At 62.1% G+C, this 54,423-nt stretch carries 60 protein-coding genes (1 of these 60 only partly in view); 32 read left to right on the top strand and 28 right to left on the bottom strand.

The window, feature by feature from the left end:
• The 4 genes from JG739_RS25995 to JG739_RS25980 form a co-directional block, all read right to left on the bottom strand.
• A protein-coding gene (locus tag JG739_RS25995; RefSeq protein WP_202364006.1) for an RNA polymerase sigma factor crosses the window boundary here: on the bottom strand, positions 1–122 show its beginning. 517 nt of this gene lie to the left of the window's left edge; 122 of the gene's 639 nt are visible here — the first part of the coding sequence; it begins with the start codon at positions 120–122; the stop codon falls past the left edge of the window.
• Between the two features lie 145 nt (positions 123–267).
• Positions 268–942: a response regulator transcription factor gene (locus JG739_RS25990; RefSeq protein WP_202364005.1), complete on the bottom strand. Its 675-nt coding sequence runs from the start codon at positions 940–942 to the stop codon at positions 268–270.
• 125 nt (positions 943–1,067) lie between these two features.
• Positions 1,068–2,369 (bottom strand): sensor histidine kinase, encoded by a 1,302-nt coding sequence (locus tag JG739_RS25985; RefSeq protein ID WP_244749577.1) that lies wholly within the window; start codon positions 2,367–2,369, stop codon positions 1,068–1,070.
• 815 nt (positions 2,370–3,184) lie between these two features.
• The gene (locus JG739_RS25980) at positions 3,185–3,448 is read right to left on the bottom strand and encodes a DUF1344 domain-containing protein (RefSeq protein WP_031254973.1); all 264 of its coding nucleotides are present in this window, start codon (positions 3,446–3,448) and stop codon (positions 3,185–3,187) included.
• A gap of 291 nt (positions 3,449–3,739) precedes the next feature.
• On the opposite strand from JG739_RS25980, the gene aroC reads away from it, so the two are divergent.
• On the top strand, positions 3,740–4,849 hold the full coding sequence (gene aroC / locus JG739_RS25975) for a chorismate synthase (protein ID WP_202364004.1): 1,110 nt from the start codon (positions 3,740–3,742) through the stop codon (positions 4,847–4,849).
• 108 nt (positions 4,850–4,957) lie between these two features.
• Positions 4,958–6,058 (top strand): 3,4-dihydroxy-2-butanone-4-phosphate synthase, encoded by a 1,101-nt coding sequence (gene ribB, locus JG739_RS25970; protein ID WP_091596005.1) that lies wholly within the window; start codon positions 4,958–4,960, stop codon positions 6,056–6,058.
• 183 nt (positions 6,059–6,241) lie between these two features.
• Here the strand turns inward: ribB and JG739_RS25965 are convergent, their stop codons facing one another.
• On the bottom strand, positions 6,242–7,465 hold the full coding sequence (locus tag JG739_RS25965) for an MFS transporter (protein ID WP_202364003.1): 1,224 nt from the start codon (positions 7,463–7,465) through the stop codon (positions 6,242–6,244).
• Positions 7,466–7,584: 119 nt separating this feature from the next.
• Between JG739_RS25965 and JG739_RS25960 the strand changes: the two genes are divergently transcribed.
• The 6 genes from JG739_RS25960 (at position 7,585) to dxs (ending at position 12,979) form a co-directional block, all read left to right on the top strand.
• Complete coding sequence (locus tag JG739_RS25960) at positions 7,585–8,229, top strand: TetR/AcrR family transcriptional regulator (RefSeq protein ID WP_202364002.1); 645 nt, start codon at positions 7,585–7,587, stop codon at positions 8,227–8,229.
• A 213-nt stretch (positions 8,230–8,442) separates the two neighbouring features.
• The gene (locus JG739_RS25955) at positions 8,443–9,369 is read left to right on the top strand and encodes a histone deacetylase family protein (protein ID WP_202367645.1); all 927 of its coding nucleotides are present in this window, start codon (positions 8,443–8,445) and stop codon (positions 9,367–9,369) included.
• A gap of 3 nt (positions 9,370–9,372) precedes the next feature.
• The gene (locus tag JG739_RS25950; RefSeq protein ID WP_023799340.1) at positions 9,373–9,624 is read left to right on the top strand and encodes an exodeoxyribonuclease VII small subunit; all 252 of its coding nucleotides are present in this window, start codon (positions 9,373–9,375) and stop codon (positions 9,622–9,624) included.
• Between the two features lie 111 nt (positions 9,625–9,735).
• Entirely contained in the window at positions 9,736–10,002 is a 267-nt protein-coding gene (locus JG739_RS25945) for a DUF2277 domain-containing protein (RefSeq protein WP_202364001.1), read from the top strand.
• Positions 10,003–10,012: 10 nt separating this feature from the next.
• Positions 10,013–10,933, top strand: a complete 921-nt coding sequence (locus JG739_RS25940; protein WP_202364000.1) for a pirin family protein — start codon at positions 10,013–10,015, stop codon at positions 10,931–10,933.
• Between the two features lie 132 nt (positions 10,934–11,065).
• A complete protein-coding gene (gene dxs, locus JG739_RS25935; RefSeq protein WP_202363999.1) occupies positions 11,066–12,979 on the top strand; it encodes a 1-deoxy-D-xylulose-5-phosphate synthase in 1,914 nt (637 codons plus the stop codon).
• A 274-nt stretch (positions 12,980–13,253) separates the two neighbouring features.
• On the opposite strand, the gene groL is transcribed toward dxs, so the two are convergent.
• From groL to JG739_RS25915, 4 genes are all read right to left on the bottom strand, one after another.
• Complete coding sequence (gene groL, locus JG739_RS25930; protein ID WP_202363998.1) at positions 13,254–14,897, bottom strand: chaperonin GroEL; 1,644 nt, start codon at positions 14,895–14,897, stop codon at positions 13,254–13,256.
• 55 nt (positions 14,898–14,952) lie between these two features.
• Positions 14,953–16,230: a 5-aminolevulinate synthase gene (hemA, locus tag JG739_RS25925; protein WP_202367644.1), complete on the bottom strand. Its 1,278-nt coding sequence runs from the start codon at positions 16,228–16,230 to the stop codon at positions 14,953–14,955.
• Positions 16,231–16,382: 152 nt separating this feature from the next.
• Positions 16,383–16,625, bottom strand: coding sequence for a hypothetical protein (locus tag JG739_RS25920; protein WP_202363997.1), 243 nt, complete (start codon positions 16,623–16,625; stop codon positions 16,383–16,385).
• A 79-nt stretch (positions 16,626–16,704) separates the two neighbouring features.
• A complete protein-coding gene (locus JG739_RS25915; RefSeq protein ID WP_202367643.1) occupies positions 16,705–17,310 on the bottom strand; it encodes an SCO family protein in 606 nt (201 codons plus the stop codon).
• Positions 17,311–17,504: 194 nt separating this feature from the next.
• On the opposite strand from JG739_RS25915, the gene JG739_RS25910 reads away from it, so the two are divergent.
• From JG739_RS25910 to JG739_RS25875, 9 genes are all read left to right on the top strand, one after another.
• Positions 17,505–18,203 (top strand): carboxypeptidase regulatory-like domain-containing protein, encoded by a 699-nt coding sequence (locus JG739_RS25910; RefSeq protein ID WP_342216467.1) that lies wholly within the window; start codon positions 17,505–17,507, stop codon positions 18,201–18,203.
• A gap of 90 nt (positions 18,204–18,293) precedes the next feature.
• Positions 18,294–19,439, top strand: a complete 1,146-nt coding sequence (locus JG739_RS25905) for a metallophosphoesterase family protein (protein ID WP_202363995.1) — start codon at positions 18,294–18,296, stop codon at positions 19,437–19,439.
• Between the two features lie 11 nt (positions 19,440–19,450).
• The gene (locus JG739_RS25900) at positions 19,451–19,915 is read left to right on the top strand and encodes a c-type cytochrome (protein WP_023798298.1); all 465 of its coding nucleotides are present in this window, start codon (positions 19,451–19,453) and stop codon (positions 19,913–19,915) included.
• 137 nt (positions 19,916–20,052) lie between these two features.
• Entirely contained in the window at positions 20,053–21,495 is a 1,443-nt protein-coding gene (locus JG739_RS25895; protein WP_202367642.1) for a cbb3-type cytochrome c oxidase subunit I, read from the top strand.
• The gene (locus JG739_RS25890; RefSeq protein ID WP_202363994.1) at positions 21,492–23,156 is read left to right on the top strand and encodes a cbb3-type cytochrome c oxidase subunit II; all 1,665 of its coding nucleotides are present in this window, start codon (positions 21,492–21,494) and stop codon (positions 23,154–23,156) included. The genes JG739_RS25895 and JG739_RS25890 overlap by 4 nt, the downstream gene beginning before the upstream one ends.
• Before the next feature lie 151 nt (positions 23,157–23,307).
• Positions 23,308–23,532, top strand: a complete 225-nt coding sequence (locus tag JG739_RS25885; protein ID WP_014766281.1) for a hypothetical protein — start codon at positions 23,308–23,310, stop codon at positions 23,530–23,532.
• Between the two features lie 153 nt (positions 23,533–23,685).
• Complete coding sequence (locus JG739_RS36085) at positions 23,686–23,808, top strand: hypothetical protein (RefSeq protein WP_023798301.1); 123 nt, start codon at positions 23,686–23,688, stop codon at positions 23,806–23,808.
• A gap of 30 nt (positions 23,809–23,838) precedes the next feature.
• Positions 23,839–24,567, top strand: coding sequence for a sulfite exporter TauE/SafE family protein (locus tag JG739_RS25880; RefSeq protein WP_202363993.1), 729 nt, complete (start codon positions 23,839–23,841; stop codon positions 24,565–24,567).
• A 56-nt stretch (positions 24,568–24,623) separates the two neighbouring features.
• Positions 24,624–26,750 carry a heavy metal translocating P-type ATPase gene (locus JG739_RS25875; protein ID WP_202367641.1) on the top strand — a complete coding sequence of 709 codons (2,127 nt, stop codon included), beginning with the start codon at positions 24,624–24,626 and terminating at the stop codon, positions 26,748–26,750.
• 8 nt (positions 26,751–26,758) lie between these two features.
• Here JG739_RS25875 and JG739_RS25870 read toward each other — a convergent pair whose 3' ends face one another.
• Complete coding sequence (locus JG739_RS25870; protein WP_202363992.1) at positions 26,759–26,887, bottom strand: FCSD flavin-binding domain-containing protein; 129 nt, start codon at positions 26,885–26,887, stop codon at positions 26,759–26,761.
• A 5-nt stretch (positions 26,888–26,892) separates the two neighbouring features.
• Positions 26,893–27,474, bottom strand: a complete 582-nt coding sequence (locus JG739_RS25865; protein WP_202363991.1) for a MarR family winged helix-turn-helix transcriptional regulator — start codon at positions 27,472–27,474, stop codon at positions 26,893–26,895.
• A 90-nt stretch (positions 27,475–27,564) separates the two neighbouring features.
• Between JG739_RS25865 and JG739_RS25860 the strand changes: the two genes are divergently transcribed.
• The 6 genes from JG739_RS25860 (at position 27,565) to JG739_RS36250 (ending at position 31,204) form a co-directional block, all read left to right on the top strand.
• Complete coding sequence (locus JG739_RS25860; RefSeq protein ID WP_183445375.1) at positions 27,565–27,951, top strand: transposase; 387 nt, start codon at positions 27,565–27,567, stop codon at positions 27,949–27,951.
• Positions 27,948–28,292, top strand: coding sequence for an IS66 family insertion sequence element accessory protein TnpB (gene tnpB / locus JG739_RS25855; RefSeq protein ID WP_183445374.1), 345 nt, complete (start codon positions 27,948–27,950; stop codon positions 28,290–28,292). The genes JG739_RS25860 and tnpB overlap by 4 nt, the downstream gene beginning before the upstream one ends.
• A gap of 76 nt (positions 28,293–28,368) precedes the next feature.
• Positions 28,369–30,009, top strand: a complete 1,641-nt coding sequence (gene tnpC, locus JG739_RS25850; protein ID WP_183445373.1) for an IS66 family transposase — start codon at positions 28,369–28,371, stop codon at positions 30,007–30,009.
• 93 nt (positions 30,010–30,102) lie between these two features.
• Positions 30,103–30,696: a protoglobin domain-containing protein gene (locus JG739_RS25845; protein WP_202363990.1), complete on the top strand. Its 594-nt coding sequence runs from the start codon at positions 30,103–30,105 to the stop codon at positions 30,694–30,696.
• Entirely contained in the window at positions 30,696–30,827 is a 132-nt protein-coding gene (locus tag JG739_RS36255; protein ID WP_342216428.1) for a hypothetical protein, read from the top strand. Before JG739_RS25845 ends, JG739_RS36255 begins: the two co-directional genes overlap by 1 nt.
• 56 nt (positions 30,828–30,883) lie before the next feature.
• A complete protein-coding gene (locus JG739_RS36250) occupies positions 30,884–31,204 on the top strand; it encodes a TlpA family protein disulfide reductase (RefSeq protein WP_342216427.1) in 321 nt (106 codons plus the stop codon).
• 217 nt (positions 31,205–31,421) lie between these two features.
• Here JG739_RS36250 and JG739_RS25835 read toward each other — a convergent pair whose 3' ends face one another.
• From JG739_RS25835 to JG739_RS25775, 13 genes are all read right to left on the bottom strand, one after another.
• Entirely contained in the window at positions 31,422–32,690 is a 1,269-nt protein-coding gene (locus JG739_RS25835) for an NAD(P)/FAD-dependent oxidoreductase (RefSeq protein ID WP_202363989.1), read from the bottom strand.
• Positions 32,687–33,037, bottom strand: a complete 351-nt coding sequence (locus JG739_RS25830) for a c-type cytochrome (RefSeq protein ID WP_244749573.1) — start codon at positions 33,035–33,037, stop codon at positions 32,687–32,689. Before JG739_RS25830 ends, JG739_RS25835 begins: the two co-directional genes overlap by 4 nt.
• 48 nt (positions 33,038–33,085) lie before the next feature.
• Positions 33,086–33,412, bottom strand: coding sequence for a thiosulfate oxidation carrier complex protein SoxZ (gene soxZ, locus JG739_RS25825; RefSeq protein WP_202363988.1), 327 nt, complete (start codon positions 33,410–33,412; stop codon positions 33,086–33,088).
• Between the two features lie 15 nt (positions 33,413–33,427).
• Positions 33,428–33,874, bottom strand: a complete 447-nt coding sequence (locus tag JG739_RS25820; RefSeq protein ID WP_202367639.1) for a thiosulfate oxidation carrier protein SoxY — start codon at positions 33,872–33,874, stop codon at positions 33,428–33,430.
• Between the two features lie 353 nt (positions 33,875–34,227).
• A complete protein-coding gene (locus JG739_RS25815) occupies positions 34,228–34,605 on the bottom strand; it encodes a DUF3307 domain-containing protein (protein ID WP_128183674.1) in 378 nt (125 codons plus the stop codon).
• Between the two features lie 28 nt (positions 34,606–34,633).
• A complete protein-coding gene (locus JG739_RS25810) occupies positions 34,634–36,526 on the bottom strand; it encodes an adenylate/guanylate cyclase domain-containing protein (RefSeq protein WP_244749572.1) in 1,893 nt (630 codons plus the stop codon).
• The gene (locus JG739_RS25805) at positions 36,474–37,775 is read right to left on the bottom strand and encodes an NAD(P)/FAD-dependent oxidoreductase (protein ID WP_244749984.1); all 1,302 of its coding nucleotides are present in this window, start codon (positions 37,773–37,775) and stop codon (positions 36,474–36,476) included. The genes JG739_RS25810 and JG739_RS25805 overlap by 53 nt, the downstream gene beginning before the upstream one ends.
• A 30-nt stretch (positions 37,776–37,805) precedes the next feature.
• The gene (locus tag JG739_RS25800; protein WP_244749983.1) at positions 37,806–38,261 is read right to left on the bottom strand and encodes a DoxX family protein; all 456 of its coding nucleotides are present in this window, start codon (positions 38,259–38,261) and stop codon (positions 37,806–37,808) included.
• A gap of 36 nt (positions 38,262–38,297) precedes the next feature.
• Positions 38,298–39,074, bottom strand: coding sequence for an HvfC/BufC N-terminal domain-containing protein (locus tag JG739_RS25795; RefSeq protein ID WP_202363985.1), 777 nt, complete (start codon positions 39,072–39,074; stop codon positions 38,298–38,300).
• Entirely contained in the window at positions 39,061–40,089 is a 1,029-nt protein-coding gene (gene bufB, locus JG739_RS25790; RefSeq protein WP_202363984.1) for an MNIO family bufferin maturase, read from the bottom strand. Before bufB ends, JG739_RS25795 begins: the two co-directional genes overlap by 14 nt.
• 32 nt (positions 40,090–40,121) lie before the next feature.
• Positions 40,122–40,391: a BufA1 family periplasmic bufferin-type metallophore gene (locus JG739_RS25785; protein ID WP_091595987.1), complete on the bottom strand. Its 270-nt coding sequence runs from the start codon at positions 40,389–40,391 to the stop codon at positions 40,122–40,124.
• 217 nt (positions 40,392–40,608) lie between these two features.
• Positions 40,609–41,694 (bottom strand): patatin-like phospholipase family protein, encoded by a 1,086-nt coding sequence (locus JG739_RS25780; RefSeq protein ID WP_202363983.1) that lies wholly within the window; start codon positions 41,692–41,694, stop codon positions 40,609–40,611.
• Between the two features lie 49 nt (positions 41,695–41,743).
• Complete coding sequence (locus JG739_RS25775; RefSeq protein ID WP_202363982.1) at positions 41,744–42,574, bottom strand: 3-hydroxybutyrate dehydrogenase; 831 nt, start codon at positions 42,572–42,574, stop codon at positions 41,744–41,746.
• Between the two features lie 147 nt (positions 42,575–42,721).
• Here JG739_RS25775 and JG739_RS25770 point away from each other — a divergent pair, with 147 nt between their 5' ends.
• The 4 genes from JG739_RS25770 to JG739_RS25755 all read left to right on the top strand — a co-directional run bounded on the left by JG739_RS25770 (position 42,722) and on the right by JG739_RS25755 (position 46,301).
• On the top strand, positions 42,722–43,636 hold the full coding sequence (locus tag JG739_RS25770; RefSeq protein WP_202363981.1) for a LysR family transcriptional regulator: 915 nt from the start codon (positions 42,722–42,724) through the stop codon (positions 43,634–43,636).
• A 201-nt stretch (positions 43,637–43,837) separates the two neighbouring features.
• On the top strand, positions 43,838–44,338 hold the full coding sequence (locus tag JG739_RS25765) for a cupin domain-containing protein (RefSeq protein WP_202363980.1): 501 nt from the start codon (positions 43,838–43,840) through the stop codon (positions 44,336–44,338).
• A 96-nt stretch (positions 44,339–44,434) separates the two neighbouring features.
• On the top strand, positions 44,435–45,637 hold the full coding sequence (locus JG739_RS25760) for an MFS transporter (protein ID WP_202367637.1): 1,203 nt from the start codon (positions 44,435–44,437) through the stop codon (positions 45,635–45,637).
• Positions 45,638–45,815: 178 nt separating this feature from the next.
• On the top strand, positions 45,816–46,301 hold the full coding sequence (locus JG739_RS25755; RefSeq protein ID WP_202363979.1) for a DUF302 domain-containing protein: 486 nt from the start codon (positions 45,816–45,818) through the stop codon (positions 46,299–46,301).
• Positions 46,302–46,434: 133 nt separating this feature from the next.
• On the opposite strand, the gene JG739_RS25750 is transcribed toward JG739_RS25755, so the two are convergent.
• The gene (locus JG739_RS25750) at positions 46,435–47,298 is read right to left on the bottom strand and encodes a LysR family transcriptional regulator (protein ID WP_202363978.1); all 864 of its coding nucleotides are present in this window, start codon (positions 47,296–47,298) and stop codon (positions 46,435–46,437) included.
• Between the two features lie 98 nt (positions 47,299–47,396).
• Between JG739_RS25750 and JG739_RS25745 the strand changes: the two genes are divergently transcribed.
• Positions 47,397–48,059 (top strand): FMN-dependent NADH-azoreductase, encoded by a 663-nt coding sequence (locus JG739_RS25745; RefSeq protein ID WP_202363977.1) that lies wholly within the window; start codon positions 47,397–47,399, stop codon positions 48,057–48,059.
• Between the two features lie 120 nt (positions 48,060–48,179).
• On the opposite strand, the gene JG739_RS25740 is transcribed toward JG739_RS25745, so the two are convergent.
• The gene (locus tag JG739_RS25740; protein ID WP_202363976.1) at positions 48,180–48,581 is read right to left on the bottom strand and encodes a GFA family protein; all 402 of its coding nucleotides are present in this window, start codon (positions 48,579–48,581) and stop codon (positions 48,180–48,182) included.
• 173 nt (positions 48,582–48,754) lie between these two features.
• Here JG739_RS25740 and JG739_RS25735 point away from each other — a divergent pair, with 173 nt between their 5' ends.
• The 4 genes from JG739_RS25735 to JG739_RS25720 all read left to right on the top strand — a co-directional run bounded on the left by JG739_RS25735 (position 48,755) and on the right by JG739_RS25720 (position 51,743).
• Complete coding sequence (locus JG739_RS25735; protein ID WP_202363975.1) at positions 48,755–49,549, top strand: TlyA family RNA methyltransferase; 795 nt, start codon at positions 48,755–48,757, stop codon at positions 49,547–49,549.
• A complete protein-coding gene (locus JG739_RS25730; RefSeq protein ID WP_202363974.1) occupies positions 49,546–50,787 on the top strand; it encodes a class I SAM-dependent RNA methyltransferase in 1,242 nt (413 codons plus the stop codon). Before JG739_RS25735 ends, JG739_RS25730 begins: the two co-directional genes overlap by 4 nt.
• A gap of 85 nt (positions 50,788–50,872) precedes the next feature.
• Positions 50,873–51,244, top strand: coding sequence for an antitoxin Xre/MbcA/ParS toxin-binding domain-containing protein (locus JG739_RS25725; protein ID WP_202363973.1), 372 nt, complete (start codon positions 50,873–50,875; stop codon positions 51,242–51,244).
• Entirely contained in the window at positions 51,237–51,743 is a 507-nt protein-coding gene (locus JG739_RS25720; RefSeq protein WP_202363972.1) for an RES family NAD+ phosphorylase, read from the top strand. Before JG739_RS25725 ends, JG739_RS25720 begins: the two co-directional genes overlap by 8 nt.
• A 152-nt stretch (positions 51,744–51,895) precedes the next feature.
• Here JG739_RS25720 and tldD read toward each other — a convergent pair whose 3' ends face one another.
• Positions 51,896–53,308 (bottom strand): metalloprotease TldD, encoded by a 1,413-nt coding sequence (gene tldD / locus JG739_RS25715; protein WP_202363971.1) that lies wholly within the window; start codon positions 53,306–53,308, stop codon positions 51,896–51,898.
• 240 nt (positions 53,309–53,548) lie between these two features.
• Positions 53,549–54,154 (bottom strand): invasion associated locus B family protein, encoded by a 606-nt coding sequence (locus JG739_RS25710; protein WP_202363970.1) that lies wholly within the window; start codon positions 54,152–54,154, stop codon positions 53,549–53,551.
• Positions 54,155–54,423 lie beyond the last annotated feature (269 nt).

The raw sequence follows: 54,423 nt of genomic DNA, 5'->3' as shown, positions 1-54,423 counted from the left end.
AGAAATGCAACAAGCTGCTTTCCGAATTGATCAGTCTCAATCACGTCGAAGTTTCCGGTTTCTTGAGGACCAGGCGAAGTCAGCCGCCTCCGCACGCATTGGGGGTGGGTCGGTATCTTCATATGGCAGCATATGACGACGGCGGCTAAACCAGCGTGGGAGTCCGGCTAGATTTCGGAAAGGCCAGGATTAGACTATGGCAAGCATCAGGTTAGAGCTTGGTGAGAGAAGTGCCTATGTCCTGAAAACGTGGGTGACCCGCTGGCTTCAAGCCGATATCACGTAGCCGAACCCCCGCACGGTTTTTATGAGTGGCTTTTCGTCCACGCTTTCGATCTTGCTGCGAAGGTAGCGGATGTAGACGTCGACCACCTTCGTTTCCGGGTCGAAGCTCAGATCCCAAACATTGTTGAGCAGCCGGGTTCTGCTGATCACAGCGCCGGAGTGCGACATCAGATACGCGAGCAGCCTGAATTCCTTGGCCGTCAGGCTGATCTCGCGTTCGCCGCGCCAGACCTTCTTGCCGACCGGATCAAGCGCCAGATCGCCAACCCTGAGGACTGGGTCTGCGCCTGTGCTGGAGCCGCGACGAAGCAGCGCCTCCATGCGCGCGATCAGTTCGTCGAAGGCGAAAGGTTTGGTCAGGTAGTCGTCGGCACCGCCTTTCAGCCCTTCGACCTTGTCCTGCAGGCTGTCTCTTGCCGTGAGCATCAGGACAAGATGCTGGTGCTGCTCGCGCCGCAGCATGCGACATACTTCGAGGCCGTCGATCCCTGGAAGCAGGCGGTCGAGAACGATCAGCGCATATGGCGTCTCCCGCACCATCGCCAGCGCATCCCCGCCACTGTCGGTCACGTCGACAACGTAACCCTCGGCTTCGAGTCCTCGCTTGATGAAGCCGACGATTCGATCGTCGTCCTCTACCAGCAGAATCCTTGACATTAACACCTCCGTCCCCGGGTCGTATTGCAGGGAGTGAGAGAAATTCCCGCCTCACGGTGGGCGCGGTCATTCCGCCAAGCTCCCGCCTCAACTATCGTAATCCAGGAAACGAAGGAGGTCGTTCATTATTCCGAGCCGGCTTTTGCACGCAGCCTCTTTTTCAGAACGACCACGGCGGCATCCGCGTTCGCATCCGCAGACGCGGTTGCATCAGCGCGTGGAAGCCGGACCACGACTTCAGTAAAAGACCCGACCTCGCTGGTGAGCGCAATCTCGCCACGATGCTTTTCGATGAGCCATTTCGCAATCGCCAGACCGAGGCCACTGCCAAGTTGGCGCGACGCCCTTGGGCTTCGGCCACGATAAAATCGCTCGAACACTTTGGGTATTTCCTCGGCTGGAATGCCCAAACCCTTGTCGCGTATCGCAATCTCTGCATGCCCGTCCATAACCGTTATATTCACGTTCACCGAGCGATCGCGCGGAGAATATTTTATGGCATTGTCCAGAATTATGACGAGAGCCTGTTTGAGCCGCTGCGCGTCGGCAGTGACCCAAACCGGACGTGTGATGTAGGCCGCCTTGATCGAGATGCCCTTGGCGCGCCCCAGGATTTCGCCCTCGTGGACGGCATCGGCGACGATGCTCACGAGGTCCGTTCGGCGGGCCTCGAAGCGTATTGTATCGGTTTCCGAACGAGACAGAAACACGAGATCGTCGACGAGGCGTCCCATCTCCAGGCTCTGAGTGACAATCCGTTCGAGCGCATCGCGGTACACTGCCTCTGGCTTTGAACCATGGCGCAGCGGAATTTCCGCTTCACCGCGAAGCGCCGTCAGCGGCGTGCGCAGTTCATGGCTGATGTCGGCAAGGAACTGGACGCGCAACCGGTCGAGCTCGGTCAACCGCTGGTTCGCCGCGGCAAGCTCTGCCGTTCGTGCGGCAACTTGCTGCTCGAGTTCTGCTTTGGCGTTGAGCAGCCGGTCGCGCTGGTCTTGCTGATGTGTGGCCATTTCGTTGAACCGCCTGGCGAGCGCACCAAGTTCGTCGCGGCCATCAAAGGCGATCCGGTGGTCGAGATCACCACGACTGATCGCCTCTGTGCCTTCGGTCAGAAGGCTGATCGGGCGCATCAATGATCGGGCGAGAAGGAAAGCAGCGGCAAAGCAGAGAACCACAGCAGCCAACGCAAGCGCGGCCGTCATCCAGGTCAGGCGTCGCCACAGTGCTTCTGCCTGCAACTCGGTTCTCACAACCTCTTCCTCTTCGTCGCGCCGCGCGGCTTCCAGGATGTTTTCGAACTCGGCGTCGAAACGATTCTCGATGTCCCGGCGAAAAATCCTGACCGCGTCTTCCTGGCGCCCCTGGTTGCGAAAATTGATTGCGTCAGACGTGGCTTTGGCGATTTCTCCGTAGAGCGCGCGCATCCGAGTGATGCGGAAGATCTCGTCACCGCTGTCCTCCTGTTCGCTGCTGCGCCCGAGAAACTCAGCCTCTCCCCTGGTCAGTTGCGCGAGCTTTTCGAATCCCGCCTCAAGCTCGGCGCGGGCGCTCTCGTAGTCGGGACGCTCCGGTTCGCCAATCAACAGGAACTCGGCGATCTGCTCAGAATATCGGTTGGCGTTGACCGTAAGTGCGGTGACAGCTTCCAGTTGGTTGTTGGCCCATTGCACGCGCTGAGTGTAGTAGGTCGTCGAGCGAATGGTGATGTAGACGATAGCCGCCATCATCACGACTGCCCCCACGACAATGAGCTGAAATACAAGAATGCGAGACCTGATGCCCATCGGTGTCCATTGGCGTTGAGAACCCGAAACCGATCGGATTCATGAATACTCACGTCCCCCTTCGCGGCAGCGAAGAGCACCGTGCAGGATGGCTCGCACGGATCGGCGCAACATTTCCCCGACGCCGATTTAGCACAGAGCAAACATAGAGGCCCCGCTGTTAAGGATACGGGAGATTCAGGTTAGAAATTGGTGAGAATGCAGTCGTGCCGCCCGAATTTAGCGACTTCACCGTGAGAGGTTAAGTTCAGCCGGACGCCTCACCGAGGCAAGACTGGCTTGCCGGGTTTCATCGGGCGCAGGGTTGAAGGCCGTCGCGGATGACTTGCGAGTTCGCTTACGAAACCGCCAGGAATCAGCTGAAAGCCGTCTTCGCCAAAACCGAGATCCATCGCCAGCTGGAGCCGGTCGCGTTGCTCGCGAGAATAGCCAGCACCGCCCTGACGGAATTGAGTCTATTCGGTTGAATCGCTGTCCGGCAATTGCATGTCGGTGATGATGTTCTCGCCGTTTGTCTCGTCGTACGCGATCACGATGTCCATGCCGGGTTTCAGCGCTTCGAGATCGGTTTCGGCGTTCAGCTTGTAGGATTTGCCGTCGTCGAGTGTCAGCGTCAACGTTTCCTTGTCGATCTCTTTGATCAGGCCTTCGGTTTGGCCGGCAAAGGCGGCGGTGGAAATCAGCAACATGGCGGCAACGGCGCCGATCGGGATACGCATCATCGTCCTCTTATCATTGCGCCGGCTCGGTGGCGGCGGGTGTTCAACAGACGGTGTTCAACAGACGGTTCGAGGGAAGCAGAAACCAACCGAATGTGTCAAAACTAAATCCGTCAGGATCACAGTTTGACCACTGCGGAAAACGCCAATAGAACGCAGCTACTGCGCCGGCGTCCTGACACAGAAGGGCGCTGTGGCACTTTTGATTTTGCGCATGATCCTTCCCGAAAATCGCTCCGGGTTTTCGGGGTCATGTGCTAAGCCGGCTCGGCGCCGGCAGGGCTGGTTTTCATGTCTCACAATACTTTTGGCCATCTTTTCCGCGTCACCACCTGGGGCGAAAGCCATGGCCCAGCGCTCGGCTGCGTGGTCGACGGCTGTCCGCCCGGCATCCGCTTCACGCGCGCCGAGGTCCAGGCCGAACTCGACAAACGCCGCCCGGGTCAATCGCGTTTCGTGACGCAGCGTCGCGAACCCGACGAGGTCAAGATCCTGTCCGGCTTCATCCTGGATGACGACGGCGAGACCATGATCACCACCGGCACGCCGGTGTCGATGGTCATCGAGAATGTCGACCAGCGCTCCAAGGATTATGGCGAGATCGCCCGCCAATACCGACCGGGTCATGCCGATTATACCTACGACATCAAATACGGCCTGCGCGATTATCGCGGTGGCGGCCGTTCGTCGGCCCGCGAGACGGCGGCGCGGGTGGCGGCCGGAGCCTTGGCCCGCAAAGTCGTGCCCGGCATGATCGTGCGCGGCGCGCTGGTGTCGATGGGAGAAAAATCGATCGACCGCGCCAACTGGAACTGGAATTTCGTGGGCGACGCCGAAAACCCATTCTTTACGCCCGATCCGGCATCGGTCGCCGTCTTCGCCGCCTATCTTGATGGCATCCGCAAGGCGGGTTCCTCGGTCGGCGCGGTAATTGAGATCGTCGCCGACGGCGTTCCGGCAGGCCTGGGCGCGCCGATCTACGCCAAGCTCGATCAGGACATCGCCTCGGGCCTGATGTCGATCAATGCCGTCAAGGGTGTCGAGATCGGCAACGGGTTCGAGGCCGCTCGCATCACCGGCGAAGAGAATGCCGACGAGATGCGCATCGGCAATGACGGCAAACCGGTCTTCCTGTCCAACAATGCCGGCGGCATCCTCGGCGGCATCTCGACTGGCCAGGCGATCGTCGCGCGCTTCGCCGTCAAGCCGACCTCGTCGATCCTGACCCCGCGAAAGTCGATCGACAAGGACGGCAACGACGTCGAGATCATGACCAAGGGACGTCACGATCCGTGCGTCGGCATCCGCGCCGTGCCGATCGGCGAGGCGATGGTTGCCTGCGCGATCGCCGATCACTATCTGCGTCATCGGGGACAGACAGGGAGGGGAGTAGGGCAGTAGGGCAGTAGGGCAGTATGTTACGCCGCCCGCCGAGACAGCAAATTTTCCCTTTTCCCTATTCCCTTACTGCCCTACTCCCCTATTCCCCTGCGAGCAAAGCGAGCACCTATGCCTTACGACCAGAAGAAGATCGTCGAAGCCCTGCGCGCCTTCGAACGCGGCGAGATTGTCGTCGTCATGGACGATGACGGGCGCGAGAACGAGGGCGACCTGATCGTCGCCGCCGTCCATTGCACGCCGGAAAAGATGGCGTTCATCGTCCGCAACACCTCCGGCATCGTCTGCACGCCGATGCCGCGCGACGAGGCCAAGCGCCTCAACCTGTCGCCGATGGTCGCCGACAATGACTCGGCCCACACCACCGCCTTCACCGTCAGTGTCGATTTCAAGCACGGCACCACGACGGGCATTTCGGCCGACGACCGCACATTGACCGTGCGCAACCTTGCCAACGGCAATGTCGGCGCCTCCGATTTCGTCCGCCCCGGCCACATCTTCCCGCTGATTGCGCGCGAAGGCGGTGTGCTGATGCGTTCGGGCCATACAGAGGCTGCGGTCGATTTGTGCAAGCTTGCCGGCCTGCCGCCGGTCGGTGTCATTTCCGAGCTGGTCAATGATGACGGCACGGTGATGCGCGGCCCGCAGGTGCAGGCCTTCGCCGAAAAGAACGGTTTGAAGCAGATTTCGGTAGCCGACCTCATCGCCTATCGCCAGCGCAAGGAAACGCTGGTCGAGCGTGTCGCCTGTTCGGAGATCGACACGCCCGGCGGCAAGGCGCAGGTCTTCACCTACACGCTGCCCTGGGATTCGATGCACCATGTGGCGATCGTCTTCGGCGACATCCGCGACGGCGAGGAGGTGCCGGTGCGACTGCATTCCGAGGATGTCGTGACGGACGTTTTCGGCACCGGCCACAGGCTGGACGGCATCATGAAATCGATGGGCGAGCGTCGGCGCGGCGTCATCGTCTATCTGCGCGAAGGGTCCGTCGGCGTCGCCCACCAGGAGCGCAACCGGCCGGCCGCCGGCGACCGCGAGGACCATGAAGAGGCCCGCCGCCGCGAAAGCGAATGGCGCGAGATCGGCCTCGGTGCGCAAATCTTGAAGGATCTGGGCATTTCCTCGATCAACCTGATCGCCTCGCGCGAACGCCACTATGTCGGCCTTGAAGGTTTCGGCATCCATATCGCCAAGACCGAGATTCTCTAATGCATGTCGCCCAAAAGCATGCCCTCGGGCTTGACCCGCGGGTCCGCAGCGGTTCGGGGACGACGACATGCATAAAACAAAAACTTAAAGCGCGTCGCATGAATCCCCTCAGACGCGACGCGCTTTAGGGTTTAGCGGATCGTCGGCATGCGTCCGGTCCGCTTGCGACCGGACGCATGAAGACTATTCGGCAGGAACCGCGGCGGCGTCGCGCGCGGAGATGTCACTATCGCCCGTGGCAAGGCTGCGCATTCCGAGCAACACGGTGATCAGCGCGATTGTGCCCGCCGCCACCGACACCAGGAACCCGCTCTGTGCACCGAAGGCGTCCACCACCCATCCAGCGGCGAAGGAGCCGAGCGCCATGCCGATGCCTATGCCGGTCATGACCCAGGTCACGCCCTCGGTCAGCATCGATTCCGGCACGCGCCGCTCGATCAGGCCGAACGCCGTGATGAAGGTCGGCGAGATCGCCACACCGCTAACGAAGACAGCCAGCGCCAGAAGCGGCACCGTGTCTGCGACAAGCACCGGCAGCGTGGTAATCGCGATGACGGCGACTGCGATGGCAAGCTGAATTTGCAGCGGTGTTTTCAGGTTCAGTGCGCCGAGGACGATGCCGACGACGAACGATCCGAGAGCGTAGACGCCGATAACGAGGCTGGCAGCGCCCGGCTGGCCGAGCTCCTTGGTGATCGCCACGGTGCTCACCTCGGTGGTCGCGAAGGTCGCACCGATGAAGATCAGGGCGAAGGTGATGATCTGGACCGGCCGCAGGCGGATTGCCGAGCCGCGCGAACCCTGGTCGACCGGTCGCACGCGCGGCTCGGTCGAGCGCTGCAGGATGAGGGCTGTCGAGCCGAAGGCGAGGAACAATGTGCTCGCCAACATTCCCGCTTCCGGGAAAAGCGCGACACTCAGGCCCACCGATAGCGAAGCTCCGGCGATATAGACCAGCTCGTCGGCCGCCGACTCGAAGGCGAACGCTGTGTTCATCTCGGGGCGATCCCGGAAGAGTTCTGTCCAGCGCGCGCGCACCATCGCTGGGATGCTGGGCATCGCGGCGGCCAGCAGCGCTGATACGAACAATGTCCAAATCGGCCAGTCCTGATTGGTGGCCGCAATCAGCACCACGAAGGCGAGCACGGAAATGACGGTGGTGGGCACAACAACCCGCGCCTGGCCGAGGCGGTCCACCAGTCGCGATATCTGCGGCGCGACAAAAGCATTGGCCAGCGCATATGTCGCGGAGACGGCGCCGGCCAGCCAGTACTCGCCGTGCGTCTGCGACAGCATCGCGACGATTCCGATCGGAGCCATGGCCATCGGCATCCGGGCGACGAAGCCGGCTGCGGCGAAGCCCTTGGCTCCCCTTGCCTTGAAGATTTCGCGATAGGGATTGGGCATGAGAACACTCCTGGATTTTTGAGGCCGAGCCACTTATATACGTGGCGTATGCAAATCAGGTAATGACATACGGAGCGTATGTCAAATTATATACGAGACGTATGTGAAGGAATCGGCGAATGGGGCACAAACCACGCAAGGAGATGATCGCCGAAACCCGCGCCAAACTGGTCGCGGCGGCGCGCCATGCCTTTGGCACTGTCGGCTATGCCGAGGCCTCGATGGACGACTTCACCGCATCGGCCGGGCTGACGCGCGGCGCGCTTTATCATCACTTCGGCGACAAGAAGGGCCTTCTCCAGGCGGTCATCGCCGAGATCGACGCGGAAATGTTGGCCCGGTTGAAGATCGTTTCGGCCAGGGCTGACACTCTCTGGCAGGGCTTTGTCGACGAATGCACCGCCTATATCGAGATGGCGCTGGAGCCGGAGATCCAGCGCATCGTTCTTCGCGACGGACCGGCGGTGCTCGGCGATCCTTCGCAATGGCCGAGCCAGAACGAATGCATCCGCTCGATGAGCGAGAACCTTCAAAAGCTGCGGGACGAGGGAACCATCGTTGCCGTTGATCCCGAAGCCGCAGCAAGGCTGGTCAGCGGCGCCTCGCTGCATGCCGCGCAGTGGATCGCAAATTCGGAAAATCCAGAAGCGACGTCGAAAAAGGCGGTGAAGGCGTTCAACGTGCTTTTGGAGGGACTGCTCAGGCAAGGCCGCAGCGCTGGCCGTCCACAAGCACCGGCTGAGGTGGACAAATCGCCGGCCTGAGCCGGTATCAAGACCACCAAAGCCAAGGCGCGACCTCGAATGGGACGGCCGAAGCGCGTCTCAAAATTCGGGCAGCTCCAGGAGAAGGCGCTGGTCTCGGTCGGTGGCTCGCGCCGGACCCAACCAGCAGCCAACGCCTAAACCCTGTTGAACGTCTGCCTTTGGCGGTTGCAAAACATGGTCAAACCCGCCGGGCGCGCCTATATCGGGGACATGGTCACAAGGCTTTATACCCACCCGATCTTTCTCGAGCATATAACGCCGCCCGGTCATCCGGAGCGGCCGGACCGCCTGCGCGCCATCGAGCGCGTGCTCGACGACGAGGCCTTTGCGGCCCTTGATCGTGCCGAGGCGCCGGAAGGCGACGAGGCCACCATCCGCTACGCACACCCGCAGGAATTCGTCGAACGGGTACGAGCCATGATACCGGACACCGGTATCGCTCGTGTCGACGCCGACACCACGGCCAGCCCGAAAAGCTGGCAGGCGGCCGTCACGGCGATCGGCGCTGCCAACGCCGCCGTCGACGATGTCTTTCGGGGCGACGTGGCCAATGTCTTTGTTGCCGCCAGGCCGCCCGGCCACCACGCCGAAAAGACCACGTCCATGGGCTTTTGCCTGTTCAACACCGCGGCGATCGCGGCGCGCTACGCGCAAAGGCAGCACCAGGCTGAGCGTGTTGCCATCGTCGACTGGGACGTCCATCACGGCAATGGCACGCAGGATATTTTCTGGGACGATCCGTCGGTGCTCTATTGCTCGACGCACCAGATGCCGCTTTATCCAGGGACCGGGGCGGTGAGCGAAACCGGCGTCGGCAACATCGTCAACGCGCCGCTGGCGCCACAGACCGGCAGCGAGGTTTTCCGCGACGCTTTCCTGTCGCGGATCTTGCCGGCGCTCGACAATTTCGCGCCCGACCTCATCATCATTTCGGCCGGCTTCGACGCGCACCACCGAGATCCGTTGGCCGAGATCAACCTGACCGAGGACGATTTCGACTGGGCAACCGGCCAGTTGATACAGCGCGCCGGTCGCCACAGCGACAACCGGCTCGTCAGCCTGCTCGAGGGCGGCTACGATCTGCAGGGATTGGCATTTTCGGTCGCCGCCCATGTCGGGCGACTGATGAAAGGATAGACGATGGCTGGTGAGAGCAACGAAGACGTCAAGGCGATGAGCTTCGAGCAGGCGCTCGACGCGCTGGAGAAAATCGTCGATGATCTGGAGCGCGGCGACGTGCCGCTCGACCAGTCGATCCGCATCTATGAGCGCGGCGAGGCGCTGAAGCTTCATTGCGACCGGCTGCTCAAGGCGGCCGAGGACAAGGTCGAGAAGATCAGGCTTTCGCGCGACGGCAAACCGGTGGGGACAGAGCCGCTGGACGCGGAGTAATGCGCGGTCCCGAACGACAGATTTCGCCGGGCGGCTTTTCGACATGATCATGGTTGAGGATAATACTCATCCCGCTTGAAACGGCTCCAGGACGAGAGGAGATTGCGAACGATGTGCAGAAACATCAAGACACTGTTCAATTTCGATCCGCCGGCAACCGATGACGAGGTCCGCGATGCCGCACTTCAGTTTGTCCGCAAGCTGAGCGGAACGACGCGGCCGTCGAAACAGAACCAGCATGCGTTCGACCACGCCGTTGAGGCCATAGCCGCGTCGGCGCGCGAATTGCTGGACAGCCTCGAGACGACACAGCATCCGCGCAATCGCGAAGAGGTGGCGGCCAAGGCGAAAGCCAGGTCTGCACTCCGCTTCGCCTGAGGAAGACCGCATGAGCTTCTTCCCCGGAAACGACCCTCTGCCCGGTGACGCCTTCGCCAGCGACCAGATCGAACTGATGGTTATTCCGAATGCCAAGGACATTGGCGGCTTTCAGGTGCGTCGTGCCTTGCCGACCGCCAAGCGTCGGCTGGTCGGTCCCTTCATCTTCTTCGATCGCATGGGACCGGCGATTTTGCGGGCAGGCCAGGCGCTCGATGTCCGTCCTCATCCCCATATCGGCCTGTCGACGGTCACTTACCTGTTCGACGGCAGGATCAGGCATCGAGATTCGCTCGGCACCGAAATGGTCATCCAGCCCGGCGACGTGAATTTGATGACCGCCGGTCGCGGCATCGTCCATTCCGAGCGTACGCCGCAGGAACTGCGCGGTGCGCCGATGTCGGTTTCCGGCCTGCAGACATGGCTGGCGCTGCCGGACGATAAAGAGGAGGTCGATCCGGTCTTTGAGAATACGGCGGCCATGCGTCTGCCCGAGATCGACGCTGACGGCGTCAGCGGACGCGTTGTCATTGGCGCATTTTCCGGGCTGCGATCTCCGGTCGCGACCGCTTCGGACACGCTCTATGCAGACCTCAGCCTGGCGCCCGGCGCCAGCGTGAAAATCCCTGCCGATGCCGAGGAGCGCGCCATCTATACGTTGCAAGGCGAGGTTTCGATCTCCGGCGACCGCTTTCCGGCGGAGCGGCTGCTGGTGTTCCGGCCCGGCGACGAGATCGTCGTGTCGTCGGAGGGAGGCGCCCATTTCATGCTGTTCGGCGGTGCCTCGCTCGGCTCCAAGCGCTACATCTGGTGGAATTTCGTGTCATCGTCGAAGGAACGCATCGAACAGGCGAAAGAAGAGTGGAAGACAGGCCGCTTCGATATCGTTCCTGGCGATGAAGAAGAGTTCATTCCTCTGCCGGACAATTAGAGCGCCGCGCGCGGTTTTGGACACGCAAAGGAAACCTTAACACTTTGAATCTGAGCCGCGTCACTCACACGCATTTACATTCGCCGGCCAGCAGCCTATTTCGCAGGTGAATAAAAAGCAGGCCTACTACCAGTGAACGCAAAGCTCCATACGCCACTTCTCGACAAGGTCCGCATCCCGGCCGACCTCAGGACGCTTGACGCAGGAGCTCTGCCGCAATTGGCATCGGAGCTTCGCACCGAGTTGATCGACGCCGTGTCGCACACCGGCGGACATCTCGGTGCCGGCCTTGGCGTGGTCGAACTGACGGTGGCATTGCACTATGTCTTCAACACGCCGGACGACCGACTGATCTGGGACGTCGGTCACCAGGCCTATCCGCACAAGATCCTGACCGGCCGCCGCGACCGTATCCGCACGCTGCGGCAAGAGGGCGGCCTGTCCGGGTTCACCCAGCGCGCCGAGAGCGAATACGATCCGTTCGGCGCCGCCCACTCCTCGACCTCGATTTCCGCCGGCCTCGGCATGGCAATGGCACGCGATCTCTCCGGGGGCCGCAACAATGTCATTGCTGTTATCGGCGACGGCGCGATGTCGGCCGGCATGGCATACGAGGCTATGAATAATGCCGGCGCGCTCGATGCCCGGCTGATCGTCATCCTCAACGACAACGACATGTCGATCGCTCCGCCGACTGGCGCGATGAGCGCCTACCTGGCCCGCCTGGCGTCGGGCAAGGCTTATCTGGGCTTGCGCGATTTCGGCAAGAAGCTGACCTCCTATCTCGGCGAGCGCGCCGATCGCGCCATCAAGCGGGCGGTCGAGCATGCGCGCGGCTATGTCACCGGGGGCACGCTGTTCGAGGAAATGGGTTTTTATCACATCGGGCCGATCGACGGTCACAATCTCGAGCACCTGATCCCGGTACTGAAGAACGTCCGCGACAATGCCGACGGTCCGGTGCTGATCCACGTCGTGACCCAGAAGGGCAAGGGCTATGGACCGGCCGAGGCGGCCGCCGACAAATATCACGGCGTCAACAAATTCGACGTCATCACCGGCGCGCAGGCCAAGGCGCCGGCCAACGCGCTGAGCTACACGAAGGTCTTTGCCGAAAGCCTGGTCCAGGAAGGCCGCGAAGATGATCGCATTGTCGCCATCACCGCCGCCATGCCGAACGGCACCGGCCTCGACCTCTTCGGCGAGGCGTTCCCGTCGAGGACCTTCGATGTCGGTATCGCCGAGCAACACGCGGTGACGTTTGCCGCCGGCCTTGCCACCGAAGGCTTCAAACCTTTCGCGGCGATCTATTCGACCTTCCTGCAGCGCGCCTACGACCAGGTCGTCCATGACGTGGCGATCCAGAAACTGCCGGTGCGCTTCCCGATCGATCGCGCCGGCTTCGTCGGGGCTGACGGGGCGACCCATTGCGGCGCCTTCGACACGACTTTTTTGGCGACGCTGCCCGGTTTCGTCGTCATGGCCGCGGCGGATGAAGCGGAACTGCGACACATGGTGCGCACGGCGGCAAGCTACAATGAAGGCCCCATCGCCTTCCGCTACCCGCGCGGCAACGGCGTCGGCGTCGACCTGCCGGAGCGTGGCTCGGTTCTCGAAATCGGCAAGGGCCGTATCGTCAGGGAGGGCACCAAGGTTGCGCTGCTTTCCTTCGGCACGCGGCTGCAGGATTGCCTGGCTGCGGCCGAGGAGCTCGGCGCGGCCGGGCTTTCCACCACGGTCGCCGATGCTCGTTTCGCCAAGCCGCTCGACGAGGACCTGATCCGGCGGCTGGCGCGCTCGCACGAAGTGCTGGTAACTGTGGAAGAGGGCGCGATCGGTGGCTTCGCCAGCCATGTGCTGCAACTCCTCGCCCATGAAGGGCTGCTGGAAAACGGCCTGAAGGTACGCCCGCTTGTGTTGCCCGACACTTTTGTCGATCACGCCAAGCCCGAAAAGATGTATGCCGACGCCGGGCTTGATGCCGCCGGTATCGTGCGCACCGTGTTCGTGGCGCTGGGACGCACCGCCAGCGCGCAAAGCGCCTGAATCAAAATCTCAACGGCTTGCACAGTTCGCCGACCGGCGGTCATAACTGACTGTTTGCGTTGTCAGTTGGCATTCGCCTACGGCGTCTCTGGTCTCGCGGCCATGTGTGAAGGGCCGAAATGGGTGGTCTCGTGCCGTTCGATTGGCGACTGGAAATGAGCAACCAGCGCCATGAGCCGACCTTGGATACCGTGATCCTCGACGACTGTCTCACCTCGATAGCGAACGAGATCATTGTTGATTGCCGCGAACCCGGATTACGATCGCGAAGCGGTCAAAAATCTAAATCCATATCGTGATGATGATGCTCGTGACCGGGAAGCTCCGGCGGCGGCGGGCCAGGCACTTCGGCCACCATGGCCTCCGTCATGATGAGGAGGCCTGCCACCGAGGCTGCGCCCTGGAGCGCCGCTCGCACCACCTTGGCCGGATCGATGATGCCCTTTGACACCAGATCTCCGTACACGCCCGATTGGGCATCGTAGCCATAGGCGTTGTCGTCGTTTTCGAGGATCCCGGCGATGACGACCGAGCCTTCCAGGCCGGCATTGATCGCGATTTGCCGAGCCGGCCAGGTGATCGCCTTCCTGACGATCGCGATGCCGACCTGCTGGTCCTCGTTGCTGCCCTTGAGCTTCGTGAGCGCCCTGCCGGCGCGCAGCAAGGCGACCCCACCGCCGGGGAGAATGCCCTCTGCAACCGCGGCTCTTGTCGCGTTCATCGCGTCATCGATGCGATCCTTCTTCTCCCTGACCTCGACTTCGGTTGCACCGCCGACCCTGATAACGGCGACGCCACCGGCGAGCCTGGCCAGCCGCTCCTGGAGCTTCTCGCGGTCGAAATCGGAGGTGGCTTCCGCAAGCTCGAGCTTGATCTCAGCGATGCGGGCCTCGATTCTTTCCCGCTCGCCGGCGCCGCCGACGATCGTGGTGTTTGCCTTGTCGATCATCACCTTCTTGGTGCGCCCGAGCATATCGAGGGAAGCATGCTCGAGCTTGATGCCCAAATCCTCCGAGATCACCGTTCCGCCGGTCATCAGCGCGAGATCCTGCAGCATCGCCTTGCGGTGGTTTCCGTAGGCCGGCGCCTTCACGGCTGCAACCTTGAGAGCGCCGCGCAACTTGTTGACCACCAGCGCCGCCATCACCTCACTCTCGACATCCTCGGCGATGATGAGCAGTGGCTTGCCGGCCTGCACCACCTTCTCCAGCAGCGGCAGTATTTCGTCCAGACTGGACAGTTTCTTCTCGCTGATGAGGACATAGGCATCCTGCATCTCGACCCGCATCTTTGCGCGATTGGTGATGAAATGGGGCGAGATATAGCCGCGGTCGAACTGCATGCCCTCGACGAATTCGAGTTCGGTTTCGAGCGACGTCCCGTCCTCGACAGTGATCACGCCGTCATTGCCGACCCTCTTCATGGCGTCGGCGAGGCAGCGGCCGATCTCCCTGTCGCCGTTGGCCGAGATGGTGCCTACTTGCGCAATCTCGACGTTCGAGGTGACCTTCGTGGCTTTGTTTTTGAGTTCCGCGACGACGGCTTCGACCGCGAGATCGATGCCGCGCTTCAGGTCCATGGGATTCATGCCAGCTGCCACCGCCTTGGCGCCCTCCCGGGCGATCGCATGCGCGAGCACGACGGCGGTGGTCGTGCCGTCGCCGGCCTGATAGGAGGTTTTTGTTGCTATCTCACGCACCATCTGGGCGCCCATGTTCTCGAACTTGTTGTCGAGTTCGATTTCCCTGGCGACGGTCACGCCGTCCTTCGTGACCCGCGGCGCGCCGTGCTCCCTGCCGATCGCAACGTTGCGCCCCCGCGGGCCAAGCGTGACGCTCACCGCATTCGCCAGGGTGCCAATGCCGCGCAGCATTCTGTCGCGAGCCTCGAACGAAAACATGATCTCCTTGGCAGCCATTTCCTTGATCCCTAGGACCTAATCTTCGGGGAACGGCGAAGCTTCATTCGGCCGCTCAGGCGAGATTGTTCCGTGGTAGCCCGAGCCGATTCCAGACATCGAACAAAGCTGCCGCGAGCCGATCAATCATGATGTCCTCATGACAGGGTGTCGGCGTGATGCGCAGCCGCTCAGTTCCCTTCGCCACAGTCGGATAATTGATCGGCTGGATATAGATGTCGTGATCACTCAGCAGCAGGTCGCTCGCCGCTTTGCAATGCGCCGGATCGCCGACTGCCACCGGCACGATATGGGTGTCGCTCAGGATGACCGGCAGCGCAGCGGCACCCAGCGCCGCCTTGACCCGCCGGACGCGGTCCTGCTGGCGCTTGCGCTCCCACTGCGAGGTTTTCAGATGCCGGATCGCCGCTGTGGCCGCGGCGCAGATCGCCGGCGGCAACGCGGTGGTGAAGATGAAACCCGAAGCATAGGAACGAACCGCATCGATCAGCACAGCACTTCCCGTGATATAGCCGCCGAGGCAGCCGAAGGCCTTGGCGAGCGTGCCTTCGATCACATCGATCCGGTCCATGGCGCCGTCGCGCGCGGCGATGCCGGCGCCGCGAGGGCCGTACATGCCCACAGCATGGACCTCGTCGAGATAGGTCATTGCGCCGTAACGATCGGCGATTTCGCAAATGCGATTGATTGGCGCGACGTCGCCGTCCATCGAATAGAGACTTTCGAAGACGATGAGTTTTGGCCGATCCCGACCCGCTGCCTTCAACAATTCCTCAAGATGATCGACGTCGTTGTGGCGGAAGATGCTCTTCTCCGTACCGGACTGGCGGATGCCCTCGATCATCGAATTGTGGTTGAGCGCATCGGACAGGATCAGACAACCGGGGATCAGCTTGGCGATGGTCGAGATCCCAGTCTGGTTCGAAACATAGCCGGACGTAAAGACCAGTGCCGCCTCCTTGCCGTGGAGATCGGCAAGCTCGCTCTCGAGCTCTAGGAGCGGATGGCTGGTGCCGGAGATATTGCGCGTCCCGCCGGCCCCGGTTCCCAGGCGGCTAGCAGTCTCCACCATGGCGGAGACCACTTTTGGGTGTTGTCCCATCCCGAGATAGTCGTTGGAACACCAGATCACGACGTCCTTCGGTCCATGCGGGGAATGCCACACGGCATTGGGAAAGCGCCCGGCGATGCGCTCAAGGTCCGCGAACACGCGGTAGCGCCGTTCCTCCTGCAGACGCGCGATCGCATCCGCAAAGAAACCGTCATAACTCGTATTGCTTGGCACCAGGATACTGCCTTGCCCATCGGCCCTATCGCCCGCATCTCCGGTCATCAGAGGTCCAAATCGCCGCGGCGCAATGACGTTCTTTACGCCGCCAGGTTTGCCGGTGTGCAACGCTGTGGATTCCGCCATCGCCCGATTCCCCTGCTTGCATACGAACGATGTCGAAGCGCGATGCGCGCCGATCCCGCTCGCACCGTTCCTCACGACCCGCGTTCAGGAAGGTCGAAGTTGAGCTGCAGCATTCGCGCTATGTTTATCAGAATCGTCTCGCAGACCTTATCTTGATTGGGATCCAGATATTTGACAGTCCAGTTTGCCCCGTTCTCCTTGGTTTCGAGCCGCTGAATCACAAAATCGGTGACGTTCTCGCATCCCGGCTCCTTATGAAGATCCGCGAGGATCAATGCCTTAAGTTCCGAAGCTTCCTTTGTATGCCTTTGCATGGCCGCTCTCCTTCCGGATGACAACTTCTATGCATTGATCAACTGCATAATCGTGATCTCCGTCATGCCAGGGCTCGTGTCATCGCACCAATTCATCCAATGCAGCGGCAATACCGCTGCTTGGTGTGTCAGAGTCTAGACCCTCCACGAATTGCCCCCGTGGGTTCATGATGTAGATGTAGGTGCCGTGATCCATCAGGTAGTCGTTATCGCCCGCCTCGCCCTGGCGCGCCACACCATAGGCGCCATATGCCTTTGAAACTGCAGCGATCTGTTGCGGGCTGCCGGTCAGGCCGACGATGCGCGGATCGAACGCCGCGGTAAAGCTTCCCATCACCTCAGGCGTGTCGCGTTCGGGATCGACGGTGATGAAGAGCGGTTGCAGTTTTGCGGCGTCGGGGCCGAGTTCCTTAATCGCCGCGGCGATTGAGGACAGCGTCGTCGGACAGATGTCGGGGCAAGACGTATAGCCGAAGAAAACCAGCAGCCATTTGCCGCGATAAGTCTCATCGGTGACCGTCGTTCCGTCCGGCGCCGTGAGCGTGAATGGGCCACCGACCGTCACAGGCGCCGTGTCGGCCCGCACGAGCGGTGGGCAGATCGACAGGGCCGCTGCGAATATGATGCAGAACAGGATATGCGGACCGTAGGCCCAGGGGCTGAGGAGTGCATGCCGCCGCTTCATCAAGTACCTCCGGCACTTCGAGAATGACGCACCGACCCCCGCGTGTGTTTGTGATTAACAAACTCGCCTAAACTATCGCACTTTATCATATTTTGTTGCTGAATGGCTAGACATGGTACCGGTTTAGCTCTATTTTTAAATGTTGCCCCTCATCTCTCTAGAAGGAGGCGGCTGTTATGACGATTCGCGAATTGATGAGCGGTCTAGCGGCGATCACTTTCGTTGCGACAATTTCCGCGTCTGCGCAAGCCTACGAAGTGGGCCCGGTTACGGGAGGCGGAACGATCGAGGGTACGATCGTCTACCGCGGCGACGTGCCGACAACAAAGATCATCCCCACCAAGGATATCGAGGTGTGCGGCGACCCCCGCGAGGAGCCGCTGATCGAAGTCGGCAGCGATCAGGCCGTGCTGAACGCGGCGGTGCAGCTGGTCGACGTGGCACAGGGAAAGGCCTGGCCGGAGCCCGGAAAGCCGCCTGAGCTTAACAACCTCAAATGTCGCTTTGAGCCCGCGGTTCAGATGATACCGGCCGGTTCGCTGGAGGTGATCAACAGCGACCCAATCCTCCACAACACCCACGGCTACTATGGCAAGCGCACCGCCTTCAACTTGGCGCTGCCCAATAAGGGCCAGCGCATACCGGTCGAACTGAAGCGTGCCGGCACTGTCCGGATCGACTGCGACGCACATGGCTGGATGGAAGGCTGGGTCTATGTGGTGGACAATCCCTACTACGCGGTCACCGGCGCCGACGGCAAGTTCAGCATAACCGATGTTCCGCCTGGGAACTACAAGCTCGTGGCGATCCACCCCTTCACCGGGCCCATCGAGCAGTCCGTAACCGTAGAGGAGAATAAGGCCACCAGTCTGACGATTGAACTGAAAAAATAAGAAAATCGGCGGCCCACTGATTCAACAGGGTCGCGTTCCTGCGAGAAGACCGACGCTTTAAGAAACGGTCTGCACTGAGGAGGAACCCTGATGTCTGACGAGCTTGACCGCATTCGGCGCGAAATGCATGCGGTGCTGCAGCAGCCTGGAATACGCCCCGACGACTCGCTCCAAATCACCCGCCGCACCTTCATTCACAGATCACTGCTGTTCGGCGCTGCTTCCGTCGCCCAGACCTTCGCGTGGTGGCCGCTGCTCAACACCATCGACGTCGCTCACGCCGCCGAAGCGCCCTTCAAGTTTGCCTGGATTTCGGACACCCATCTCTATCCGCGATCGCTGAACACGCGCTTCGTCGACAAGGTGGTGCGCGCCGTGCAAGAGGTCCAGGCCATGGATCCGCCGGCCGACTTCCTGATCTTCGGCGGCGACCTGGCCCAGCTCGGAAAGATCGAGGAACTTGAGCTTGGTGTTGAGCTCCTCAAGGATCTGAAGATCAAGAAGTATTACATCCCGGGCGAGCATGACTGGTATCTGGATATGGGCAAGAAGTGGGGCGAGTTGTTCGGCCAACCCAACTGGACCTTCGATCACAAGGGCGTGCGCTTCATCGGACTCGATACGGTCAGCCGGGGGCCGGACTACTGGACAGCGAAGAAGATGACGCCAGAGGAGCGCATGGGCCATATGGCTACCCTCGACGGCACGGTCGCCGGCGCGTGGGCCGGCGTCGGCCGCGAGCAACTCGACTGGATGCAGAAGACACTCGCCGACTGGGATAAGTCCAAACCGATCGTCATCTTCAGCCATAATCCGCTGTACGAGTACTACCCGCCCTGGAACTTCTGGGTGCGCGACTGGCGCGAAGTGAATGACGTGCTGAAGCCTTATACCAAGGTCACCAACATCCACGGTCACGTGCACCAGGTGCTCTACAACGAGATCGGCAGCATGCGGTCGATCGGCATGCTGGCGACCTCCTGGCCGTGGCCGTATGCGCCGGAAGGCGTGCCCAAGCTGACCAAGCCGATGATCCGTGTCGATCCGGGCGATCCCTTCGACGGAGTCGGTTGGGAAACCGTGAGCGTCAACGCCGACGACAAGGTCGATGTCGAGTACATCATGTGGGGCCGCAAGGAGGTGTTCGTCCAGTCGCCGGAGGACCACGACAAGAGCGTTGAGGAGATCATACGGCCACGCATTGCCGACAATCAGTACCCGTGGGCAAATCCATAAAGGGGGTGGCTATGATAAACACATCGACATTCCTCTGCATTCTCAGGCGCTCCACCGTCGCCGGAGCGGTCGTCGCAGCTGCCGTCGTCGTCGGGCCGGCCAGTGCCAACAAGGATCCGGTGACGCCAAAGCAGCTGAAACTCTATCAAGAGGCGTTCATGGAGGAGGTCAGGAAGGGAGACCTCCTGTTCCACGGTGATGCGGCGATGGCGGAGCAGTTGGGCGTCAAACTGTCGACCACCGGGTGGGCCTGCGCCATGTGCCATCCGATGGCCTCCGATACCCACCCGCACGCGTTCCCGAAGTTTCAGCAGTCGATGGCCAAGTTCGCGACACTGCGCGACATGATCAACTGGTGCATCGAGAAACCGAACCAGGGCGAGAAGATCGATCCCGAATCGGAGGCGATGAAGGCGCTCGAGGCGTACATCACCTGGTCGAACACCGGCTCGGTGTTGGTGCCAGGCAAGTACTAGTCTCGTCGATAGCCGCGGGCCTGCCTCACGGGAGCGCGAAGCGAATCCTCGGGGTGACACCTCGATGGGGAAGGGTGAATTGAAGCAGTGGTGCGGCCCGGAACCGCGCGGAGGTCTATGCATTGGCAGAGACTGGGATGGAGCTGCGCGGCAAGTTCGCGAATGTGGACCTGGATGCGCTGGTCGACAACCGGGTCGTGCGGACCTGGCTTTATTTCGGCATGTTCTGGCTGATGGTGACACCATCCGTCGGCGTCCTGATCTCGAGCACCTTCAACTACCCCGACTATCTCGGATCGGGAAACCTCGAGCTCACCTTCGGCCGGCTGCGCCCGGTCCACGTCAACGGTGTCATCTTCGGCGCCTTCTCGACGCTTTTCATCGGCCTTTGCTATTATCTCGTGCCGCGTCTGTCGGGAGTGCGGGTGATATGGTCGGAGTGGTCGGTTCTTCTCGCATGGGTCTGGAACGTCGCAACGCTTGCCGGTTTGGTCGGCTTGCTGTTCGGCGACAGTGACGGTTTGGAAGCCGGAGAGTTTCCGCTCTATGCGAAGGTCGCATTCTTCATCGTAGTGGCTGTTGCTACCGCGCAATTCCTGATCACGATCAGTCGAAGGCTCGAGCCGGCGATCTATGTCGCGCTATGGTACTTGATCGCCACTTTCGTGTGGACGACGATGAACTTCGTGCTTGGAAGCTTCATCCTGCCGTACACGATCTCGGGCATCAACAGCGCCGCCTTCCATGGCCTCTATCTCCATTACATCGTCGGGCTGTGGCTAACGCCCGCGGGCTACGTGATCATCTACTATTTCCTGCCGATCAGCGCGCGAAATCCGCTCTATGCTCATAAGCTCTCGCTGGTAGGCTTCTGGTCCCTGGCATTGTTTTACCCGTTCGTCGGCATCCACCATTACCTCTACAGCCCGATCGCGGACTGGGCCGAGACCTTGGCCGTCGTCACGTCGATGCTGCTGATCATTCCGGTGTGGACGGTGCTGGTGAACTTCTTTGGCACCATGATGGGCAAGTGGCATGAGTTCGGCAGGAACCTGCCGGCGAAGTTCCTGATCATGGGCTCGCTCATGTATCTCGTCGGCTGCTTCCAGGGCTCGACCGAGGCGCTGCGGCAGCTGCAGCAGCCGACCCATTTCACCGATTTCGTCATCTCGCATTCGCATCTCACCGTGTTCGGCACCTTCGTCGTCTGGGCGATGGGTGGCCTCGTCTATACTTGGCCGCGGCTGTTCGGGCGCGAACTCTGGTCCTTCAAGCTCGGCAACTGGTCGTTCTGGCTGATCACCGTCGGCATCTCGACCATGGGCCTGGTCCTCACAGCGGGCGGGCTACAGCAGGGTTATCAATGGATGAATGGGGTCGAATGGCTCGACTCGCTCGTCTGGGTGAAGCCCTACTGGCTGGCGCGGACCCTGGCAGGCATCAGCATGGATATCGGTATGTCGCTGCTGGTGGTGAATCTGATGCTGACCGCACTGACCAGCCCGGCGGCTGAGGCGCGACGCGCCCGCAGGCCGGTGGAGGCGCCTATCCCGGCCCCGGCGAGAGGGCCCGCGCAGTGAACGTTCGCTTCTTCGCGCTGTTCGCCGGCGTCTTTTGCATCACCCTTGCGGTGGTCACGCAGGGCGTGCTGCCCTTCGTGGAGCCGTCGTCGCGTACTACGCGCGTGACCTCGGTTGTGCGCACGGATTTCGGCCAGCTGAAATGGACGGTTGCAGAGGCGACGGACTACACCGAGCAGCAGCGTCGCGGCCGCAACATTTATCTGCGCGAAGGCTGCTGGTACTGCCATTCGCAATTCGTGCGGCCGGTGACCGGCGAGATCCGCCGCTGGGGGCCGGTCAGCGAGGCGGGCGAATACGCCTATGACGTGCCGCACCTGTTAGGTACACGCCGGATCGGGCCGGACCTGACGCGCGTCGGCCTGAAATACAGCGACGAGTGGCACCTGGCGCACTTCTACAATCCGCGGATGCTGGTGCCGGACTCGATAATGGCGCCGTATCGCGGCCTCTTCCATGAGCCCGATGCAGCCGTCCGTATCGTTGACGACGGCGCTGGCAATCGGACCCTGGAAAGGACAGAGGTCACCGAAGGCCTGTTCGACTTCGACAGCCAGCAAGCCATCCAGCTGACGCCGAATGCATACGGGTTGCTGTTCGTGCCGCTGAAGGCGCGCGAAAGAAAGCCGATCATCCTGACGCCGAATGACGAATACACAGGAGAAATCGTCAGCATCGCGGCGGAGACGGAATCGTTGGCGGCGCTCGTTTCCTACGTCCAGAAGCTCGGCATGAACCGCGGTAAATGGCGCGATCTTTTCGAGCCGCAAAGCCTGGAGGTCATGGATGCGACCATGCCGCGCTCCGAGGAATGGATTGCCTATGGCAAGGAAGTCTATGAGCGTCGTTGCATCGGTTGCCACGGTGCCAAAGGCGACGGCAACGGGCCGGCCGCCACCTTTATGTTTAACCAGCGGCCCAGGGACTTCACGTCCGCAGTCTTCAAGTTCAGGTTGACAAAGGAGCCCCTGCCCACGGACGGCGACATGCTGCGCACCATTACTCGCGGCATCCGCGGCACGGCAATGCCCCCTTGGTACGAACTGCCGCTCAACGATCGGCTGGCGGTGATCCAGTACATCAAGTACGAGCTGGCGGTTGACCGTTCCGACCCCGCCAGTCCTTACGCTTTCTTCGTCGAGGAGCCGCCTGGCCCACCGTTGTATATCGGGCGCCCGCCGACCCCGTCCCAGACGATGCTGGACCGTGGCAAGGAGGTTTGGCAGGTGGCGAAGTGCTGGGAATGCCACGGCCAAGGCGGCAAGGGCGACGGCGAAAAGGCTGCCGGCCTCAAGGATGATATCGGGTTCGCCACCCCGCCGGCCGACCTCACCAGCGGCCAATTCAAGTCTGGCCCGGCCGTCGAAGACATCTTCCGGACGATAACTACCGGCCTCAGCGGCACGCCGATGCCGTCCTATCGGGATTCCTTTCCGGACGAGGACCGGTGGGCACTTTCCTATTTCGTGGTGGCGCTTTCCGCCTATAAAGACCCGCTCTCGCTGCAGCCCCTGTCGATCAAGCAGGAGGCCCGCGCGGCGCTGAACGATCTGGAACTGGTCGCTGACAAGCCAGAGCGAGCCTATGTGCCCGATCCGTCGGTGCCCGCGTCCGGCCCGCCAGCGCCGCCTGGCGAGAAACAGGCACCCGCCGGAGGTTAGCGAATGCTCGGTTTTGAAGTCACCGGACCGTATGCGGGCGCCATGATGATGAGCCTGGCGGCCCTGTTCTTGTTCATCTGGGGCGTCCTATCCGGCGCGTTGAGCGGCACCGACAAAGCCGCCAACGACTTTTTTGAAAGGGAGATGGAGAATGAGCGATCTGCAGAGCAGCGATCCGGAGAGCCCGAGGCACCCGGAACTGGATGTACGTCAAAGCTCGCACCCTGAACTAGAGGACTATGCCGGCGGCCTGATACAGGCGCGTGTGGGCTTCATTCCGCTATGGCTTCTCGTCGTCTACGTGCTGCTGTTCGCCTGGGGCCTGTATTACATGTATGTTTATTGGGGCGGGCTCGGCCCCGGCCGTCTGTTCTAAGAAGACTGTCGCAAGAACTGGTAAGGCAGGAGTGATGGAGATGTTGGTAGCCAAAATTCTCCTTGCGGTCGCCGCATTGAACCTCCTTTTCCTGGCCTTCGAGGTGGCGGTAAACGTGCTTCGCCTTTATTTCGGCTGACATAGGAGCAGCGGATGCTACAGGACACGGTTTTCAAGCTCGCTGACGCCGGCTTGCCACAGATGCTCGGCTTCCTCATCTATGGCGGCTGCACCGTCGGCTTTATCATCTTTCTTGTCTATCTTGTGCGGCAATAGCGACGCGGACGCGGCGCTGCGAAAACGCCAATGATCTACTACCTCGTGATCTTCGCCGCTGGATTTGCAGGCAGCTTTCATTGCATCGGCATGTGCGGCGGCTTTGCCTGCGCGCTGGGCCGCGATCAGCGAGGCGGAGGCGCAACCGTACTTCGCCACCTGCTCTATAATACCGGCCGATTGACAACCTATTGCTTTCTGGGCGGGCTCGCGGGTGCGATCGGTCAGGTCATCTGCACCACGCAAGGTCTAACGGCGCCGCCGCTCTTGAACGGCTCCCTCGACACCGCCCAACGAATTCTCGCGATCGTCGCTGGCCTGCTCATGATTGCCATGGCATTGCAGTTCTTCGGCTTGCTGCAGGTCTTCCATCGCCTTGCGATCGGATTTGGCGGCAGCACATTTGCACTGTCCCTGCGCGGTCTGTTGACGGCCCGGAGCAGAGCCGCACCGCTCGCCTTTGGCGTTTTCAACGGCTTCCTGCCATGTCCCCTGGTCTATGCCTTCGCCGCCCAGGCGGCGAGCACCGCCGGAGCGCTTCCCGGGCTTCTCGTGATGGCATGGTTCGGACTGGGAACCTTCCCCGCTATGTTGATGATGGGCGGCGTTGGCCGGATACTTGGGCCAGCCTGGCGGCGGCGCGGCGTGCGGCTGGCTGGTGGCTTTATTCTCTTGCTCGGTTTCATCACGCTCGGCCGTGGTCTCCTGCCTTCCGACGCGCATATCGGCCTTGCCTGGCTGGTCGGACATCCCGCATGACTGCACATGGCGATATCCTCTGTAGCCATTGTTCGCTGCCCGTCGGCTTGCGCCCGATGGAGCGCAGGCTCAACGGTGAGGCTTGCGCGTTCTGCTGCTACGGCTGTTGCATCGCCTTTCAGGTGAAGAGCGGCAGACACGAAGAGTGGGAAGCCGCCTGGCTTCTGATCCAGCTCGGCGTGGGAGGCTTTCTCTCCATGAATATTATGATGTTCAGCCTCCTCCTCTATTCGGACGCGTTCACCGGCGTCGATGCGGGCGTGCTGCCGTGGATCCACCTTTTGCTCTGGATCTTCGCGACGCCGGCGGTGGTGATTCTCGGCGGACCCTATCTGCGCGAAATGTGGCTCAATGGCATTCGGGGACGAGTGACGTCGTCGGCACTCATCGTGATTGGCGTCGCTGCCGCTTACCTCTATTCGGCATTTGCCGTGTTCGAGGGCAGCACGCATGTCTATTTCGACACCGCCGTGATGGTGCTGATGCTATTCACCGTTGGCCGCTATCTCGAGGCTGTTGGCCGCGCCAGGGCGGCGCGCGACCTCGAACCTCTTCTGGCCGCAGAAAGCGAGAGCGCGACCGTGGTCGATGGCGCGACAGAGATCCGCCGTCCGGTGCGGGAGGTATCGGCCGGCATGCTGGTGCGGGTCCGGCCAGGCGAGCGCATTCCGGTCGACGGCGTGGTTGTCGAGGGGGAATCGAACACCGATGAAGCCGTGATTACCGGCGAAAGCCGGCAAGTGACAAAGGGCGCCGGCTCCAAGGTGATTGCCGGCAGTATCAATATCGACGGCCCGCTCCTGATCCAAAGCAGCGGTGACGGAACTGCAACCCGCTGGGCGCGGATTTGCCGGTCGGTGCGCGAAGCGCTGGGCCGCCGCAGTCCAACCCAGCGCCTTGCCGATCGCGTCGTTGGCGTGTCCGTGCCGCTCGTCGTCGCCCTCAGCGGGCTGACGATCGTTTACTGGGCGCAATCATTGCCGTTCGATCGGGCGTTGCTGATTGGCCTCTCGGTACTGGTGGTTGCCTGTCCTTGTGCCGTCGGCCTCGCTGCTCCGATGGCGACATCACTCGGCATCGGCCGGTTGGCACGGCACGGCTGCCTGGTCCGCGACCCCGGCGTGCTCGAGACCCTCGCGCGCGTCCGGTTGCTCGCCTTCGACAAGACCGGCACTCTGACGGCGAGCAAAGCGCGTCTCGTCGGCGTCGACTGCCAGGAGGGCGGCATCGACGAAGTACTGGCGCGCGCCGCCGGTCTGGAGCGCCTTTCCGAGCATGGTCTGGCGCGGGCCATCGCGGCAGCCGCCGCTCAGCGCGGCATCACGCCGCTCGTCACCCGCGATGTCCGGACGGTTCCCGGCCGTGGCATCCGCGGCAGCGCCGAAGGCCAGCCCGTAGCGGCAGGGAACGGCAGATTGATGAATGACCTGGGCTGGCCGCTTCCCCCGTCGCTGACCGAGCGCGCGCGGTCGCTGGAGGCGAGCGGTCATTCGGTGGTCTATGTCGGTTGGGGCGAGCAGGTTCACGCCGTGCTGTCGCTCGATGATTCACCGCTTCCCGAGGCGCAGGCGGCGATCGCGGCCCTGCGTGAGCGCGGGCTCGACGCCACGCTGTTGACCGGCGACTTGGCGCAAGCTGCGGAGCGGATCGCGGCCCTGGTCGGGATCAAGGACGTCCGAGCGGGCCTTTCGCCGGAGGCCAAACGGCTGGCCCTGGATCGGCTCCGCCATGACCACGGTTCGATGGCGATGGTCGGCGATGGACTGAATGACGGGCCGGTCCTGGCGGCCGCAGATGTCGGTATTGCAGTCGGCTCCGCCACCGATCTCGCCCGCGAGACTGCGGCGCTCGTGCTGCCTGCGGACGGATTGTGGATGCTGCCCTGGATCGTCGACGTCGCCCGCGCGGTCCGCAGGACCATCTTGACCAACCTTATGTGGGCGTTCGGCTACAACCTCGTCGCGCTGACGTTCGCAGCATTCGGAGTTCTGCAGCCAATCCTTGCGGCGGCGGTCATGGCCGGCTCGAGCATCCTCGTGGTGGTGAATTCGCTGCGGCTGGAGCAGCTGCCCGATCCTGTTCCAGCGCTGATCCCGGAGCAACGATCCGGCACCAAGGCGGAGCGTACCCACAATGGCGCCGGCCTTTCCGCAATCGCCGGCCCGGCCGTCGAGCGGAGTTGAGTTTCGTTTCAGCCAAACACGTCGTGGGTGAAGGCGTCATACCAGCCTTCCGCCGCGCGCGCAGCCTGCCGGCGGACCTCGGAGCTTTCCTCAGCCTTGCCGTCGACAGCGGCTTCATGGCACGGACAATAGCTCAATCCAGCTATGCAGCGGCTGCCGGCTCTTGCTCGACACAGATGGCGCGGCTGTCGGCTTCGGAAAGGGGTTCGTCGAGCAGGCCGCAATGGTGCGGCGTCCGGGACGATAGCCGGACGCGGACGCGAAAATGCCAGCATGAGAGACAGGCGCCGAACGCGCGGCCATTGTTGCGGGCGATTGAGTTCCTAAGGGTGCGCCTGAGTCCGTCAAGCAGCTTCGCCACATTGCCGTCGGTCGCCTGTTCGATGTCTGTGGCGACGATGCGCAGGGGATCGCGCGCCAGTGCATGTTCCGCCTTCGGTGTGAGTGCGAACTCGACCGAACGCCCGTCGCGCGCGCTTGGACCCCGCGACACATAGCCCTTGTACTCAAGTGAGGCCAGCGTCCGCGACACCGTGCCCCGCGTCGAAGCAAGATAGTCGGCAAGCGCCGCTGGCGTGCGCGAGAAACGGTTGGCGCGCGCGAGATACCTGAGCGCGTCCCACTGAGCGGGATTGAGCCGCCCGGACTGTTCGCCCGAGCGGGCGAGGCGCTCCAGCCGGTCGATCAGATGGGCGGCTTCGAGAGCCTCTGGCGAAACAGGCATGATTGCTCCTAATGTAAGCGCGTAGGCGTCCCCACGTAGCGTGCAGGCGGTTGATCGCTCATTTTCAGCATGAATCATGCGGAGAATCCTATGAGCGACAGTATGAGCCATCATCGAACATTCGAGATTTTGACGGCGGAGCCTGTGCCGTCCCGACGCAAGCCGCGCCATCGGTCGGACGAAGAGAAGGCACGGCTTGTCGCCGAAGCGTTCTCGCCAGGGGGCAATGTCTCGGCGGTTGCGCGTTCCGAGGGGCTGGACCCCTCGCAGCTCTATGCGTGGCGCCGCAAGGCGCTTTCGTCGGGCATGGTTGCGCCACTGACGGAGGGAGCGAGCAAGCCGGCGAAGTTCACGCGCTTTGAAGCGGTGGGCAGCGACACGGTGGAAATCGTCATTGGCGACGCAGTGGTGCGCGCCGGCGGCGATGTCGATCCCGATCGCCTGGCGAGGATCATCCGCGCGGTTCGTAAGGCATGATCGCTTCCGGTGTGGTGGTTTACGTGTCGTGCCAGCCGGTCGACTTCCGCAAGGGCGCGGCATCTTTGATGGCGCTGGTCAGGGATGGCGGCCTGGACCCATTCTCGGGGGCACTTCACGTATTCCGTTCGAAGCGTGCGGACCGGGTTCGCATCGTGTGGTGGGACGGCAGCGGGGTTTGTCTTTATTCGAAGACTCTGGAAGATCACAGCTTCTGCTGGCCGGGGATATCGGCCGCGCGCATGCGTCTCGACCACGCCCAGTTGATGGCGCTTCTGGCCGGACTGGACTGGAAAAAGATTCGTCCGGCCAGGGTCAGGCGGCCGTTATCGACGGGCTGAAACCGGCCTGCGGCAAGATGAATCATGCGGCTGGAACGGTTGGGAAAGCGGCTGTTTTTGTGCTCTGTTGCTTGCCATGGTTCTACCGGGTCTTGCCCTTCCCGACGACGTTGATGCGCTGAAGGCGATGATCCTTTCCATGGCTCGCGAGCAGGCTGCAAGCGAGGCCCGGATCGCAGTCGCCGACGCTCGGATCGCAGCATCTGAGGCGGAGGTCGCCCGGCTGAAAGCTGTCGAGAAAAGCGCCAGCGAGCGGATCGCCAATCTCACGTCAATCCTGAAAGTTTTACAGCGCACGCAACATGGCACGCGTTCCGAGCGGCTACGCCTGGCCATCGACGACGAGCAGGCCTCCTTTGCCTTCGAAGAGGTCGAGACCGGCCTTTCGGAAATCCGGAGCGAACTCGACCGCGCGGTCGGGAACAAGCCGAAGCGCGCCCCGCGTCCGCGCAAGGGCTTTGCTGCCCACCTCGAACGCATCGAGGAGGTCGTCGAGCCGGAAATCCCGGCCGACTGCGAGGGGCTTGAAAAGGTTCTGATCGGCGAGGATCGATCCGAGCGGCTGGACGTCGTGCCGCCGAAGTTCCAGGTCATCGTCACGCGCCGTCCCAAATACGCCTTCCGGGGCCGTGACGGCGTGGTCCAGGCTCTGGCGCCGGCGCACATCATCGAAAGCGGGCTGCCGACGGAGCGGCTGCTCGCCTATATCGCCGTCTCCAAATACGCCGACGGCCTCCCGCTTTATCGGCAGGAGGCGATCTATCTGCGCGACGGCGTCGAGATCAGCCGGTCGTTGATGGCGCAGTGGATGGGGCATCTGGGCTTCGAGCTGCAGATGCTTGCTGATTACATACTGGAGCGCATCAAGGAGGGCGAAAGGGTCTTCGCCGACGAGACGACCTTGCCCACCCTTGCCCCTGGTTCCGGGAAAACCACGAAAGCCTGGTTGTGGGCCTACGCACGGGATGACCGACCCTATGGCGGAACCAGTCCGCCAATGGTTGCCTATCGTTTTGAAGACAGCAGAGGTGCGGATTGCGTGGCGCGCCACCTCGCCGGATTCAGCGGTATCCTGCAAGTGGATGGCTACTCGGCCTATACCAACCTGGTCAAGGCACGGGCCAAAGCCGGCAGCAATGAAACAATCCGGCTCGCCGGGTGCTGGGCTCACCTGCGGCGCAAATTCTACGACCTGCACATCAGCGGGGTCTCGCAGGCCGCGACGGATTCGATCATCGCCATGACCGAATTGTGGAAGGTCGAGGACGAGGTCCGCGGCAAGGATGCCGGAAGCCGCGCCGCGCTACGTCAGGAAAAGTCCGTGGCCATTGTCGCGAGCCTCTTCGATCTATGGGAAGCGGAACTGGGCAAGGTCTCCGGAAAATCCAAGACCGCCGAGGCGATCCGCTACGCGCTCACCCGGCGGGAGGCGCTGGAACGCTTTCTGATGGACGGTCGCATCGAAATCGACTCCAATATCGTCGAGCGTGCAATCAGGCCCCAGACGATCACGCGAAAGAATAGTCTATTCGCCGGCAGCCACGGCGGTGGACGAACCTGGGCGACGGTAGCCACCTTGCTGCAAACCTGCAAAATGAACAGCGTCGATCCGCTCGACTGGCTCTCGCAGACCTTGACCCGCATCGCTCAAGGCTGGCCGGCATCCGAAATCGAAATGCTCATGCCTTGGAACTTTAGGCCTGACGTTATCGGCTGACCGCTTACCTCCTAATCTGTGTTGACCGGCTTGGATTCGCGCTGCAGTAATAGCTAGTAGCAATTATCTCGGCAAGCCCAAGGAGGACATTCCATGACGACCAGTTCCATTCCGGGTTACCGGCTCGGCGATACGACGCTGCCCAAGTCGCCGCTCACGAAAGACGATCTCGCGACGCTCAAGACAACGCTGCTCTTCGGAGACGCGGACGTCGCCGCGCTGCGCCAGGCGCACGGCGTCGTCGAGGATCAAGTCGAAGCCATCCTCGACGTCTGGTACGGGTTCGTCGGCAGCACGCCGCACCTCCTCGCCTATTTCAGCGACGCCAAGACGCATCAGCCGTTGGACGCCTATCTCGATGCGGTGCGCAAGCGCTTCGGCCAATGGATCCTCGACACCTGCCGGGCTGACTACGACGAGGCATGGCTTGCCTGGCAGGACGAGATCGGCCGCCGCCATCACCGCTCCGGCAAGAACAGGACGGACGGGGTCTCGGCAGCGCCCCATATCCCCATGCGCTACGTGCTCGCACTCGCCGTTCCGATCTCGGTCACCATGAAGCCGTTCCTCGCCAAGAAGGGGCATGCGTCCGCCGAGGTCGAAGCGATGCACGCCGCCTGGAGCAAGGCCGTGTTGCTGCAGGCCATTCTGTGGTCGAGGCCCTATGCGAGGGAGGGAGACTTTTGATGGTGGAACTCCGTCCGGCGCCGGACTGGCAGATCGCCCGTTGGCTCAATACTCCCTCGCCGCTGGCAGAACTTCGCGGCAAGGTTGTGTTCGCGGTGGCGTTCCAGATACTGTGTCCCGGTTTGCGTTAGTCACGGCCTGCCGCAAGCTGTCCGGGCGGGCGACGCGTTCCCCCAACGATCTCGCCGTGATCGGCCTGTACACCGTGTTCGAGCATCACGAAGCGCAAGGAACGCGCGCTGCGCTCGCGGCCCTGCATGAGTGTCGCATCACCTTCCCCGTGGGCATCGATGCGCAGGATCCGGGCAGCGAGGGTCCACAGACCATGCGCGCCTATGGCATGCAGGGCACGCCGACAACGCTTCTAATCGACCGGCGCGGATATTTGCACATTCACAAGTTCGGCCATCTTGATGACATGCGTCTCGGTGCTGCGGTCGCGACACTCATCGGGGATACGCTGACCACCGAGGCGCGCGGGCGAAGCAAAACCGAATGCCGGATGTGATGACGAGGGATGCCGCATCGCTGGGCAGGCCCACGCATAACCTTACCCTTTCCGACAGGGCCGCAGTACGTCCATCACGACACGAACAGCGGGACACGTTACGGCGCGCGTTGAGCATGACTCGGTGTGGATTCCATCATCTTGTCCATGGCCCGCCTTGCCCCGTGTCGTCGTGCCTGGACCGCCCTCGGCAGTTGGCCTCACTTGGCAACGGTGATCAACCAAACACGTCGTGGGTGAAGGCGTCATACCAGCCTTCCGCCGCGCGCGCAGCCTGTCGGCGGACCTCGGAGCTTTCCTCGACTTTGCTGACGAAGCTGATGACGCTCTTGAGCTTCCCGTCGACGGGCTTGAAGCTGATGGCGTTGCTGAACGCATCGTCGGGGGCGAGATAGGTGTAGCAGGTGTTGAACAAATGCGCCGGGAAACGCGCTGATCCGGTGAGATCGGCCGCGATGGCAAAGGCGCAGGCTTTGGCCTGGCTGTTGGCGCAGAAGGCGGATTTCGGCATATCCCCGCCGATGATCGCGTCACCGACCAGATAGATGCCGGGCTGCAGCTCCGATTCGAAGGTGACGGGATCGACCGGACACCAGCCCGACCGATTGGCGAGCCCCGCCTGCTGCGCCAAGCGCCCGGCCATTTGCGCCGGGATGACATTGGCCACCGCGGCCTTGAATGTTGCTCCCGCGGTGATCACTGACCGGGTCTTCGCGTCGACTGCCGTGACCCCGCCGGTGAACTGGGCCGGTAGCCATTCGATCATTCCCGGATAGTGGCGGTTCCAAGCGTCCTGGAACAGGTCCTGCGCGTTGAAGCTGTCTTTCGCATCGAGGATCAGAATTTTGGCCTTGGGTTTGCGGCGCTGGAAATAGGATGCGACGAGGGAAGCGCGCTCGTAAGGGGCGGGCGGGCAGCGAAACGGATTCGGCGGAGCAACGAGCACGAACAGCCCGCCGTCCTCCATGCTTTCCAGTTGCTGGCGCAACAGCATGGTTTGCTGCCCTGCATTCCAGGCGTGCGGCATGATCTCCATCGCCGCATCATCATAGCCCTCAAGCGCCCGGTCCCTGAATGCGATGCCCGGCGCAACAACGAGACGGTCATAGCTGAGCTTCGAGCCGTTATTCAGCGCAACGGTTTTCGCCGCCGGGTGAATCGCCGCGGCGGATTCATGAATGACGGTGATGCCGTATTGCCTTGCCAGCGCTTGATAACCATGGCCGAGCGATTCGAACGGTCGTAGCCCGGCGAGATAGAGATTGCTGAAAAAGCAGGTCGTGTAGCTCTGCCGCGGTTCGACCAGGGTCACGTCGACGGCCGTGGCGCTGGAGGCGAGATATTTGGCGACCGTTGCGCCGCCGATGCCGCCGCCGATCACGACGACACGCGCCTTGGCCTGGCCCCGCGCCTTCGGCTGGTTGAGTGCCGTTAGCAACGCTGCTCCGGTGAGGCGGCCGAACTCGCGACGAGTCCAGGATTTCATCGCGGGTTACTTCCCTGCGCTGCGACATAGCGCGCGACGCTCGCGATCTCCTCGTCGCTGAGCGACAGGGCGATAACGTGCATGATGTGATTTGGACTCTCGCTCGCCCGGTAGGCAAGCAGGGCGTTGGTGAGCCTCTCCTCACCAAGCCCGATGATGCTGGGAATGCCTGTGCCGCCGCCATCAAGACGATGGCAGGACGCACAGAGTGCGGCGAGTTGAGCGCCTTGATCGGGCCCCGCCGCCGCGCCGGATTGGCTGAAGAGCAGCACGAGGCCCGTCGCAATCGCAGATCTCGCGACGGGGCGCATGCTGAATACCCGTCTGTTTCGCAGTTTTCCGGTCACGCTCCCACTCAACTTGTCACGCCATAATTCGCGCAGCTCGTCGCCACCTCAACCGACCGTGAACTGGTGCGACAACATATAGAGGGCACCGCCGTCTTCTTCCCAAACGAAATCGAGCCGGCCGCTCTCCGTCGCGCGCAAGGAAAATTCGAAGAACGGATTGGCCGAAATCGCCTCGTGGAGATCGACACTGAGCACCACGGTTTCGTTGTAGCGGCAGACAAACTTGTTGATGATCTTGCGCGGGATCACGTTGCCTTGATCATCATGGCGTAGCCCTGTTTCCATCTCATGGCTTATGATGGTCTTGACCTGAAAAATCTCTCCCTTCGCCGCGGCGCTCGGCACGATCACGCGGGGTGTCGGGGTGGTCACTGTCTCTCTCCGATCTCAGGCACAGCCATCCGTGGCGACACGGACCCATGTCGTGGTCATCAGCAAGACGCCGTCATTCATTTCGGCGACAGCGACGACGTGTTGCGGTTTGGCAAGCCGGATGCGTGTCGAGACGCGAGGTAGACTGCGTTGCGGGACGAAATGGAAACTGGCGACTTCGATAAGCGGGTTCCGCGGCGCGAACACGCGCATCTGCCTCACATGGTCGGCATCGGTCATGGGGCTGTCGATGTAAAGACTCATCGGCACGGTGTAGCCGGTCGGGAAGTCCGCCGGCATAATCAGATGAAGGCGATCTGACATCGTGGCCTTCCGTCCGATGAGTTGCTCGACGAGATCCAGCGCTTCGTCGTTCGCACGCGCGCTCGGCGGCGAGAACAGCGCGACTCCGGCAAATCCCGCACTCCCGGCGATCAAAACATCGCGGCGCGTCAAGCTCATCGTCCCGGTCTCCAAACCTGCCATGTCTAGGCCACTCCAAGAACACATCGGCGGCGGCAGGCGGCGCACTCGGACACATCAGTGCGGCAGCTTCGACTAAATTTAGCACCGACACCCGCTCGGAGCAATCTCGCGGAAGTGCCCATGGACGCCCTTGAAATCAATGCATTCTGTTCAACAACTATATTCAACTTGCACAATGGAGTTTGCGGCGGGCCGAAAACCAATAGAAGCGTTGGAAGTTGCTGCTCGACCGCTTCCGGCGAGAGATATCTCGTCGCCATCGGCCTGCTTGGCACAAGTGGATAGCCTCGGTACGTCGTCGGAACCGTCAATGCGAGCGAGTTCCTGATCTAAGCGAGCGCAGCGAAGATCAGGCCGACATAGGTAAGCTGGTGCAAGAACTGGTCAGCCCCATGCATGGCCCAGTATGTCCGCGTATCGGGGCCAGCATGGCTGCGCCCGGACAGCCCGGCCTTGGTGTAGTCTGTCGCGTAGTGGACCGTGAATTCCGCGGCAGAAAGCAGGACGATTGCGGTGGGTTCGAGCCCGGCGATGAGAAGGGCCGGCAAAGAACCTAGCGCATGCAAGCCCGCGTGGACATAGCCGCCGGCGCGGCGCAGATCGCCCTTTCCGCCCAACATCCAGCCGGGCTGGAGCAGATAGTCGGCAATGAAGTGCTTTAGCTGGAGGCAGAAAAGCATTGCGAGCGTCAAAGTCATCATTTCCATGACCATACTCCATGGCCGCAGCGGTTGTTCAGGTTGCGAGCGTGTGTATCAGGACCGGGACTGCCTTCCCGCGAACATTCGTGATGCCAAGTGGGTGCGCGGCGATCTGGCCGCTTGTCTGCGCAAGCGTCATGTCGCTGAGCACGATTTCGACGCCGTGTTCCTTGGCCACGCCAACGAGACGGCTTGCCAGGTTGACCGTATCGCCGATGGCCGTATAGCTCAGCCGTTCGGCCGATCCGACATTGCCGACAATCGCGGTGCCGGTATTGATACCAATTCGCACCCGTATGTCGCTGTGGTCCGGCGAAACGGCGGGCAGCGCATGCATCGCGGCCCGGATCGCGGCTGCAGCGCTGCATGCGCGGCGTGCGTGATCCGGCACGGCTGTCGGTGCGTTCCAGATGGCCATAACGGCGTCGCCAATGAACTTGTCGACGGTGCCTCCCTCGGAATGAATGGCTTCGACTGCAAGCGTGAGAAAATTGGTGAGATGCGGCTGGACATCGGGCCCGAGCCGCTCGGTGAGTTCGGTGAAGCCCGGCAGATCGGCAAACATCACGGTCACTTCCACGAGCCTGCCGCCGGGCGCAGGCTCAAGCCCGCCCGTGATGAGGGGTCGGACGACGTCGAGCGGCATGTATTTGGCGAAAGCCGACAAGCCGCCCGCCATGCGCTTCAGCGCTTCCGAGAAATCATTGAGTTCGGCCAGGAATGTCGGAACATGCCGCACCTGGTCGAGCGAGAACCGTTCGATCTCACGGAGCTGCGCGGCAAGCTGGCGGATTGGCCTGGCGAAAAGCAGGTTCGAGAAGAGCACGGCAGTGGCCGCTGCCAGCACGACCAGCCCGGCGACCACCAGCAGCACCCGACGCGTGTTACGGTCGATCTCTTCCGCGAAGGAGGAGCGCGGTATCGCGGTCAGGAGCCGCCATTGTTCGAAAGGGAGCGCAAACGATGAGACGTAGACCGGGCCGATCTCGCCACCATCAACCAGCGTGCGAAATTCGTTCCCTTTCATCATCGAAATGGCCTCGCCCACCGCGGCGGCAAGCGCATCGCTCTTTGGAAAATCGCGAAGATGAGCTGGCATAGGACCGCCGGGCGCATCCGATGCAGCCAGTACTTTGTCGCTACCGCCCAGCACGAACGTCTTGCCGTGACCTGATACTTGCAGACCACTCAGCGCCTGCGACAGATTGGCGAAACTCACGGCCACCATGACCACGCCCTGGTACCTGCCATAGAGCTCGACCCGCTTTGAAACAACCACCGAGGGCTCGAAGCCGTTGGGCAGGACGTCGATCACGCTCCAGACAGGTTCCGTCGAGTCCATCGCCCGGCGATACCAGGGCGCACCGAGCGCTAGGTAAGCGGTTTTGCCATGGATGCGTTCTTCGAACATCACGTCGCCGGGGATGGGGTGATAGATATCACGGCGCAACGGGCGCGGCTTCCCCGGCATGCCCGGGCCGATTTCAACCATCTCGATCTTGCCGCCGGCCGCCGCGTGCGAGCCGAAAAACCGTCCGTCGGGGAAGCCAAATCCGATCCAGCCGATCACGCGCTGTTCACGCAGCAGCGACAGGAACAGGAATTCGCGTCTGACCTCGTCATCGGCCTTGATCGTGCCTTGGAACAGGATCGAGCGGATGACCTCGGCCGTGCCTGCCACGACGGCCAGCGTTGATGTCAATTCGCCGCGGACAGAATCGGCGCTCTGGGCACCAAGGCTGGCGACGATCTTCTCGACATTGCGGGTTGCCGTGCGCTCCCAAATGATATGCACCGATGCAGCCGTCGACATGACCGCCATGAGCAGCAGCGCCGTCATCGCCCGCCCAAGCGCTATGCGCGGCAGGCGGCACCTAGCGGTCGCGGCGTTCGGTGATGAGGCGCGCGCTGCGGTCAAATGTTGCATAGGCCCAAGTCCAATCGAGGAAGACAACAGTGCGGTTGCGGAAACCGACAAGGAACCACAGATGCGCGAAGCTCCAGAGCAGCCAGGCTAGGAAACCGCTCAGTTGGATGGGTCCCAAATCCGCGACCGCAGCCTTGCGCCCGATGGTGGCAAGGTTGCCGTAGTCGGCGTAGCGGAAAGGTTCTGCCACCGTCCCCGCAAGCCGCGCCTTGATGAGACCTGCCACATAGCGGCCCATTTGCTTAGCGGCAGGGGCGACGCCCGGAACCGGACGGCCGTCCTTGCCTTTTACCGAAGCAGTGTCACCGATGACATAGACGCCTTCGCGGCCGGGCACGTGGAGATGTTCGTCGACAACGACGCGGCCGGCGCGATCGGCCGGGACGTCCAACCATTTCGCCGCCCTTGAGGCCATGACGCCGGCGGCCCAGAGCACACAGGCTGAAGCGACGCGCTGCCCATCCGCGAGCGCAACGCCATTGTCGTCGCACTCGGTGACGGCTGCTCCTAGCCTGACCTCGACACCAAGCCTTTCGAGCTGCGATTTGGCCGATTGCGAGAGCTTCTCCGGAAATGCGGTGAGCAGCCGTTCGTCGGCCTCGACAAGTACAACCCTTGCGGTCGAGGAATCGATGTTGCGGAAATCGCGAACGATCGCTTTGCGCGCGAGTTCGATGATAGCGCCCGCGAGTTCGACGCCGGTGGGTCCGCCGCCGACAACCACAAAGGTAAGGAGTTTTTCTCGAAGAGCCGGATCGTCGGTCACTTCTGCCTTTTCGAACGCGGTCAATATGCGGGCGCGAATTTCGGTGGCGTCGCCTATGGTCTTGAGGCCGGGAGCATTTGCTTCCCAGGCGTCGTGACCGAAATAGGCGTGGCGGGCGCCGGTGGCGATGATCAGGTAATCGTAGGGAATTCGCCTGCTGCCGGTCAGCACAGTCCGCGCAGCGGTGTCGACGCCCTCCACCTTTTCCATCAGGACGGTTGCATTCTTCTGGCTGGCGAGGACGCGCCGGATCGGCATGGCGATCTGCGCCGGAGACAGGCCGGCCGTCGCCACCTGATAAAGCAGCGGCTGGAACAGATGATAATTGCGGCGGTCGACGACAGTGATATCGACCGGCGCGTTGCGCAACCCGAGCACTGCGTTGAGGCCGCCGAAGCCCGCGCCGAGAATGACGACCCGGGGCCGGCGCGGTGGAAGCGCATCTGTTATGGCCGGCGTCGCCTCCAACTCTGCCAAGTTCATCACTTCTTCGCTGGATCGGCGCAGCATTGTTCACGCTCCGCGACGGAAATAGCCGTCGACCAGATAATCCAACGATACGACGCCTGCGCCGCGAGCCAAAATGAGCAGCAGCAGCGAACTCCACATGAGGTGTTCGCCCCAGTGTCCCGGATAGACGAAGGTCTGGATCACCGCGACTACCCCGAGCAGCATCAGCGCGCCGAGGCGCGAGAACAGGCCGAGGAAAAGCAATGCGGCGCCGATGATTTCGGCGGCTGTCGCGAGCGAAGCCGCTAGCGCCGGGTCGATCAGCGGCAGATTATATTCAAACGCGAAAAGCTGCAGCGTTACCGGCCAGGAAGCGAGCTTGGTCTGGGCCGATTGCCAGAACACGTGGGCGACCGCGACGCGACCCGCCAGCTGAACGAGAGAAAGGGGTATGCTGCCCGCCAGGTTCAGAGCCCTGCGGTAGGCGGCGGCTAGGCTGCGGCCACTGGTTGAAGGCATTTCGCGGGTCACGCTCATTGGTCTCTCCATTTTCGTTTACTGCGGGTGGTCGAAGCCGATGCCGGTCACCAAGCCTTCGCCGAACAGGCTGACGAGGGCGCCGAGGACATCGAACGTCGGTTCGTGCGTGAGGGCGCGTGAAACGGCCCTCTCCAGGCCGAGGCCATTTTTCAGAGAATGGCGGAACGAGAACTGGGCGCTCGTGAGGCGCGCGAAGCGTACATTGTCGCCGTGCCTCCAGAGCGCGATGCGCTCGGCTTTGCGCTGCCAGACATCAGCTTGATCCGGAACGCCTCCGTTCTGATGCGCCGACCAGATCGACAGTACCGGCCAATGCGACATAACGAGGCGCAAGGATGGTTGGAGCATCAGTTCTAGGGTCGAGCTCGAGGCTTCGCCATCCAGTGCCGCCAGGTTCAGGGCCGGCAGTGATGCCGCATCAAGCGCCTCGGCGATCGCCCATTCAAGCCGCGCCGTTTCCGCGACGAAGGGCATTTCAGCCAGACCTTCGAAGGTCCCGAGGAAGCGCGGGAAGTCGGAGCCGTAGCGCACCAGCCTTGGCTCGCCGGGGGGATGCTGACGAATGAACTCGCTTGCGGCATAGCGGAAGAACCGCTCGTCGACCATGCGAACGACGACTGGAAATACGGCCATCAGCGTCGCTGTCAGCGAGGCGCGGGTATTGTTCTCATAGATGCGCAGCCGTCGGCATGGATCGGCGCGGCCCGCTGAAACGAGCGACGAAAGGCCGAATTGCGGGTTGCCAAGCACGGACTGCGCGATGATGTTCTGCAGATGCTCAAGCGGCAGCATGGCGGTTCCTCCTGACGTCACGGTCAGCAGCGAGACGCGCGGGCTTGATCGCATCGAAAGCGGCAAGCACCGGCATCTGGCCGCGCGGTGCATCGCGTTCGAACGGAACGACGGTGCCTGGAGCGGACTGCTTCGGCGCGGAAACAGGAAGGGAATCCTGCCGCTTGCGGAAGGCGATCGAAGCGGCAAGCATATCCGCCCACATTGCTTCGCCCAGCAGCACGTCGAGCACTGGCACATCCGTATCCCATTCGATCAGCGTGGGGCGCGGGCCGAATTTCTCGATCGCGCCGGCATAGAGTGACCACACGGCGGGCGGCACACGCGAGCCGTGGTCGTCGATCAGGACCGTGTCATCGCCAACGTCGTTGACGGCATGGCCTGCCAGATGGATCTCGCCGATCGCCTCGGCAGGCAGCACCTCGATGAACGCAGCCGCGTCGAAGTCGAGATTGTGGGCGGAAACGTAGACGTTGTTCACGTCGAGAAGCAGGCCGCATCCCGTGCGCTTCACAAGCTCGGCCAAGAACTCGGCCTCCGTCATCGTCGAACCGCTGACCTCGATATAGGCAGAGAGATTTTCAATCAGGATGCGGCGCTTCAGAGTGTCCTGAACGAGCTTGATATTGTTGGCGACGATCGCCAGCGCTGCTTCGTCGTAACGGAGCGGCAAAAGGTCGTTGAGGTAGGCGCCATCGGCGCCGCTCCAGGCGAGGTGTTCGGAAACAAGATCGGGTTCGAAGCGCACGCATACCTTGCGCATGCGTTCCAGATGGTCGCGGTCGACGCCGGAAGCGCTGCCGAGAGACAGCCCTACGCCGTGAACAGAAAGGGGGTAGGTCTCACGCAGATTTTCGAGCGCGGCGACGGCAGCAGAACCGCCCATGTAGTTTTCGGCATGAACCTCCAACCAACCCGCCGACGGGCGGCGGCTCAGCATTTCAGCAATGTGCGGCGAGCGAAGACCGATGCCCGCAGCTTGCGGAATTGGGAGGGTGGGGAGCTTATTGGGCATCAGTCGTCTCCATTGGGTTGCGTGGGAGTGGATCAGGCCTTGGGTTCGGTGCTGCCGCTGGCAAGCTTTCCGCAAGTGCCGGCCGGCACATAGATCCATGCGTCGGACTGGTTGTCGGCGGTCGAGGTCCCGGCGCAAGAATGCGTGGCGGTCTGGCAATCGTTCTGGCCGGCCTTGACGACGCCGTAGCACTTTTCGAACGAGAACTCCGGCTGAGCGGCCGGACCGGCGAAGGCAGCGCTGGCGGCGAGCGTGGTAGCCGCGGCCAAAGCCGAGCCGATGAGCGATTTGGTATTGATCATGATTTCCGTCTCCTGGGTTTGTGTTTAGTTCAGACCGGCGATCAGCCCGTCTGAAGCCACTCTCTTCGATCGCAGCCATCAACTGAAATGCTGTCTTGGCATGGTTTCGATAGACGCGCTGTATGCGCCGGCTGCATAAAAAGAGCCCTCCGGGAGGGTTGCCGGAGGGCTCAGCGAACCGGCATCCAGAGGGGATAATGCCGGCCGGGAGTTGTTGTCAGAGATAGCGTTCGTGGATGTCCACCGTGGAACGCTGTCCGATGTGGTTATAGTTGGCTTCGAGCCATTCCTCGGCGCGTTCACGGCCGCGGTCGCGAAGATCCGTAAGCAGGCCCCAATCGGCATTGAGCTTGCTGGAGACGCCAAGCTTTTTCATGGTCTCGTCATCCGAAATGCCGTGGACGAAGATGCGCTTGAGGTCGAGCGCCTGGCCGGCCTCCGAGTCGATCAGTTGCGTGACGAAGGCGATCGCCCGCATTTCCCGCAAGAGCGAAGAGTTGAAGCTTATCTCGTTGATGCGATTAAGGATGTCCGTCGCCGAGCGCGGCAGTTCGGCGCGTTCTATAGGATTGATGTGTACGATCAGCACGTCCGGCGTGTCGCAGGAATAGATCAGCGGGAAGATTGCCGGATTTCCCATATAACCGCCGTCCCAATAGGCCTCGCCGTCGATCTCGACGGCTTGGAACAGGAACGGCAGGCATGCCGACGCCATGATGGCGTCGATCGACAGCTCGTCATTGGAGAAAACCTTGACCTTCCCGGTCCGCACATTGGTCGCGCAGATGTTGAGTTTCAGCGGACAGCGCGACATGCGGACGGCATCCAGATCGATAGACTGCTCGAGAACTTTTTTCAGCGGATTGAAGTTCAAGGGATTGAACTGATAGGGCGACATCAGCCGCGTCACCATGTCGAGCATCAGGAAGGCCGGGGAGTATTCGAGCGAACGCGACCCGGCCATCTTGTCAAGCAGGGTCGGCTGCAGGGGGCTGAAGGCCGCCGCGTGGCTGACGCGGCGCCAGAAATTCGCAAGCGCCTTCTGCGCGCCGCGGCGTCCGCCTTCGGCGAGTCCGTAGGCAAGCACCGCCGCGTTCATGGCCCCGGCGCTGGTTGCGACGGCCCCCTCGAAGGACAAGCTCTCCTCGTCAAGGAGCCGATCGATGACACCCCATGTGAAGGCGCCGTGCGCGCCTCCGCCCTGAAGCGCGAGGTTGATCGTCCGCTTCCCGCGGACCACGCTGGGCGCGGCCGGTTCCGATTGGCTGGAGGCAAGCTTCACAGCGTCGGCATGAGTGTTCATCGGGTACCTCCTCGCGTAAAATTGCAGACGTTTGACGATGACGGTGCGCTCAGTGCGCAGTCCAGCCGCCGTCGATCGGCAAGGCTGTGCCGGTGATCGAAGCTGCGCAGTCACTGCAGAGAAACACCGCAAGCGCTCCCATTTCTTCTACAGTCGCAAAGCGCCTGGTCGGCTGGTTCTTCAGAAAGATGTCGCGGATAACGGCGTCGCGGGCGATGTTGTGCGACTTCGCCTGATCCTCGATTTGTTTCTCGACGAGCGGCGTCCAGACATAGCCTGGACAGATCGCGTTCGAAGTCACGCCGTACTCGGCGCCCTCGAGAGCGACCACCTTCGTCAACCCGACCATGCCGTGCTTGGCGGCGACATAGGCTGATTTGAAAGGCGAGGCGATTAGCCCATGGGCGGAAGCGATGTTGATGATGCGGCCATAGCCGCGACCCTTCATCGGCTCGAACGTCGCCTGGATCAGATGGAAAGCCGAACTCAGGTTGATCGCCAGGATCGAGTCCCATTTGGCGACGGGAAATTCGCTGACTGGCGCAACATGCTGTATGCCAGCGTTGTTGATCACGATGTCGATCTGGCCGAAGCGTGCAACGGCCCGTTCCACCATCATGTGGATAGCGTCGCGGTTCGACATGTCAGCGTTGTCGTAAGCGACGTCGACATCATTTTCCTCGGCCAAGGCGGCACGCTGCGTTTCGATTTCCACCGGATCCCCGAACCCGTTCAGCATGACGGCAGCACCGTTCTGCGCCAGGGCGCGGGCGATGCCGAGGCCGATGCCGCTGGTCGAGCCGGTCACGATCGCCGTCCGGCCTTCCAGGGGGCGGCGCATCGCAAGCGTATCGGTTTCAGGTTTGCTGACGTTGAGCATTTCGGCCTCCGTTGATGTGCCGCAACGCTGCGGCTGTTCTGCGGGACCTTGAGCGATGCGCGCTCAACAATAAAATGCCGCTGTGCTATCAAATCCATGCGTCCATTGCATTGGTTGGAGAAGGCTCGGGCGCGCTAGGGGATTGGCATGGACATCCACCACATCCGATATTTCCTCGCCGTCTGCGATACGCGGAACTTCACGCGCGCCGCCGAGAAATGCAACGTCACCCAGCCGGCGCTCAGCCGCGCGATCCAGCAGCTCGAGGACGAGGTAGGCGGCCTTTTGTTCCGGCGCGAGCGCAATCTGACCCACATCACCGACCTTGGCGCGCTGCTTCGGCCGCGTTTCCAACAGATCCTTGATGAACTGAGCGGCGTCCATCAGGAAGCCTCGCGCTTCCTTTGCCTCAAGGACGCGCATCTGAAGGTCGGCATCATGTGCACGATCGGCCCGCGCCGCTTCACCGGGTTGCTCACGGATTTCAACATGCGCCACAAGGGAATTCAGTTGCAGTTGGTTGAAGGGGTACCAAGCCGGCTTTCACAACTGCTCGAGGCGGGCGAGATCGACGTCGCAATCATGTCGTCGAGCGAAAACTTCCCGGAACGCTTCGACGTGACGCCTCTCTTTCGCGAACGCTTCATGCTGGCGTTCCCGACCGGCCATCGGCTGACGCAGCACGAGACCGTGCCAATCAGCGCGATCGACGGCGAGATCTATCTGAGACGTGTCAACTGCGAGTATTGGGACCATCTCTCTCATCTTTGCGTCGAGCGCGGAGTGAAGCTTCGCATCTCCTATTCTAGCGAGCGAGAGGACTGGATCCAGAATATGGTTGCCGGAGGGCTCGGCATCTGTTTCCTCCCCGAATACACCGCCGTGATTCCAGGGCTGCAGGTGCGGCCGGTGACAGAGCCGGAGGTGACCCGCGATGTGTGCCTCGTCACCGTCGCCGGCCGCCGCTTCTCGCCCGCGGTGTCGACATTTGTCGGTGCGGTCAAATCCTATGGCTGGGCAGAGGGCGCATCACCGGTTTCGATGCGCCGTTCCGCCGCGTAATCGAAACTCCGTCGACTACGCAGGAGTACGCCTGCGGTTCGGATGCGAGCCGGTATGACTGCGCCCAGGCTCACGCGATAGCTTCAGGCTATGGAATTTAGAAGTACCCGGCATTTCTCTTGGCCGCCGTGCTCGTCCAATCTCCACATCACGCCCCGCATGAATCCCCATTGCCGGGCTCGATAAAAGGAGAACCGCAAAATGTTTCTGAAAGTCATAGCACCTCACAACCCGATCAAACTTGTTCTTGGGTTCGGCCTGCTCGCTTCGGCCGCGGCTTTCGCTGTAGCACCTGCCCACGCCGGCGAATGCCCAGTCGACCAGGTCGCCACCAATGCCGTGCAGTCGATGCCGAGCGCGCCGGAAGGTGTCACCGACGAGGTCATCAGCACGATCGACCTCAGCACGAAGGGCGACGCCTGGAAGGGCAATAGGTTCCGTCTGCGCAAGCTCGTCGTGCAGCCCGGCGGCGTCGTGCCGTGGCACGACCACTCCACGCGTCCGGCAAATATCCTGGTCGTCGAGGGCGCGATCAGCGAATACAGCAACACCTGCAAGGTGGCGATCGAGCACAAGGCCGGCGAAGCCACCGCCGAGTTCGGCCAGCTCGCGCATTGGTGGAAGAACAACGGTTCGGTTCCTGCCGTGCTCTATTCGGCCGACATCCTGCCGCCGGACATGGACGCCCACGGCGCGATGTAACCGGACCGCAGCGCGTCCCGCTTTATTGACCCCTCAACCTCGATCGACGTTCCCGGTCCCGTTCGGGAGCGTCGAACCATGCACGGAAAAATTCCGATGGCCAGCTATGACGAAGCCGTTGCCTCGAAGCTCCGCAGGGTGTCGACGGACAGCCTGCGCTTCGGCATCATTGCCTTGATCGCATTTCTGACGCTCGTCGACCTTTTCGCCGCGCAGGCGATCCTTCCCTCGCTCGTCGTCAAATTCAGCGTCAGCCGCGCAACGATGGGTTTCGCGGTGAACGCCAGCACCTTTGGAATGGCGATCGCCGGCGTCGCGGTGGCGCTACTCGGCCGCAACATCGACCGGCGCAACGGGATATGGTTCAGCCTTGTCGTGCTCGCCATACCGACCGCGCTACTTTCGATAACCGACAGCATCGCAATGTTTGCCCTCCTGCGCGTCCTGCAGGGCCTGTGCATGTCGGCGGCCTTCACGCTGACGATCGCCTACCTCGCCGAGCATTTCTCACCCGGCCAGGCGGCAGGCGCGCTCGCCGCCTACGTCACCGGAAACGTCGCCAGCAACTTCTTCGGCCGCATCCTTTCGGCGGCTGTTGCGGACGGCTTTGGCATCTCCATCAACTTCCTGACCTTCGCTGCCCTAAATATTGCCGGCGCGTTGCTGGTCTGGCTGACTCTGAAGAAGACCGACCGCATGATGCGAATCGACGCCGACCATCCTCCTGTCGGCGGCGCCTGGAAAGCCCACTTCAAGAACCGAGAACTGCGCGGCAGCTTCGCGATCGGCTTCCTGATTCTGTTCGTCTTCATCGGCACGTTTACATATGTGAATTTCCAACTGGCCGCAGCACCGCTGGCCCTGTCGCCGATGGCGCTCGGTCTCGTTTATTTCGTATTTCTGCCGTCGATGCTGACAACCCCGCTCGCCGGCCGCGTGGCAAGGCGGTTCGGTCCAGCCAACGGCATCGTCCTGACGCTCGGCATTGCCATCGCCGGCCTTCTGGCGCTGCTCACTCCAAATCTGCCGATCGTTCTTGCGGGCATGGCCCTGATTGCCATCGGAACATTCCTGGCGCAGGCGATCGCGACTGGCCATGTCAGCCGCGTCGCCGCCCGCGACAAGGCCGCGGCGAGCGGTATTTATCTTGCTTCATATTATTCCGGCGGGCTGGTCGGCAGCTTCGTCCTTGGCCAGGTCTATGACCGGCTCGGCTGGACCACTTGTGTTGTCGTTCTCGTCGCCGCCCTGATCGCGGCAACGATAATCGCCCGCCCGCTGACGGCGCCACGCGTCTGATCCAGCTTCATCTCGACGTTTACCGCCGCTAATGAGCGGCGGCATTTCCATGGAACCTGCCAGCCATACGCCGCACTCATCAATTCAGGCAGCAAACGGCATTATCAATCCGCCGAGCCTTTCCGCATCCTTTCTTCCAGCCTGTCATCGGACCGGCTTCACTCACGGAGAAAGAGAAATGATCAATTCAGTCAAATCAACCCTCGCGGCGACGGCGCTTGTCTTGACGCTTGCCACCCCGGGGTTTCTGGCCCAGGCGAACGCTGAGATGGCGTCCGACGGCGTCATCACAGTCAAGAGCGGCTATTCGGTTGCAGAGACCGTGTCGCGGATCAAGAAGGATGTCGCCGACAAGGGCATCACGTTGTTCGGTGTCATCGACCAGGCCAAGCTCGGCAACGCCGCCGGCAACGTCGTCAGGCCGTCGCGGCTCATCATGTTCGGCAACCCGGCACTCGGCACGACCTTCATCACCGCGAACCCGAAAGCCGGCCTCGACTGGCCGGTGCGCGTCGTCGTTTACCAGACGGCTGATGGCTCGGTCTACGCGGCCTACACCGACTTCGACTACATCGCCAGGCGCCACGGCATCGAAAGCCGCACCAGGGAATTCAAGATGGCGACCGAAGTGATCCAGTCCGTCACCTCCAGCATCGAGAAATGACCCATGAAGCGGGGCCGGCCTTCCGGCAGATGTCCGGCCCCAAAGTTTTCCGCCGCCACGGATTTGGTTCCTATGAGACGTGACACCCTCCTACCCAAGCATCAGACCGAGACGGCCAAGCGCCGGTGCGAGTTCACTCCTCGCCAGCGTGCCTTCGAGGAACGGCGTTCATGATGGCATTCGCCAGTTCTTCGAGGACGGGAGTATCGCCTTTCGATGCGGCAAATAGCCTGAACTGCGCTTCTGGCAACTCTGGCAGGCCGTGGCTTTCGGGTACCCTGACCAGGCCGTTTCTCAGCTGACTGACTGTCATCGGCGCTACAGCGAAGCCTGAGATGGCAGCCGCCCTCAGGCTGGCGTTGCTGGTGCAGATCATCACCGTGCGCTGGCTGATCCCGGCCTTGGCAAGCCGTTCAAGGGCCACTTCCCTGTAGGGGCAAGGTTCCGGCAACACGGCCAACGGCAGCGGGTCGGGAAGATCCACGCCGGTATGATCCGCCCACGCCCAGACAAGAGGCTCGCGCCACAGGAGGCGCCCCATCTCCTCACCCTCACACTGTGACCCGAGCACCAGTTCGATATTGCCCTCCTTCATCTTCGAGAGCAGCGCACCCGGAATCCCGACCTGCACCTCGACCTGCAATCCGCGGCGATCAGCGCCGAATGCCTGCAAGGCGCGAAGGATGGGGACCTGTGCGAAGTCTTCCGAGAGGCCGACGCGAACTCTGCCGTGAAAGGGTGCCTGCGCCAGATCGGCCAAGGCATCCCGGTTAAGGGCGAGCATCGCCCGGGCATAGGCGAGCAGGCGCTCGCCATCTTGTGTCATCTCCAGCGAGCGCGTCGTCCTTCTGAGTAACGGCTTTCCGACCTGCTCTTCGAGACGGCGCAGGTGCCCACTGACCGCCGACTGCGTAAGGTTCAGTCGCGCTGCTGCCCGACTGAAGCCGCCTTCGTCGAACACGGCGACGAACGTCCTGAGCAGGACCAATTCCAGCATATATTCTGATCCATGATGAATATTGTCGACAATCTCAATTTTTATATCGAATTAAAATATGACGCAATGCGGTTCGTCACAATGAGCAAGGATGATCCATGACCAAGCTGCTGCATATCGTTTCCTCGCCTCGCAAAGAGCGTTCCGCCTCGCGTGAGGTCGCCGAGGCCTTTGTCCAAAGCTGTCGTGCTCGGCGACCCGACCTGGCGATTTCAATGCTCGACCTATGGGATGTCGACCTCCCCGAATTCGGTGAGGACGCGATGTTGGCCAAATATGCGGGGCTCAGCGGCACGCCGCTTACCCCCTCTCAACAGCAGGCATGGGCCACATTGCAAGAATTGGCGCAACAACTGCACTGGGCGGATATTGTCCTGCTGTCGACGCCCCTGTGGAATTTCAGCATTCCCTACAAGCTCAAGCAGTTCATCGACCTGGTATCGCAGAAGGGCATCCTTTTCTCGTTCGATCCTGAACACGGGTTCGCAGGGCTGCTCCGGGACAAGATCGCGGTGGTCGTCTATGCGCGAGGCCTCGACTATGCGGCGCAGTCCATCACTCCGGCGCAGAGCTTTGACTTTCAAAAGCCCTATATAGAAGCGTGGTTGCGCTTCATCGGTATCGAAGATGTCCGCAGTCTAATCATGCAGAAGACCCTCTTTGGACCCGATCTTGATCATGCCGCTCGCCAGGATGCACGGGGGGCCGCGTCACGGTTGGCGGAAGACCTGCTGGCGCGGACAACAGAGGCGATTGCATGATTATGAAGCGCTTGCTGCGGAAAGAAGGGCGGCTCTGGAGACTCGCCGGGAAGGCCGCCTTTATGGTGCGACGGAGCACCCTTGGGTCAAGCCCGAGGGCAGGCTTTTGCGCGACATGCATCAGAACCACATATCGCGCACGCAGCGGCCATCGCGCGGCAGGTCCTCGAAGGTATGGAGACCATCGAAATGGTCGATTGGGAGGTCGGCGACGGCGTCAGGCGGCGCAAGCCTGACATTGACGGCGATCCGAGTGCGACCGGCGGCACTGGCGCGCAAGCCACGCCAGGCCAGCACACAGGCGCATGTCGGACAGAACAGAATCTCGAGCGACGGGGTATCCTTTCCGGCGCGCGTATATGCACTTGTCGGTCCCGCAAGATGGATGCGTTCGTCAACATAATCGTAAGCCCATAGCGCGCCATAGCGGCGGCAAAGCGTGCAGTTGCAGGCGGTGATCGAGCCGAGATCGCCCTCCAAAGTCCAATGGGCCGCGCCACAATGGCAGGTTCCGGTCAGCATTCGTCCTCCTCACCCTCTGGCAGCAACACGAGCATTGTTCCCAACATTGTGCCGGACCCGCTGCGATATTCAACAGATTGAGGCGTAGGCTGATGCGCTCGCCGCTTTCACAAGATGTTCGTTGTCTTACCCAATATCCTTGCCTTCGCGACAGGCTTTCGCCATGAAGGCCGATGAACTCCCCTTTGCCAGCCAGCACACGCCAGCGGCTCGACGAACTCCTCGTCGCGCGCGGCCTGTTCGCCAGCCGCTCTCGCGCCCGCGACGCGATCGAGCGCGGCACAGTGACGGTTGACGGCATCATCGCCCGCAAGCCCGGCCAGACCGTCCGGGCTGATTGCCTCATAGAAGTCGATGATCCGGCGCAGCGCTATGTGTCGCGTGCTGCGCTGAAGCTGATCGCCGGGCTCGACCATTTCGGTCTCGGTCCAGCCGGCAGCGAAGCGCTCGACGTCGGCGCCTCGACTGGAGGCTTCACTCAGGTGTTGCTCGAACGCGGCGCCGCACATGTCACGGCAATCGATGTCGGGCATGGCCAGATACATCCGGAGATCGCTGGCGATCCGCGTGTGACGGTCATCGAGGGATTGAACGCCCGTGATCTTTCCGCTGCCGATCTCGCCGATCGCATTCCGGATTTCATCGTCTCCGATGTCAGCTTCATCTCGTTGAAACTGGCGCTGCCGCCGGCGCTCGCCATTGCCAGGAGTGGCGCCAAAGCAATATTTCTGGTCAAGCCGCAATTCGAGGCGGGCCGCGAGGCGATCGGCAAGGGCGGCTTGCTGAAAGACCCATACGATGCTGCGCGGATTGCCGGCCTGCTGCAGGATTGGCTCGACGGCGTCCCCGGCTGGCGCTCGCTCGGACTGCATCTGTCGCCGATCGAAGGCGGCGACGGCAACCGCGAGTTCCTGCTCGCCGGGATCAAGGACGCCGGTATCGAGAAGAGGGGGATCGGAGGCCGATGACCGCGCGCTTCACGATCACACGGCTGGGCTCCCAGGGCGACGGCGTCGCCGAGACCGAAACCGGCGAGCTTTTCATTCCGTTCACGCTGCCCGGTGAAACCGTCACCGCCGCGCGCGAAAAGGATCGTGCCACGCTGATGTCGGTGCTGCAGGCTTCGCCGCTTCGCATCGACCCTGCCTGTCGGCATTTCACCGAATGCGGCGGCTGCGCCATCCAGCATCTTGAAGCCGAAGCCTATCATCGGTGGAAGCGTGACAAGGTTGCGCATGCGCTTAACAGCAAGGGCATCACTTGCGACATTGACGCGCTGGTGCCGTGCGCGCCGCAGACGCGCCGGCGCGTCGTGTTCACCGCCCGACGCAGCGAGGCCGGCATGCTGCTCGGCTTCGTTCGGGCGCTGTCGTCCGAGGTCATTTCCATTGAGGAATGCCCGATCTCGCTGCCCGACATCGTCGCAAAGCTCGACCGTCTGACAGCACTCGCCGAATTGGTTTGCGCAACGACGAAATCGTTCCGCATGACAGTCACGGCGACCGCTTCCGGCCTCGATGTCGCGGTTCACGAGTCCGGCAAGCTTGGCGAAAACCAGCGCCGCGTCGCCTCCAATTTCGTCATCGCTCAGGGGCTGGCAAGGCTTTCGATCGATGGCGAGATCATCATCGAGCCCAAAAAGCCGGTTGTCATGTTCGGCGACATCGCCGTCGCGGTGCCGCCGGGCGCCTTCCTGCAGGCCACCGAAGCCGCCGAGCAGGCGATGGCCGACATCGTCGGCCGGCACCTCGCGCGCGCCAAAAAGGTCGCCGATCTCTTCGCCGGCTGCGGCAGCTTTGCGCTGCGCCTCGCCGCCAAGTCGGAAGTCCATGCGGTGGAGGGTGACGCGGCAGCGCTTTCGGCGCTCGACCGGGCGTTCCGTTTCGCCAGCGGTCTGAAGCGCGTGACCAGCGAACGCCGCGACCTGTTCCGGCGGCCGCTCACATTCAAGGAGTTGAATGCCTTCGACGGCATTGTGTTCGATCCGCCCCGCGCCGGCGCCGAGGACCAGTCGAAGCAGATTGCCCGTTCCGACGTGCCGCTGGTCGCCGCGGTTTCCTGCAATCCGGTGACGCTGGCGCGCGACCTGCGCATCCTCATCGACGGCGGCTACGCCCTGAAAAGTGTGACGCCGATCGATCAGTTCCTGTGGTCGCCGCATGTCGAGACCGTCGCGCTTCTGGAGAAGCCAAAGCGAAGGCGGTAACAGGTCCACATTTGTTGGGCTTGAATTTCGCGTAAAATGAGCATATTTTGAGCGTATTCTGTTCAAAATGCGCTGGGAATCTGTTATGAATACCGCAGCTCTCGATATCAGAGCATCGCAATTTGGCGACGAGCGGACGCCATTTCTTTCGGCAAGACGGGTGGCTGAACTGCTGGGCGTCAATCTGACCGAACTGGCGGGCCTGATCGGCGTCGCGCGCAACACGCTTGCCGCCAAGACCAGCGCGCGCAAGGTCGACGCCGCATTGAGTCCGATTGTCCGTATCCTGGCGATGGCAGGCGAGATGGCCGGCGATGAACAGCGCGCGGCGATCTGGTTCAAGCATCAGCCGATCCCCGGCTGGGCGGGAAAGACCGCCTACGATCTCGTTCGAGAGGGCAAGTCGGACAAGGTGCTTGCCTATCTGGAGGCAGTCCGCTCCGGCATCTATGCCTGAAAACAGACTGAGCCTATGGCGTGCCTTCGTGCCGCGTTGGGCGCATCTGGCGCTTTCCGGCGAAGGAGCGGCCCGCTTTGGCGGTCGCTGGAACCCGGGAGGCACCCCGACAATCTATGCCGCACGGGAATTGTCCACTGCTTGGGCGGAGTACAATCAGGGCTTTGTCCAACATCCGGCGCTGATTGCGCAACTCGCACTTTCAGGCGCGCGGCTGGCCGATCTGACGGACACTGACGTGCTGACCAAGCTCGGCGTGAAGGCAGACATTCACCGATGTGAATGGCGCGACATCATGGATCAAGGCCTGGTGCCGGAGACGCACACGCTGAGAGATCGCCTGCTTGCCGATGGGCAGCACGGCGTGATCTACCCCTCCTTCATGTCGCCGGGCGGCACATGCGTCGCGCTGTGGCGATGGAACGAGAGCAACGCACCCCGTCTGAAGGTCATCGACCCCGACCATCGCCTGCCGAAAACGCCGGCTTCATGGCTTTAGGGTAGTTCGAAACTGGCCGGCAGACGGCTATGCTTCTTGCACGCCGCTCTGGCCGTTCCCGCCACCCTTACAGTCACTTGCCAAGGATCGCGGGCGGCAGCGGCTGAGAGGGACCGGTTTTCGCGACCACAATAGCTGGCGCGGCCGTTCTATCAAACCCGTGTGCCGCCGACCGTCATCTGGTTCATCCTGAGATGCGGCTGGCCGACGCCGACCGGCACGCCCTGGCCGGCCTTGCCGCACATGCCGATGCCAGTGTCGAGCTTCATGTCGTTGCCGATCATCGAAACCCGATGCATGGCATCCGGCCCGTTGCCGATCAGCATGGCGCCCTTGATCGGCTGCGTTACCTTACCATTCTCGATCATGTAGGCCTCGGTGCAGCCGAACACGAACTTGCCCGAGGTGATGTCGACCTGGCCGCCGCCGAAGGAGACGGCATAGATGCCGTTCTTGACCGAGGCGATGATTTCGTTCGGCTCCATATCGCCTGAAGTCATGTAGGTGTTGGTCATACGCGGCATCGGCTGGTGCGCATAGCCTTCGCGCCGTCCGTTGCCGGTCGCGTTCATGCCCATCAGCCGGGCGTTCTGGCGGTCTTGCATGTAGCCGACAAGCTTGCCGTCATCGATCAGCACGTTGCGGGCCGACGGCGTGCCTTCGTCATCGACTGTCAGCGAGCCACGCCGCTCGGCCATGGTGCCGTCGTCGACAACGGTGACGCCCTTGGCGGCCACCTGCTGGCCCATCAGCCCGGCGAAGGCCGATGTCTTCTTGCGGTTGAAGTCGCCTTCCAGCCCGTGGCCGACGGCCTCGTGCAGCATGACGCCCGGCCAGCCGCTGGACAGCACGATGTCGAACGTACCCGCCGGCGCCGGGATGGCCTCGAGGTTGACCAGCGCCTGCCGCAGCGCTTCCTTGGCGGCGTGCTTCCAACTCTCCTCGACCAGGAATTCGCCAAACCCTTTGCGCCCGCCCATGCCGTGGGAGCCGCTCTCCTGGCGGTCGCCGTCGCCGACCACCACCGACACATTGATCCTGACCAGCGGGCGGATGTCGCGCACCATCTGGCCGTCGGCACGCACGATCTCGACATGCTGCCAGGAGGCGGCGAGCGACGCCGTCACCTGCCGCACGCGCGGATCCTCGGCTCGCAGCCACGCATCGATTTCCTGAAGCAGCTTTGCCTTGGCCTCGAAGGAGGGCGAGGGGATCGGGTTGTCGTCGCCATAGAGATGGCGGTTGGTGCGGGCGGGAGCCGCAGCAAGCGTGCCGGAATAGCCGCTCTTGACCGTCGAGACGGCGTCGGCCGCGCGCAGCAGCGACGCTTCCGAAAGATCGCTGGAATGCGCGTAGCCGCTCGCTTCGCCGGCGACCGCGCGCAGGCCAAAACCTTGGTCTGTGTTGAAATTGGCGGTCTTCAGCCGGCCATTGTCGAACATCAGCGCTTCGCTCTCGCTGTATTCGAGGAACAGTTCGCCGTCATCGGCGCCGTTGATGGTCTCGGCGACGATCTGCTTGATGCGATCGTCGGAAATGTCGAATTGGCCGATCAGGCTGTTCATGGCGCGGTCCGTCCGTGGAAAGAGAATGTCCTCACGATGTAGGCGCGAAGGTGCGCCCAGACAATCGGCAATGACCATTGTCCGTGCATGACTCCGAAAATCGGAATCGATTTTCGGAAAGGATCATGCGCAAAATCAAAGCGCTACAGCGTCCTTTGCGCGTCCTTGGACGCGCGGCGCTGTAGCCCAAGGCGGTCACAATCTCATTTTCGTCAGCAGGGTTTTGGGCCTCTCGCCCCGTCAAGGCAGGGCGGCGAAACCGTCGGCGAAACCCTTGAGCTCAACCGGGATGCCAATGCCTTCCTCCGGCGTCTGGAAGACGATGAAGGTGGCTGACGTTCCGGTCTTCAGCGTGTCGAGCAGTGGCTTTTCGAGAATGACCTCGGCATAGCAGCCGTCCTGGAAGCAGCGCACGAAATAGGCCCGGCCGATGTCCTTGCCGTCGACATTGAGGCCGAGCCCGTTGGGCAACAGCACGCCGAGCGGCGCCAGCACCCGCAGGATTTCGGCCTTGTTGTCGGCAGTGCGCAGCACGACGACGGAAAGCCCCATCTCGGGACGGTCTTCGGCGACGACGTTCTGCATCATAACGCATTGTTCCGATGTGGCGCCGACCGGCGTGTCGCAGATGATCGACCATGCGCCATGCGTCGTCCGCACCTTGCCGCTTGGCTGCGCGGCATTGGCGTGGCTGACGCCAAACGAGCCAACATAGGACAGGCCGATCCCAGCCAGGCCAACGCCAGACACGGCAGCGAGAAGGATGACCTTCGCCAAGCTTGTCGAAAGCCCCAATCGCGAAACCCCAAGTCTCGAATGCCCAAGTCCCCAAAGCCAAGAGTTCATGACGGCTCCATTGCGAATCACGGCACTTTAAGCCGCGCCAAGGGCAAGTAAAGGATGAGACCACTGCCGGCCTGCCTCGACCAAGGCAATTGTGCGCTTTTCAGTGCCAAATTCGCCCGAATTGCGACGGCCCGGCGGATTTTGCCGAGACACTCCGCCGCTCGGACATTCGCGGGTACGCCACCGCCGCGGCCGCCGCCACAAGGCGCAGCTGCGCTTGCGCGCAAAAATGCCGCACGGTTTCGCCCGCTCCTTTCTTGCAGAGGCAA

The organism is Mesorhizobium sp. L-2-11 (assembly GCF_016756595.1).
GTDB lineage: Bacteria > Pseudomonadota > Alphaproteobacteria > Rhizobiales > Rhizobiaceae > Mesorhizobium.
The sequence above is the reverse complement of the archived record's forward strand: the minus strand, read 5'-3'. Positions and strand labels throughout refer to the sequence as shown.

Excerpts from the sequence above, each read along its gene's own strand:
- JG739_RS25990 (WP_202364005.1), bottom strand. The coding sequence starts at position 942 with ATGTCAAGGATTCTGCTGGTAGAGGACGACGATCGAATCGTCGGCTTC.
- JG739_RS25985 (WP_244749577.1), bottom strand. The coding sequence starts at position 2,369 with ATGCGCGCGCTCTACGGAGAAATCGCCAAAGCCACGTCTGACGCAATC.
- JG739_RS25980 (WP_031254973.1), bottom strand. The coding sequence starts at position 3,448 with ATGCGTATCCCGATCGGCGCCGTTGCCGCCATGTTGCTGATTTCCACC.
- aroC (WP_202364004.1), top strand. The coding sequence starts at position 3,740 with ATGTCTCACAATACTTTTGGCCATCTTTTCCGCGTCACCACCTGGGGC.
- ribB (WP_091596005.1), top strand. The coding sequence starts at position 4,958 with ATGCCTTACGACCAGAAGAAGATCGTCGAAGCCCTGCGCGCCTTCGAA.
- JG739_RS25965 (WP_202364003.1), bottom strand. The coding sequence starts at position 7,465 with ATGCCCAATCCCTATCGCGAAATCTTCAAGGCAAGGGGAGCCAAGGGC.
- JG739_RS25960 (WP_202364002.1), top strand. The coding sequence starts at position 7,585 with ATGGGGCACAAACCACGCAAGGAGATGATCGCCGAAACCCGCGCCAAA.
- JG739_RS25955 (WP_202367645.1), top strand. The coding sequence starts at position 8,443 with ATGGTCACAAGGCTTTATACCCACCCGATCTTTCTCGAGCATATAACG.
- JG739_RS25950 (WP_023799340.1), top strand. The coding sequence starts at position 9,373 with ATGGCTGGTGAGAGCAACGAAGACGTCAAGGCGATGAGCTTCGAGCAG.
- JG739_RS25945 (WP_202364001.1), top strand. The coding sequence starts at position 9,736 with ATGTGCAGAAACATCAAGACACTGTTCAATTTCGATCCGCCGGCAACC.
- JG739_RS25940 (WP_202364000.1), top strand. The coding sequence starts at position 10,013 with ATGAGCTTCTTCCCCGGAAACGACCCTCTGCCCGGTGACGCCTTCGCC.
- groL (WP_202363998.1), bottom strand. The coding sequence starts at position 14,897 with ATGGCTGCCAAGGAGATCATGTTTTCGTTCGAGGCTCGCGACAGAATG.
- hemA (WP_202367644.1), bottom strand. The coding sequence starts at position 16,230 with ATGACCGGAGATGCGGGCGATAGGGCCGATGGGCAAGGCAGTATCCTG.
- JG739_RS25920 (WP_202363997.1), bottom strand. The coding sequence starts at position 16,625 with ATGCAAAGGCATACAAAGGAAGCTTCGGAACTTAAGGCATTGATCCTC.
- JG739_RS25915 (WP_202367643.1), bottom strand. The coding sequence starts at position 17,310 with ATGAAGCGGCGGCATGCACTCCTCAGCCCCTGGGCCTACGGTCCGCAT.
- JG739_RS25910 (WP_342216467.1), top strand. The coding sequence starts at position 17,505 with ATGAGCGGTCTAGCGGCGATCACTTTCGTTGCGACAATTTCCGCGTCT.
- JG739_RS25905 (WP_202363995.1), top strand. The coding sequence starts at position 18,294 with ATGTCTGACGAGCTTGACCGCATTCGGCGCGAAATGCATGCGGTGCTG.
- JG739_RS25900 (WP_023798298.1), top strand. The coding sequence starts at position 19,451 with ATGATAAACACATCGACATTCCTCTGCATTCTCAGGCGCTCCACCGTC.
- JG739_RS25895 (WP_202367642.1), top strand. The coding sequence starts at position 20,053 with ATGGAGCTGCGCGGCAAGTTCGCGAATGTGGACCTGGATGCGCTGGTC.
- JG739_RS25885 (WP_014766281.1), top strand. The coding sequence starts at position 23,308 with ATGAGCGATCTGCAGAGCAGCGATCCGGAGAGCCCGAGGCACCCGGAA.
- JG739_RS36085 (WP_023798301.1), top strand. The coding sequence starts at position 23,686 with ATGCTACAGGACACGGTTTTCAAGCTCGCTGACGCCGGCTTGCCACAG.
- JG739_RS25880 (WP_202363993.1), top strand. The coding sequence starts at position 23,839 with ATGATCTACTACCTCGTGATCTTCGCCGCTGGATTTGCAGGCAGCTTT.
- JG739_RS25875 (WP_202367641.1), top strand. The coding sequence starts at position 24,624 with ATGGAGCGCAGGCTCAACGGTGAGGCTTGCGCGTTCTGCTGCTACGGC.
- JG739_RS25865 (WP_202363991.1), bottom strand. The coding sequence starts at position 27,474 with ATGCCTGTTTCGCCAGAGGCTCTCGAAGCCGCCCATCTGATCGACCGG.
- JG739_RS25860 (WP_183445375.1), top strand. The coding sequence starts at position 27,565 with ATGAGCGACAGTATGAGCCATCATCGAACATTCGAGATTTTGACGGCG.
- tnpB (WP_183445374.1), top strand. The coding sequence starts at position 27,948 with ATGATCGCTTCCGGTGTGGTGGTTTACGTGTCGTGCCAGCCGGTCGAC.
- tnpC (WP_183445373.1), top strand. The coding sequence starts at position 28,369 with ATGGTTCTACCGGGTCTTGCCCTTCCCGACGACGTTGATGCGCTGAAG.
- JG739_RS25845 (WP_202363990.1), top strand. The coding sequence starts at position 30,103 with ATGACGACCAGTTCCATTCCGGGTTACCGGCTCGGCGATACGACGCTG.
- JG739_RS36255 (WP_342216428.1), top strand. The coding sequence starts at position 30,696 with ATGGTGGAACTCCGTCCGGCGCCGGACTGGCAGATCGCCCGTTGGCTC.
- JG739_RS25835 (WP_202363989.1), bottom strand. The coding sequence starts at position 32,690 with ATGAAATCCTGGACTCGTCGCGAGTTCGGCCGCCTCACCGGAGCAGCG.
- JG739_RS25820 (WP_202367639.1), bottom strand. The coding sequence starts at position 33,874 with ATGAGCTTGACGCGCCGCGATGTTTTGATCGCCGGGAGTGCGGGATTT.
- JG739_RS25815 (WP_128183674.1), bottom strand. The coding sequence starts at position 34,605 with ATGGAAATGATGACTTTGACGCTCGCAATGCTTTTCTGCCTCCAGCTA.
- JG739_RS25810 (WP_244749572.1), bottom strand. The coding sequence starts at position 36,526 with ATGCAACATTTGACCGCAGCGCGCGCCTCATCACCGAACGCCGCGACC.
- JG739_RS25805 (WP_244749984.1), bottom strand. The coding sequence starts at position 37,775 with ATGAACTTGGCAGAGTTGGAGGCGACGCCGGCCATAACAGATGCGCTT.
- JG739_RS25800 (WP_244749983.1), bottom strand. The coding sequence starts at position 38,261 with ATGCCTTCAACCAGTGGCCGCAGCCTAGCCGCCGCCTACCGCAGGGCT.
- JG739_RS25795 (WP_202363985.1), bottom strand. The coding sequence starts at position 39,074 with ATGCTGCCGCTTGAGCATCTGCAGAACATCATCGCGCAGTCCGTGCTT.
- bufB (WP_202363984.1), bottom strand. The coding sequence starts at position 40,089 with ATGCCCAATAAGCTCCCCACCCTCCCAATTCCGCAAGCTGCGGGCATC.
- JG739_RS25785 (WP_091595987.1), bottom strand. The coding sequence starts at position 40,391 with ATGATCAATACCAAATCGCTCATCGGCTCGGCTTTGGCCGCGGCTACC.
- JG739_RS25780 (WP_202363983.1), bottom strand. The coding sequence starts at position 41,694 with ATGAACACTCATGCCGACGCTGTGAAGCTTGCCTCCAGCCAATCGGAA.
- JG739_RS25775 (WP_202363982.1), bottom strand. The coding sequence starts at position 42,574 with ATGCTCAACGTCAGCAAACCTGAAACCGATACGCTTGCGATGCGCCGC.
- JG739_RS25770 (WP_202363981.1), top strand. The coding sequence starts at position 42,722 with ATGGACATCCACCACATCCGATATTTCCTCGCCGTCTGCGATACGCGG.
- JG739_RS25765 (WP_202363980.1), top strand. The coding sequence starts at position 43,838 with ATGTTTCTGAAAGTCATAGCACCTCACAACCCGATCAAACTTGTTCTT.
- JG739_RS25760 (WP_202367637.1), top strand. The coding sequence starts at position 44,435 with ATGGCCAGCTATGACGAAGCCGTTGCCTCGAAGCTCCGCAGGGTGTCG.
- JG739_RS25755 (WP_202363979.1), top strand. The coding sequence starts at position 45,816 with ATGATCAATTCAGTCAAATCAACCCTCGCGGCGACGGCGCTTGTCTTG.
- JG739_RS25750 (WP_202363978.1), bottom strand. The coding sequence starts at position 47,298 with ATGCTGGAATTGGTCCTGCTCAGGACGTTCGTCGCCGTGTTCGACGAA.
- JG739_RS25745 (WP_202363977.1), top strand. The coding sequence starts at position 47,397 with ATGACCAAGCTGCTGCATATCGTTTCCTCGCCTCGCAAAGAGCGTTCC.
- JG739_RS25740 (WP_202363976.1), bottom strand. The coding sequence starts at position 48,581 with ATGCTGACCGGAACCTGCCATTGTGGCGCGGCCCATTGGACTTTGGAG.
- JG739_RS25735 (WP_202363975.1), top strand. The coding sequence starts at position 48,755 with ATGAACTCCCCTTTGCCAGCCAGCACACGCCAGCGGCTCGACGAACTC.
- JG739_RS25730 (WP_202363974.1), top strand. The coding sequence starts at position 49,546 with ATGACCGCGCGCTTCACGATCACACGGCTGGGCTCCCAGGGCGACGGC.
- JG739_RS25725 (WP_202363973.1), top strand. The coding sequence starts at position 50,873 with ATGAATACCGCAGCTCTCGATATCAGAGCATCGCAATTTGGCGACGAG.
- JG739_RS25720 (WP_202363972.1), top strand. The coding sequence starts at position 51,237 with ATGCCTGAAAACAGACTGAGCCTATGGCGTGCCTTCGTGCCGCGTTGG.
- tldD (WP_202363971.1), bottom strand. The coding sequence starts at position 53,308 with ATGAACAGCCTGATCGGCCAATTCGACATTTCCGACGATCGCATCAAG.
- JG739_RS25710 (WP_202363970.1), bottom strand. The coding sequence starts at position 54,154 with ATGAACTCTTGGCTTTGGGGACTTGGGCATTCGAGACTTGGGGTTTCG.